This window comes from Streptomyces sp. NPDC059499, from assembly GCF_042749285.1.
GTDB lineage: Bacteria > Actinomycetota > Actinomycetes > Streptomycetales > Streptomycetaceae > Streptomyces.
Genome location: NZ_JBHYTT010000004.1, coordinates 366,793 through 421,209 on the forward strand (window position 1 = coordinate 366,793; position 54,417 = coordinate 421,209).

At 69.4% G+C, this 54,417-nt stretch carries 56 protein-coding genes (1 of these 56 only partly in view); 34 read left to right on the forward strand and 22 right to left on the reverse strand.

The annotated features are described in order from the left end of the window. Nucleotides 1–77 precede the first annotated feature (77 nt). A complete protein-coding gene (locus ACFW9O_RS13350) occupies nt 78–1,598 on the forward strand; it encodes an alpha/beta fold hydrolase (RefSeq protein ID WP_384608541.1) in 1,521 nt (506 codons plus the stop codon). Between the two features lie 45 nt (nt 1,599–1,643). Here the strand turns inward: ACFW9O_RS13350 and ACFW9O_RS13355 are convergent, their stop codons facing one another. Continuing rightward, entirely contained in the window at nt 1,644–3,278 is a 1,635-nt protein-coding gene (locus tag ACFW9O_RS13355) for an FAD-dependent oxidoreductase (RefSeq protein ID WP_384608544.1), read from the reverse strand. A 259-nt stretch (nt 3,279–3,537) separates the two neighbouring features. Here ACFW9O_RS13355 and ACFW9O_RS13360 point away from each other — a divergent pair, with 259 nt between their 5' ends. The 7 genes from ACFW9O_RS13360 (at nt 3,538) to ACFW9O_RS13390 (ending at nt 8,831) form a co-directional block, all read left to right on the forward strand. Beyond that, nucleotides 3,538–4,659, forward strand: coding sequence for a SchA/CurD-like domain-containing protein (locus tag ACFW9O_RS13360; protein ID WP_351172409.1), 1,122 nt, complete (start codon nt 3,538–3,540; stop codon nt 4,657–4,659). 75 nt (nt 4,660–4,734) lie between these two features. After that, the gene (locus ACFW9O_RS13365) at nt 4,735–5,169 is read left to right on the forward strand and encodes a cupin domain-containing protein (protein WP_329214404.1); all 435 of its coding nucleotides are present in this window, start codon (nt 4,735–4,737) and stop codon (nt 5,167–5,169) included. After that, complete coding sequence (locus ACFW9O_RS13370) at nt 5,166–6,434, forward strand: beta-ketoacyl-[acyl-carrier-protein] synthase family protein (protein WP_356424792.1); 1,269 nt, start codon at nt 5,166–5,168, stop codon at nt 6,432–6,434. Before ACFW9O_RS13365 ends, ACFW9O_RS13370 begins: the two co-directional genes overlap by 4 nt. Further along, on the forward strand, nt 6,431–7,681 hold the full coding sequence (locus ACFW9O_RS13375; protein ID WP_384608548.1) for a ketosynthase chain-length factor: 1,251 nt from the start codon (nt 6,431–6,433) through the stop codon (nt 7,679–7,681). Before ACFW9O_RS13370 ends, ACFW9O_RS13375 begins: the two co-directional genes overlap by 4 nt. A 13-nt stretch (nt 7,682–7,694) precedes the next feature. Beyond that, nucleotides 7,695–7,952, forward strand: a complete 258-nt coding sequence (locus ACFW9O_RS13380; protein ID WP_351172419.1) for an acyl carrier protein — start codon at nt 7,695–7,697, stop codon at nt 7,950–7,952. 1 nt (nt 7,953) lies between these two features. Then, nucleotides 7,954–8,433, forward strand: coding sequence for an SRPBCC family protein (locus ACFW9O_RS13385; RefSeq protein WP_384608552.1), 480 nt, complete (start codon nt 7,954–7,956; stop codon nt 8,431–8,433). 68 nt (nt 8,434–8,501) lie between these two features. Continuing rightward, a complete protein-coding gene (locus ACFW9O_RS13390; RefSeq protein ID WP_351172422.1) occupies nt 8,502–8,831 on the forward strand; it encodes a TcmI family type II polyketide cyclase in 330 nt (109 codons plus the stop codon). 81 nt (nt 8,832–8,912) lie between these two features. On the opposite strand, the gene ACFW9O_RS13395 is transcribed toward ACFW9O_RS13390, so the two are convergent. Further along, nucleotides 8,913–10,004, reverse strand: a complete 1,092-nt coding sequence (locus ACFW9O_RS13395) for a methyltransferase (RefSeq protein WP_384608555.1) — start codon at nt 10,002–10,004, stop codon at nt 8,913–8,915. Nucleotides 10,005–10,038: 34 nt separating this feature from the next. Beyond that, nucleotides 10,039–11,136: a nitrous oxide reductase family maturation protein NosD gene (locus ACFW9O_RS13400; RefSeq protein WP_384608558.1), complete on the reverse strand. Its 1,098-nt coding sequence runs from the start codon at nt 11,134–11,136 to the stop codon at nt 10,039–10,041. A gap of 190 nt (nt 11,137–11,326) precedes the next feature. Here ACFW9O_RS13400 and ACFW9O_RS13405 point away from each other — a divergent pair, with 190 nt between their 5' ends. The 3 genes from ACFW9O_RS13405 to ACFW9O_RS13415 all read left to right on the forward strand — a co-directional run bounded on the left by ACFW9O_RS13405 (nt 11,327) and on the right by ACFW9O_RS13415 (nt 12,592). Then, complete coding sequence (locus tag ACFW9O_RS13405) at nt 11,327–11,569, forward strand: DUF397 domain-containing protein (protein WP_351168109.1); 243 nt, start codon at nt 11,327–11,329, stop codon at nt 11,567–11,569. Between the two features lie 73 nt (nt 11,570–11,642). After that, nucleotides 11,643–12,044: an ACT domain-containing protein gene (locus tag ACFW9O_RS13410; protein WP_384608561.1), complete on the forward strand. Its 402-nt coding sequence runs from the start codon at nt 11,643–11,645 to the stop codon at nt 12,042–12,044. 47 nt (nt 12,045–12,091) lie between these two features. Beyond that, nucleotides 12,092–12,592 (forward strand): hypothetical protein, encoded by a 501-nt coding sequence (locus ACFW9O_RS13415; protein ID WP_329214424.1) that lies wholly within the window; start codon nt 12,092–12,094, stop codon nt 12,590–12,592. On the opposite strand, the gene ACFW9O_RS13420 is transcribed toward ACFW9O_RS13415, so the two are convergent. Further along, nucleotides 12,531–14,795, reverse strand: a complete 2,265-nt coding sequence (locus ACFW9O_RS13420; RefSeq protein ID WP_384608563.1) for a germacradienol/geosmin synthase — start codon at nt 14,793–14,795, stop codon at nt 12,531–12,533. The genes ACFW9O_RS13415 and ACFW9O_RS13420 overlap by 62 nt on opposite strands. A gap of 239 nt (nt 14,796–15,034) precedes the next feature. Here ACFW9O_RS13420 and ACFW9O_RS13425 point away from each other — a divergent pair, with 239 nt between their 5' ends. Next, the gene (locus ACFW9O_RS13425; RefSeq protein ID WP_384608566.1) at nt 15,035–16,366 is read left to right on the forward strand and encodes an N-acetylmuramoyl-L-alanine amidase; all 1,332 of its coding nucleotides are present in this window, start codon (nt 15,035–15,037) and stop codon (nt 16,364–16,366) included. Nucleotides 16,367–16,459: 93 nt separating this feature from the next. Here the strand turns inward: ACFW9O_RS13425 and ACFW9O_RS13430 are convergent, their stop codons facing one another. Further along, nucleotides 16,460–17,596 (reverse strand): aminoglycoside phosphotransferase family protein, encoded by a 1,137-nt coding sequence (locus ACFW9O_RS13430; protein ID WP_384608569.1) that lies wholly within the window; start codon nt 17,594–17,596, stop codon nt 16,460–16,462. A gap of 231 nt (nt 17,597–17,827) precedes the next feature. Here ACFW9O_RS13430 and ACFW9O_RS13435 point away from each other — a divergent pair, with 231 nt between their 5' ends. Further along, nucleotides 17,828–19,324, forward strand: coding sequence for a hypothetical protein (locus tag ACFW9O_RS13435; protein WP_384608572.1), 1,497 nt, complete (start codon nt 17,828–17,830; stop codon nt 19,322–19,324). Nucleotides 19,325–19,420: 96 nt separating this feature from the next. Here the strand turns inward: ACFW9O_RS13435 and ACFW9O_RS13440 are convergent, their stop codons facing one another. Continuing rightward, nucleotides 19,421–20,854 carry a PP2C family protein-serine/threonine phosphatase gene (locus ACFW9O_RS13440; RefSeq protein ID WP_384608918.1) on the reverse strand — a complete coding sequence of 478 codons (1,434 nt, stop codon included), beginning with the start codon at nt 20,852–20,854 and terminating at the stop codon, nt 19,421–19,423. 512 nt (nt 20,855–21,366) lie between these two features. Here ACFW9O_RS13440 and rpmG point away from each other — a divergent pair. Together rpmG and ACFW9O_RS13450 are read left to right on the forward strand one after the other, a co-directional pair. After that, nucleotides 21,367–21,531 carry a 50S ribosomal protein L33 gene (gene rpmG / locus ACFW9O_RS13445; RefSeq protein WP_329214432.1) on the forward strand — a complete coding sequence of 55 codons (165 nt, stop codon included), beginning with the start codon at nt 21,367–21,369 and terminating at the stop codon, nt 21,529–21,531. A 48-nt stretch (nt 21,532–21,579) separates the two neighbouring features. Next, complete coding sequence (locus ACFW9O_RS13450) at nt 21,580–21,840, forward strand: type B 50S ribosomal protein L31 (RefSeq protein ID WP_351168123.1); 261 nt, start codon at nt 21,580–21,582, stop codon at nt 21,838–21,840. 226 nt (nt 21,841–22,066) lie between these two features. Here the strand turns inward: ACFW9O_RS13450 and ACFW9O_RS13455 are convergent, their stop codons facing one another. After that, a complete protein-coding gene (locus ACFW9O_RS13455) occupies nt 22,067–22,567 on the reverse strand; it encodes a tetratricopeptide repeat protein (protein WP_351168125.1) in 501 nt (166 codons plus the stop codon). Between the two features lie 61 nt (nt 22,568–22,628). Between ACFW9O_RS13455 and ACFW9O_RS13460 the strand changes: the two genes are divergently transcribed. Then, nucleotides 22,629–23,456, forward strand: a complete 828-nt coding sequence (locus tag ACFW9O_RS13460; protein WP_384608576.1) for a VanZ family protein — start codon at nt 22,629–22,631, stop codon at nt 23,454–23,456. Here ACFW9O_RS13460 and ACFW9O_RS13465 read toward each other — a convergent pair. The 3 genes from ACFW9O_RS13465 to ACFW9O_RS13475 form a co-directional block, all read right to left on the reverse strand. Next, nucleotides 23,453–25,204, reverse strand: coding sequence for a glycoside hydrolase family 6 protein (locus ACFW9O_RS13465; protein WP_384608579.1), 1,752 nt, complete (start codon nt 25,202–25,204; stop codon nt 23,453–23,455). The genes ACFW9O_RS13460 and ACFW9O_RS13465 overlap by 4 nt on opposite strands. A 15-nt stretch (nt 25,205–25,219) precedes the next feature. Continuing rightward, a complete protein-coding gene (locus ACFW9O_RS13470; RefSeq protein WP_384608582.1) occupies nt 25,220–25,375 on the reverse strand; it encodes a hypothetical protein in 156 nt (51 codons plus the stop codon). Between the two features lie 170 nt (nt 25,376–25,545). Beyond that, nucleotides 25,546–26,112, reverse strand: coding sequence for a hypothetical protein (locus ACFW9O_RS13475; RefSeq protein WP_384608585.1), 567 nt, complete (start codon nt 26,110–26,112; stop codon nt 25,546–25,548). Between the two features lie 514 nt (nt 26,113–26,626). On the opposite strand from ACFW9O_RS13475, the gene ACFW9O_RS13480 reads away from it, so the two are divergent. Continuing rightward, on the forward strand, nt 26,627–29,467 hold the full coding sequence (locus ACFW9O_RS13480; RefSeq protein WP_384608587.1) for a glycoside hydrolase family 48 protein: 2,841 nt from the start codon (nt 26,627–26,629) through the stop codon (nt 29,465–29,467). Between the two features lie 103 nt (nt 29,468–29,570). Here the strand turns inward: ACFW9O_RS13480 and ACFW9O_RS13485 are convergent, their stop codons facing one another. Next, nucleotides 29,571–30,776, reverse strand: coding sequence for a 4-hydroxybenzoate 3-monooxygenase (locus tag ACFW9O_RS13485; protein WP_384608590.1), 1,206 nt, complete (start codon nt 30,774–30,776; stop codon nt 29,571–29,573). A gap of 240 nt (nt 30,777–31,016) precedes the next feature. Between ACFW9O_RS13485 and ACFW9O_RS13490 the strand changes: the two genes are divergently transcribed. The 4 genes from ACFW9O_RS13490 to ACFW9O_RS13505 all read left to right on the forward strand — a co-directional run bounded on the left by ACFW9O_RS13490 (nt 31,017) and on the right by ACFW9O_RS13505 (nt 34,391). Next, a complete protein-coding gene (locus ACFW9O_RS13490; RefSeq protein WP_384608593.1) occupies nt 31,017–31,835 on the forward strand; it encodes a DUF4389 domain-containing protein in 819 nt (272 codons plus the stop codon). A gap of 89 nt (nt 31,836–31,924) precedes the next feature. After that, the gene (locus ACFW9O_RS13495; protein ID WP_384608595.1) at nt 31,925–32,635 is read left to right on the forward strand and encodes a DUF4230 domain-containing protein; all 711 of its coding nucleotides are present in this window, start codon (nt 31,925–31,927) and stop codon (nt 32,633–32,635) included. 105 nt (nt 32,636–32,740) lie between these two features. Beyond that, nucleotides 32,741–33,181: a nuclear transport factor 2 family protein gene (locus tag ACFW9O_RS13500; RefSeq protein ID WP_351168139.1), complete on the forward strand. Its 441-nt coding sequence runs from the start codon at nt 32,741–32,743 to the stop codon at nt 33,179–33,181. 202 nt (nt 33,182–33,383) lie between these two features. Next, nucleotides 33,384–34,391 (forward strand): alpha/beta fold hydrolase, encoded by a 1,008-nt coding sequence (locus tag ACFW9O_RS13505; RefSeq protein ID WP_384608598.1) that lies wholly within the window; start codon nt 33,384–33,386, stop codon nt 34,389–34,391. Nucleotides 34,392–34,431: 40 nt separating this feature from the next. Here the strand turns inward: ACFW9O_RS13505 and ACFW9O_RS13510 are convergent, their stop codons facing one another. Next, a complete protein-coding gene (locus ACFW9O_RS13510; protein ID WP_384608601.1) occupies nt 34,432–34,797 on the reverse strand; it encodes an iron chaperone in 366 nt (121 codons plus the stop codon). A gap of 114 nt (nt 34,798–34,911) precedes the next feature. Between ACFW9O_RS13510 and ACFW9O_RS13515 the strand changes: the two genes are divergently transcribed. Beyond that, on the forward strand, nt 34,912–35,421 hold the full coding sequence (locus tag ACFW9O_RS13515; protein ID WP_384608604.1) for a DUF664 domain-containing protein: 510 nt from the start codon (nt 34,912–34,914) through the stop codon (nt 35,419–35,421). On the opposite strand, the gene ACFW9O_RS13520 is transcribed toward ACFW9O_RS13515, so the two are convergent. Further along, entirely contained in the window at nt 35,382–36,233 is an 852-nt protein-coding gene (locus ACFW9O_RS13520; protein ID WP_384608607.1) for an AraC family ligand binding domain-containing protein, read from the reverse strand. The two genes, ACFW9O_RS13515 and ACFW9O_RS13520, sit on opposite strands and share 40 nt — an antisense overlap. A gap of 87 nt (nt 36,234–36,320) precedes the next feature. Here ACFW9O_RS13520 and ACFW9O_RS13525 point away from each other — a divergent pair, with 87 nt between their 5' ends. Both ACFW9O_RS13525 and ACFW9O_RS13530 read left to right on the forward strand, forming a co-directional pair. Continuing rightward, nucleotides 36,321–36,752 (forward strand): DUF2000 family protein, encoded by a 432-nt coding sequence (locus tag ACFW9O_RS13525; RefSeq protein WP_384608609.1) that lies wholly within the window; start codon nt 36,321–36,323, stop codon nt 36,750–36,752. 137 nt (nt 36,753–36,889) lie between these two features. Then, complete coding sequence (locus ACFW9O_RS13530; RefSeq protein WP_351168151.1) at nt 36,890–37,177, forward strand: hypothetical protein; 288 nt, start codon at nt 36,890–36,892, stop codon at nt 37,175–37,177. Nucleotides 37,178–37,187: 10 nt separating this feature from the next. Here the strand turns inward: ACFW9O_RS13530 and ACFW9O_RS13535 are convergent, their stop codons facing one another. Next, nucleotides 37,188–37,613 (reverse strand): protein-tyrosine phosphatase family protein, encoded by a 426-nt coding sequence (locus ACFW9O_RS13535; protein WP_384608921.1) that lies wholly within the window; start codon nt 37,611–37,613, stop codon nt 37,188–37,190. Between the two features lie 258 nt (nt 37,614–37,871). Then, complete coding sequence (locus ACFW9O_RS13540) at nt 37,872–38,120, reverse strand: DUF6296 family protein (protein WP_384608612.1); 249 nt, start codon at nt 38,118–38,120, stop codon at nt 37,872–37,874. Between the two features lie 274 nt (nt 38,121–38,394). On the opposite strand from ACFW9O_RS13540, the gene ACFW9O_RS13545 reads away from it, so the two are divergent. Beyond that, nucleotides 38,395–38,649, forward strand: a complete 255-nt coding sequence (locus ACFW9O_RS13545; protein ID WP_384608615.1) for a DUF5133 domain-containing protein — start codon at nt 38,395–38,397, stop codon at nt 38,647–38,649. 99 nt (nt 38,650–38,748) lie between these two features. Here the strand turns inward: ACFW9O_RS13545 and ACFW9O_RS13550 are convergent, their stop codons facing one another. Next, nucleotides 38,749–40,362: an MFS transporter gene (locus tag ACFW9O_RS13550; RefSeq protein ID WP_384608617.1), complete on the reverse strand. Its 1,614-nt coding sequence runs from the start codon at nt 40,360–40,362 to the stop codon at nt 38,749–38,751. Between the two features lie 173 nt (nt 40,363–40,535). Between ACFW9O_RS13550 and ACFW9O_RS13555 the strand changes: the two genes are divergently transcribed. Then, the gene (locus ACFW9O_RS13555; protein ID WP_384608619.1) at nt 40,536–41,357 is read left to right on the forward strand and encodes a PepSY domain-containing protein; all 822 of its coding nucleotides are present in this window, start codon (nt 40,536–40,538) and stop codon (nt 41,355–41,357) included. A 62-nt stretch (nt 41,358–41,419) separates the two neighbouring features. Here the strand turns inward: ACFW9O_RS13555 and ACFW9O_RS13560 are convergent, their stop codons facing one another. The 3 genes from ACFW9O_RS13560 to ACFW9O_RS13570 all read right to left on the reverse strand — a co-directional run bounded on the left by ACFW9O_RS13560 (nt 41,420) and on the right by ACFW9O_RS13570 (nt 43,609). Next, entirely contained in the window at nt 41,420–41,914 is a 495-nt protein-coding gene (locus ACFW9O_RS13560) for a GNAT family N-acetyltransferase (RefSeq protein WP_384608621.1), read from the reverse strand. Nucleotides 41,915–41,943: 29 nt separating this feature from the next. After that, nucleotides 41,944–42,573, reverse strand: a complete 630-nt coding sequence (locus ACFW9O_RS13565; RefSeq protein WP_384608623.1) for a dihydrofolate reductase family protein — start codon at nt 42,571–42,573, stop codon at nt 41,944–41,946. Nucleotides 42,574–42,667: 94 nt separating this feature from the next. Then, nucleotides 42,668–43,609, reverse strand: coding sequence for a LysR substrate-binding domain-containing protein (locus ACFW9O_RS13570; RefSeq protein ID WP_384608626.1), 942 nt, complete (start codon nt 43,607–43,609; stop codon nt 42,668–42,670). Between the two features lie 145 nt (nt 43,610–43,754). Between ACFW9O_RS13570 and ACFW9O_RS13575 the strand changes: the two genes are divergently transcribed. Continuing rightward, entirely contained in the window at nt 43,755–44,765 is a 1,011-nt protein-coding gene (locus ACFW9O_RS13575) for an aldo/keto reductase (protein ID WP_384608629.1), read from the forward strand. A gap of 31 nt (nt 44,766–44,796) precedes the next feature. Then, on the forward strand, nt 44,797–45,222 hold the full coding sequence (locus tag ACFW9O_RS13580; protein WP_384608632.1) for an SRPBCC family protein: 426 nt from the start codon (nt 44,797–44,799) through the stop codon (nt 45,220–45,222). A gap of 17 nt (nt 45,223–45,239) precedes the next feature. Here the strand turns inward: ACFW9O_RS13580 and ACFW9O_RS13585 are convergent, their stop codons facing one another. Continuing rightward, complete coding sequence (locus tag ACFW9O_RS13585; protein ID WP_384608634.1) at nt 45,240–46,670, reverse strand: hypothetical protein; 1,431 nt, start codon at nt 46,668–46,670, stop codon at nt 45,240–45,242. A gap of 229 nt (nt 46,671–46,899) precedes the next feature. On the opposite strand from ACFW9O_RS13585, the gene ACFW9O_RS13590 reads away from it, so the two are divergent. The 5 genes from ACFW9O_RS13590 (at nt 46,900) to ACFW9O_RS13610 (ending at nt 52,418) form a co-directional block, all read left to right on the forward strand. Beyond that, nucleotides 46,900–48,045, forward strand: coding sequence for a hypothetical protein (locus ACFW9O_RS13590; protein WP_384608637.1), 1,146 nt, complete (start codon nt 46,900–46,902; stop codon nt 48,043–48,045). 159 nt (nt 48,046–48,204) lie between these two features. Then, nucleotides 48,205–49,425, forward strand: coding sequence for a saccharopine dehydrogenase family protein (locus ACFW9O_RS13595; RefSeq protein ID WP_384608639.1), 1,221 nt, complete (start codon nt 48,205–48,207; stop codon nt 49,423–49,425). A 128-nt stretch (nt 49,426–49,553) separates the two neighbouring features. Next, entirely contained in the window at nt 49,554–51,050 is a 1,497-nt protein-coding gene (locus tag ACFW9O_RS13600; RefSeq protein ID WP_384608642.1) for an APC family permease, read from the forward strand. Then, nucleotides 51,050–51,466: a universal stress protein gene (locus ACFW9O_RS13605; RefSeq protein ID WP_384608644.1), complete on the forward strand. Its 417-nt coding sequence runs from the start codon at nt 51,050–51,052 to the stop codon at nt 51,464–51,466. The genes ACFW9O_RS13600 and ACFW9O_RS13605 overlap by 1 nt, the downstream gene beginning before the upstream one ends. Before the next feature lie 65 nt (nt 51,467–51,531). Continuing rightward, a protein-coding gene (locus ACFW9O_RS13610; protein WP_384608924.1) for an IS5 family transposase occupies nt 51,532–52,418 on the forward strand; the annotation gives its coding sequence in 2 pieces (ribosomal slippage) (nt 51,532–51,877 and nt 51,877–52,418; 888 coding nt in all). Between the two features lie 3 nt (nt 52,419–52,421). On the opposite strand, the gene ACFW9O_RS13615 is transcribed toward ACFW9O_RS13610, so the two are convergent. After that, nucleotides 52,422–52,994 (reverse strand): hypothetical protein, encoded by a 573-nt coding sequence (locus ACFW9O_RS13615; RefSeq protein ID WP_384608647.1) that lies wholly within the window; start codon nt 52,992–52,994, stop codon nt 52,422–52,424. A gap of 125 nt (nt 52,995–53,119) precedes the next feature. Beyond that, nucleotides 53,120–53,737 carry a CGNR zinc finger domain-containing protein gene (locus tag ACFW9O_RS13620; protein WP_384608649.1) on the reverse strand — a complete coding sequence of 206 codons (618 nt, stop codon included), beginning with the start codon at nt 53,735–53,737 and terminating at the stop codon, nt 53,120–53,122. 177 nt (nt 53,738–53,914) lie between these two features. Here ACFW9O_RS13620 and ACFW9O_RS13625 point away from each other — a divergent pair, with 177 nt between their 5' ends. Then, nucleotides 53,915–54,417 carry the 5' portion of a metallophosphoesterase gene (locus ACFW9O_RS13625; protein ID WP_384608652.1) on the forward strand. Its footprint extends 238 nt past the window's final position, so 503 of the gene's 741 nt are visible here — the first part of the coding sequence; the start codon lies at nt 53,915–53,917; its stop codon lies off the right edge, out of view.

The window sequence follows — 54,417 nt, forward strand, 5'->3', positions numbered from 1 at the left end:
TCCCCGCAGGGTGTCCGCCTGATCGCTGTGGGCGTACGCGCCCGCAGCCGCCCCCCTGCCCTGTTTGGATGGCGGGCATGCCGACTTTCCGCACGTACGACGGGACCGAACTGGCCTACCACCTCGTGGGTGACGGCCCCCTGCTGATCTGCCTGCCCGGCGGCCCGATGCGGGCCGCCCGCTACCTCGGGGACCTCGGCGGACTCTCCCGCGTGCGCCGGCTGGTCCTCCTCGATCTGCGCGGCACCGGGGACTCCGCAGTCCCGGAGGACCCGTCGACGTACCGCTGCGACCGGATCGTCGACGACGTCGAGGCCCTTCGCACGCACCTCGGCCTCGAACGGATCGATCTGCTGGCCCACTCCGCGTCCGGGAGCCTCGCGGCCCTGTACGCCGCGAAGTACCCGCAGCGACTGCGCACCCTCACCCTCGTCACTCCCAGCACACGCGCCACCGGTATCCCCGTCACGGACGAGGACTGGCGCCAAGCCTCCGAACTGCGCAGCCAGGAGCCCTGGTACGCCGAGGCCAGGGCCGCGCTGGAGGTGGTCTGGGCCGGGCACGCCACGGCCGACGTCTGGGCCGCCACCCTGCCGTTCACCTACGGGCGATGGGACGCCGGTGCCCGGGCGCACGCCGCCGAGGCCGCCGCCCAGACCAACGCCGAGGCGCGGTCGCTCCACTATCCGCAGGACGGCCTGGAGACCGCCGCGGTCGTCGAGGCCCTGCGGGAGCTGGAGGCGCCGGTACTCGTCGTCGCCGGGGAGTACGACGGCGGCCCCAGCCCCGACCGCGCGGCCGAGCTCACCGCGCTCTTCCCGCACGGCGAGCTCGTCGTCCAGCGGGGCGCCGGACACTACCCGTGGATGGACGACCCCGGCTCCTTCGTCCGCACCGTCACCGCCTTCCTCGACCCCGGGGTCAGCAGCGTGCACGCAGGCGGGAACCGGCTCGCCCACCGCACCTGGGGCGATCCCGCGTCCCCGCCCGTCGTGCTCGCCCACGGACGGGGCGGCAACAGCCTGGACTGGACGGGAATCGCCGAACGGCTCGCCGTAAGGCACCGGGTGTACGCACTCGACTTCCGGGGCCACGGACTCAGCGACTGGCCCGGCCGCTACTCCTTCGAGTTCTTCCGCGACGACCTGCACGCGTTCCTGGAGGTCCGCAATCTGGCCGGCGCCGTCGTGGTCGGGCACTCGATGGGGGGCGCGGCCGCCCTGATGCTCGCCGAGCAGCACCCGGGGCTGATCGGCGGACTCGTCATCGAGGACGCCCCGCCCATGCTCCCGCTCGACCCGCCCCGCGCACCCGCGGAGCGGCCCGCCGGGGAACTCGGCTTCGACTGGCCGGTGGTGGGCGCCATCGACGCCCAGCTGAACGCCCCCGATCCGGCGGTACGGGAGCGCCTGGGCGAGATCACCGCCCCCACGCTCGTGGTCGGCGGATCCCGCAGCCACATCGACCAGGAACAACTGGCGTGGATGGCCCGCCGGATACCCGGCGGGCAGTACGTCCGGGTCGACGCCGGGCATCTCGTGCACCACGACAACCCGGACGCCTTCCTCACCGCCCTGAGGTCGTTCGGCGTCGGGTGAGACGCGGCGGACGAGGCGCGCGGGCGAGGCGCGCCCGCCAATCGCTCAGTCGCGGTGGAGCAGCGTCGTCAGCGCCTCGTACAGAGTCGCCTCGGCGTCGGCCACGCCGCCCTCGGACCGCCAGGCCACGAAGCCGTCGGGGCGCACGAGCACCGCACCCTCGGGGCTCGTGCCGTGGGCGGCGCTCCAGTCCGCATCGTTCGCGGGCCGCAGATCGGCACCCTGGCCCGAACCGATCGTGAAGGCGTCCAGGCGGACCTTCAGGCGCTCCGCCGCCCGGACCGCCGCCGCACGCCATTCCGGGTGGCCCGCGTCGGACAGGAGCACGAACGACCTCTCGTACAGATCCAGGGTCGACAGGCGCACACCGCCCCGGTCGACCCACAAGTGCGGTGCGCGGGTGCCGGGTTCGCCCGTCAGACCCATGCCCTCGGGTACCACCGGCAGGTCGGTGTCCGTGCCCAGCACCGCACCTTGGAGATAGCGGTATCCGAGCGCGACCGTGAGCATGCCGCCCTTGCGCCCACCGGTCGGACCGGGTGACCCGGCGTAACCCGGGTGACTGTGCTCCCCCGAACGGGCCGACGCGCGGGCGCTCGTGGCCTTCGCCACCGGCAGGCGCTCCGCCTCGTACGTCCCGAGGAGTCCGGGCCCCGCCTCGCCGGAGATCACCGCAGCCAGCTTCCACGCCAGGTTGTGCGCGTCCTGAATGCCGGTGTTCGAACCGAACGCGCCGGTGGGGGACATCTCGTGGGCCGAGTCACCGGCGAGGAAGACCCTGCCCACCCCGTAACGCTCCGCGACCCGCTCCGCGGCGTGCCACGGTGCCTTGCCCGTGATCTCGACGTCGAGACCGGGCGCTCCGACCGCCCTGCGGATGTGCTCCGCGCACCGCTCGTCGCTGAAGTCCTCCAGGGTCTCGCCCCGGTCCGGCTGCCACGGCGCGTGGAAGACCCACTGCTCCTCGTTGTCCACCGGCAGCAGTGCCCCGTCCGCCTCCGGATTGGTCAGGTAGCAGACGATGAAGCGCCGGTCGCCCACGACCGAGGCGAGCTGCCGGGACCGGAAGGTGATGCTCACGTTGTGGAACAGATCGCCGGGCCCCGACTGGCCGATGCGCAGCTGCTCCCGGATCGGGCTGCGGGGCCCGTCGGCGGCGACGAGGTAGTCCGCCCGCACCGTGGTGTGCTCCCCGGTCTCCCGGTCCTTCACCACAGCGGTCACGCCGTCCGCGTCCTGCTCGAAGGTGAGCAGCTCGCTGGAGAACCGCAGCTCGCTGCCCTGGTCACGGGCGTGGGTGACGAGCACGGGCTCCAGGTCGTTCTGACTGCACAGGCACCAGCCGCTCGGGCTGAACCGGGCGAGACCGCCACCCGGGTCGATCTCCTTGAACAGCCACTCCTGGTCGTCCCCGGTGAGCGACCCCGCCTGGAGGATGCCGTGGTTGTCCTCGAGCACCGAGGCGGCGTCCCGGATCAGCTGCTCGGCACCGGCGGCGCGGAACAGCTCCATGGTGCGGACGTTGTTGCCGCGCCCGCGGGGGTGGGTCGACGTGTGCGCGTGCTTCTCGACGAGCAGGTGGCGGACGCCGAGCCGGCTCAGGAAGAGGGAGGCGGACAGGCCCACCAGGGAGCCGCCCACGATGAGGACTGGTACGCGGAGGTCGGTCTTCTCGTTCATCAGTTGCTCCAGCTCGGACGCAGGACGGATGCAGTGTCCATGCCCTTGTGCGGAGGCTTCGGTCACCGCCTCACCTGAACGGTTCATAAATCTCGCGCCGCCCGTACCAGCGTTCCACGATCAGTCGCGGGAGCGAACTCGCGATGCGGGGGCGACAACACGCATCAGCGGGCAGGGACCTGCTCCGCTTCCACCGACACCGACGGATGACGAGGGCCACGGGACGTGGCCGCCGATCCGTCTCGAAGGAGAGCGAAAGATGACCATTCTCTCGGAACGCATATCGCAGTCCGCCTTCGACGGTTCGAGGCTCCGGGTCATACTGCTGCTGGACCTGCACGACGGCGCCCAGAACCAGTTCCTCGAGGCGTACGAGCACATGCGGAACCAGGTGGCCTCGATTCCCGGGCACATCAGCGACCAGCTGTGCCAGTCGATCGAGAACCCCTCGCAGTGGCTCATCACCAGCGAGTGGGAGAGCGCCCCGCCCTTCCTCGCCTGGGTGAACAGCGAGGAGCACGTCGCGACGGTGCAGCCGCTCCACAGCTGCGTGCGCGACACCCGCTCCCTCCGCTTCAGCGTGCTGCGCGAGACCGGCGTCGCGTTCGAGCAGCGGACCCCCGAGCCGGCCAAGGGCCGCCTCCAGGCCACCCCGCGTCTGGGCGACGGCGTGGTACGCCACGCGCTCACCTTCACGGTGAAGCCGGGCACGGAGGAGATGGTCGCGAAGATCCTCGCCGACTACGACTCCCCGCAGTCACGCGTCGACGAGAACACCCGGCTGTGCCGTACCTCGCTCTTCATGCACGGGAACCGTGTCGTGCGGGCGGTGGAGGTCGAGGGCGACCTGATGGCGGCCCTGCGCCACGTCTCGCGGCAGCCCGAGGTCAGGGCTCTCGAAGAGGCCATCAACCCGTACCTGGAGCAGGACCGCGACCTCAGCGACCCCGACTCCGCCCGGATGTTCTTCACCCGGGCCGCACTCCCGACCGTCCACCACGTGAAGGCCGGCCGTCACGCCGCCGAGGACGTCCAGCGGCACGCGCTGTTCTACCAGGCCAAGGAAGGCTGCGGCATGGCGTTGGCCCGGCTGCTCGCAGGCCAGGACGAGGAGGCCGCGGACGACGTCGCCAGCCCCATCGAGAGCAGCACCATCTTCCAGCGCGACGACATCGTGGTGCGGCTCCTCGAGGTGAGCGGCCCGTTCGACGCCCAGCCCGCCCAGGCGCTCGGCATCGGCGGCAACCGCAAGGCGGCCATGCTCGGCCGGCTGCTCGACGGCGGTGCCAACGGCATGCCGACGACCGACCAGGAGGCCGCGCGTTTCCTCGCCCAGGCAGAGATGAGCCTGATCACCGACCGTCGGGCCACCGAGTCCTGAACGGCTTCACCGGCACCCCCGGGGACCGCCCCGGGCTGCCGTCACACCGCACAACGCGCCTGGAGGAGAGCAGTCATGACCACGCACCGGCCTCGCATCGTGGACCTCAGCGAGACTCAGCCCAACCGCAGGCGCGGAGGCGACCTGCGCGCCCTGCTCACACCGACCGCCGTGGGCGCCACCAGCGGCTTCATGGGGCTGGCCATCGTCAACCCGGGTGAGCGCATCGGCGAGCACTACCACCCGTACTCCGAGGAATTCGTGTACGTCGTGCAGGGACTCCTCGAAGTGGACCTCGACGGCGAGCCGCACGCGATGCGGCCCGACCAGGGGCTGCTGATCCCCCCGCACGTCCGCCACCGCTTCCGCAACGTGGGCGACGTGGAAGCGCGCATGGTCTTCCACCTCGGTCCGCTCGCCCCGCGCCCGGAACTCGGGCACGTGGACACCGAACACACGGACGTCGCCGAGCGCGGAGCCCCGCCAGAACGAACGGAGGCTGCGTCATGACCCGTCGTGTGGCCGTCACCGGAGTCGGAGTCGTCGCACCCGGCGGCATCGGAGTCCCGGCGTTCTGGGACCTCCTCTCCAGCGGACGTACCGCGACCCGTGGCATCACCCTGTTCGACCCGGCGGCCTTCCGCTCGCGCATCGCCGCCGAATGCGACTTTGATCCCGCGGCCCACGGCCTCGACGAGGACCTGGTCGCACGGTCGGACCGGTACGTCCAGTTCGCCCTGGTGGCCGCCCGGGAGGCGCTGAGCGACGCCGGACTCGACCCGGAGAAGGAGGACCCCTGGCGCATCGGGGTGTCCCTCGGCACCGCGGTCGGGGGCACCACCCGCCTCGAGCACGACTACGTGGCCGTCAGCGGGAGCGGCAAGCGCTGGGACGTCGACCACCGGCCGGCGGGCGCCCACCTGGAGCGGGCGTTCTCGCCCAGCACCCTCGCCTCGGCCGTGGCCGAGGAGGTCGGCGCCCACGGGCCCGTCCAGACCGTCTCCACGGGCTGCACCTCGGGCCTCGACGCGATCGGGTACGCCTTCCACTCCATCGAGGAAGGCCGGGTCGACGTCTGCATCGCCGGTGCGTCGGACACCCCCATCACCCCCATCACGGTGGCGTGCTTCGACGCGATCAAGGCGACCTCGGCGAACAACGACGACCCGGAGCACGCCTCCCGGCCGTTCGACGCCCGCCGGGACGGCTTCGTCATGGGCGAGGGCGGCGCCGTCCTCGTACTCGAGGAGCTCGAACACGCCCGTGCCCGCGGGGCGACCGTCTACTGCGAGATATCGGGCTACGCCACCTTCGGCAACGCCTACCACATGACCGGGCTGACCGGCGAAGGCCTCGAGATGGCCGAGGCCATCAACACCGCCCTCGCGCACGGCCGGATCAACGCCTCGCAGGTCGACTACGTCAACGCGCACGGCTCGGGCACCAAGCAGAACGACCGGCACGAGACGGCAGCGGTGAAACGGGCCCTGGGCGCGCACGCGTACAAGGTGCCGATGAGCTCGATCAAGTCCATGGTCGGCCACTCGCTCGGCGCCATCGGCGCCATCGAGATCGCCGCGTGCGTGCTGGCCATCGAGCACCAGACGGTGCCGCCGACGGCCAACTACGAGACCGCGGACCCCGAGTGCGACCTCGACTACGTGCCGCGCACCGCACGGCCCCTGAAGCTGCGCAGCGTGCTTTCGGTCGGCAGCGGGTTCGGCGGATTCCAGTCCGCCGTCGCCCTGACCCGAACAGGCGGGAGGACCCCATGAGTACCCGGACACACCGGCGATCCGTCATTACGGGGATCGGTGTCGTCGCCCCCAACGGGACCGGCGCCGGTGCCTTCTGGAAACAGACGCAGGAAGGCGTCAGCGTCCTCGACACGGTCTCCCGCGAGGGCTGCGAGAACCTGCCGCTGCGCGTCGCGGGCGAAGTCAGGGACTTCGACCCGGTCGCGTTCATCGAGGAGCGCTACCTCGTCCAGACCGACCGCTTCACGCACTACGCGATGGCGGCCGCCGATCTGGCCCTGGACGACGCACGGCTCGGCCGCGCCGACTACGAGAGCGCCCCGTTCAGCGTGGGCGTGGTGACCGCCGCCGGGTCCGGCGGCGGCGAGTTCGGCCAGCGCGAACTGCAGCGGCTGTGGGGGCAGGGCTCCCGCTACGTCGGCCCGTACCAGTCCATCGCCTGGTTCTACGCCGCCAGCACCGGTCAGATATCGATCCGCGGCGGCTTCAAGGGGCCGTGCGCCGTCGTGGCCAGCGACGAGGCCGGTGGCCTGGACGCGCTCATGCACGCCGCACGCTCCATCCGGCGCGGCACCGACGCCGTCGTCGTCGGCGCGGCCGAAGCGCCCCTGGCGCCGTACTCGGTCGTCTGCCAGCTCGGCTACGAGGACCTCAGCACCTGCGACGAACCGACCCGCGCCTACCGTCCGTTCACCTCGGACGCCTGCGGATTCGTACCGGCCGAGGGCGGCGCGATGCTGGTGGTCGAGGAGGAGTCGGCGGCTCTCGGCCGCGGGGCCCGGATCCGTGCCGAACTGGCCGGCCATGCCGCCACCTTCACCGGGGCGTCCCGGTGGGAACAGTCCCGCGAGGGACTGGCGCACGCCATCGGGCGGGCGCTGGAGGAGGCCGGCTGCGCGCCGGAGGAGATCGACGTCGTCTTCGCGGACGCGCTCGGTGTGCCCTCGGCCGACCGCGCCGAGGCACTGGCCATCGCCGACGCGCTGGGCCGGCACGGCCGGCGCGTACCGGTGACGGCGCCCAAGACCGGCATCGGCCGCGCCTACTGCGGAGCACCCGTGCTGGACACGTCCGCCGCGGTACTCGCGATGGAACACGGTCTGATCCCGCCGACGCCCAACGTCTTCGAGGTGTGCCACGACCTCGACGTGGTCACCGGCCGCGCGCGCCCCGCGGAACTGCGGACGGCGCTGGTACTGAGCCGAGGGCTCATGGGCTCGAACGCGGCGCTCGTGCTGCGCCACCGCACCGACACCCCTCAGTGACAAGGAGTCCCGCATGACCACCCAACTGACCTACGAGGAACTGGCCGCGCTCATGAAGAACGGCGCGGGTCTCACGGTCGACCCGCTGGCGATGGAGAGCCGTCCCGGCTCGGCCTTCGACGAGTACGGCCTGGACTCGCTCGGCCTGCTCGGCATCGTGGCCGTGCTCGAGAACCGGTTCGGCCGCCCGCTGCCGGTCGACGCCGACCGCTGCAAGACCCCCGGCGAGTTCCTCGACCTCGTCAACAACACCCTCGTGACAGGAGCCTGAAGTGTCCGGACACACGGAGAACGAGATCACCATCGCTGCCCCTCTCGACCTCGTCTGGGACATGACGAACGACCTCGAGCACTGGCCGCAGCTGTTCAGCGAGTACGCGTCCGTCGAGGTGCTCGAGCGGAAGGGCCAGACGACGAAGTTCCGGCTCACCATGCACCCGGACGACAACGGCAAGGTCTGGAGCTGGGTCTCGGAGCGCACCACCGACCGGCCGGGGCGCACCGTGAACGCCCGCCGTGTCGAGCCCGGCCCGTTCCAGCACATGGACATCCGGTGGGAGTACTCGGAGGTCCCCGGTGGCACGCGGATGCGCTGGCGCCAGGACTTCGCGATGCGTCCGGACGCACCGGTCGACGACGCGTGGATGACGGACAACATCAACCGCAACTCCCGCGTCCAGCTGGAACTCATCCGCGACAAGATCGAACAGCGTGACCGGGAGCGCCGCTCCGCCTCGGTCCCGGCCAACTGACGCAGTGCCCGCCCACGGCCGGTCCGCGACACCGGTCCGGCCGTTCCGGGTACCAGAAAGGCAGCCCGATGCACCACGCCCTGATCGTTGCCCGGATGGCGCCTGAATCCGGTCCGGACATCGCCGAGTTGTTCGCCGAGTCCGACAACACCGAGCTTCCCCACCTCGTCGGCGTCAACAGGCGCACCCTGTTCCAGTTCGGCGACGTGTACCTGCACCTGATCGAGTCCGACCGGCCCCCGGGCCCGGAGATCGCCAAGGTGACGCAGCACCCCGAGTTCAAGGCCATCAGCGACCGGCTCACCGCCTTCGTGAGCCCCTACGACCCGCAGACCTGGCGCGGTCCGAAGGACGCGATGGCCCAGCAGTTCTACCGGTGGCAGCGCGACGGCGCCTGACGCGACCGAGGACCGCCCCGGCTCCGGCACCTGGGTGCCGGAACCGGGGCGGTCTCCGTGTGCCGCGGACCGTCGTGGACGTCAGTCCGGCACGACGCACTCGAACGCGTGGAGATACGCGTTGACCGGGCGGACCTCGCCGACCCGGAGGCCGGCCTCGGACATCCGGCCCAGCAGGCTCTCCCTCGTGTGCTTCGCGCCGCCGACGTTGAGGAGGAGCAGCAGGTCCATGGCCGTGGTGAACCGCATCGAAGGCGTGTCGTCGACCAGGTTCTCGATGATCACCACACGGGCGCCCGGGCGGGCCGTCGCGACCACGTTGCGCAGGGTCCTGCGGGTGCTCTCGTCGTCCCACTCGAGGATGTTCTTGATGATGTAGAGATCCGCCTCGACCGGGATGTCCTCACGGCAGTCCCCGGGCACGATCGATACGCGCGACGCCAGTGAGCCGCCGTCCCGGAGCCGGGGGTCCGCCTTCGCGACGACACCGGGCAGGTCCAGGAGCGTTCCGTGGACCGTGGGGTGCTTCTCCAGCAGGCTCGCGAGCACATGCCCCTGGCCGCCACCGATGTCGACCACCGAGGACACCCCGGTGAGGTCGAGGAGCTCGGCGACATCCCGCGCCGACTGCATGCTGGACGTGGTCATGGCGCGGTTGAACACATAGGCGGACTCGCCCGCGTCCTGGTGGAGATAGTCGAAGAAGCCCTTGCCGAACGTCTCGGGAAAGACGCTGGTCCCGGAGCGCACGGCGTCGTCGAGCCGCGGCCAGACCTCCCACGTCCAGGGCTCCGTGCACCACAGTGAGATGTACCGCAGGCTGTTCGGGTCGTCCTCGCGCAGCAGGCGGGACATCTCCGTGTGGACGAACCTGCCGTCCCCGTTCTCGCTGAAGATGCCGTAGCAGCACAGCGCGCGCAGCAGCCGCTGCAGCGGTACGGGCTCGGTGTGCACGACCTGGGCGAGCTCCGCCGCCGAGGCGGGCGTGTCTCCCAGCGCGTCGGCGACGCCCAGCCGGGCCGCCGCCCGTACGGCTGCGGCGCAGGCCGCCCCGAACGCCAGCTCCCGCAGGCGCATGGACGGCGGCGGGGCCGGAGCGGCGGTGGGGGCGAGGGGCGCGGCGATGGTGGACGCCACAGGGGTGGTGTCGGGGGTGGGACTCACTGTGGTCATACCGTCTCGTTCCTCCTTGTGCGGCGCTGGTCCATTACTCGGCACACATTCCGGCCGGCACGGACGTCCCGCACTGGTTGCTGGTGAAGGTGTTGCCCTTGCCTGTGGTGTCCCTGTTGGCCAGGTCTGCGGGCTTGTTGCCCCGCACGCGGTTGCCGGTGACGGTGTTGTCCGTGTTGAGGGCGCCCACGAAGCTCTTGAACAGGAGGATCCCGCCGGAGAGCGGGGTGGCCCCCACGTTGTTCCGGATGTCGTTGTCCCGTACGACCGTGGCCTCGCTGCCGGTGAGGACGATGCCGGACCCCTGGATGGCCGACAGCCGCGGGGTCGCCGCGCAGAACTTGTTGTTCTTGAGGATCCGGTTGCCGCTGACGGTCATCGCGCCGGCCGCGGGCTTGGACTCGTCGCCCACGACGAAGACCCCGCTGCAGTTGCCGCTGATGAGGTTGCCGTCGATCAGGAGGTTCCTGACCCGCCGGGCGGTGACGCCGATGCGGTTCCCGCGCAGGGTGTTGTTCTGGACCTCGGTCCCACGGGTGTCGGTGGCGCCGCCCTCCTCGCTGACCGAGTTCGCGATGAAGATCCCCGCGTCACCGTTGGCGGTGGCGGTGTTGCGCCGGAAGTCCCCACGCGTCGAACGCTCCTGGGCGATGCCCCAGGTGCCGTTGTTCTTGGCTGTCACCCGGTGGACGGCCAGTCCGTCGGTCCAGGAGGCCCAGACGCCGCTCTTCTTGAAGCCGGAAACGGTCAGGGACCGGATGTGGACGTCCTCGACGATCCGGGTCTTGGTGCCCACGACGCAGATACCGTTGCCGCCCGCCGCGCACGCGTTGGCGGCCTTGGTCTTCTTGGTCGTCTTCGTCGCCTTGGCCGGCATGATGACGGTCTTGCCACCGGTGCCGCGCAGCGTCAGCCCCGGCTTCGTGATCAGGACGCTCTCACGATAGGTACCGGGCAGGACGACGACGGTGCCGCCGGGTCCCGCGGCGTTCACCGCCTTCTGGATCGAACCGCCGGGCCGGACCACGTGCTCTCGCGGTGCGGCTGCCGAGGACGGAACCACTGCCGCGCCCATTGTCGTAGCCGTGATGACAGTGATGCCTACCAGGCATTTGATGTGTTTTTTCCTCATGAGCTGAAGCTATGGGCGATGACCCCCCGCTGCCACGCAAGGTGAGCGTATGGATACATGGCGTGCCTGAATGGCTTACTCGATCCGCCGCCGCCGATGCCCGGCGCATGACGCCGGGCCCTGCCGCGCCCTGTCCCGGGCCGTCGGCGGTGGCTAGGCTTTGGCCGGACGACGAGCGTGAGGAGAAGCCGTGACGGAGAGCGCCACCGGCCGCCAGCAGTTCGCCGGCTGGGACAAGCCGGAGCTCGACCTCAGTAACGCGGACTGGCGGTCGGGCAGCCAGGGCGCGGGTGATGTCCAGATCGCCTTCGTGGAGGGATTTATAGCGATGCGCAACGCCGGTAGACCCGGCAGCCCCTCGCTGATCTTCACCCCGGCCGAGTGGCGGGCCTTCGTGATCAACGCGCGGGACGGCGAATTCGACCTCGTGTGAGCCGTGCCGCGGCGTCCGTGCGGGTGCCGTCACCACGAGCGGCACCGCACACGGGAGCCGTAACGTTGCCCCCATGACCGGCGAGCGCGATCTGCGAAAACTGCTGCACGGCATGCGACCGGAGCTGAATCCCGGCCGCTACGTCTTCACGACGGTGCCGGACGGTGAGGTGCCCGGCGGTGTGACCCCGGTGGTCGCCGTCAGCGAGCGCGAGGGGCTGACCCTGGTGGTACCCGAGGCGCAGGCGCTGGAGTCCGGACTGGCCCACGACTTCGTCGCGGGCTGGATCACCCTCCGGGTGCACTCTTCACTGGAAGCCGTCGGCCTGACCGCCGCGGTCTCGCTGGCCCTCACCGACGCGGGGGTGAGCTGCAACGTTGTCGCGGGATTCCACCACGACCACCTGTTCGTTCCGTACGCGCGTGCGACCGAAGCCGTCGCGCTGCTGGAAGCGCTGGCCGCGGAGTCCGCTTAGGGAGTGCCCGGCTCCGCAACGTGAGCCGGGACACGTAACATGGCTGCATGTCCTTCCTCCGCCGCCGTAGCGCCGCCACACCCGCGGGCCCGGACTTCGACGTCCTGGCCATGGATCCGGGGGACTGGCCCGGCAACCTCGGCGCCGGTCTGCTCCCCGCTCCCGACGGGAGCTGTCAGGGCGTCTTTCTGCGCTACGACCTGTTCGGCGGCCGCGGCCCGGCGATGATCATCGGCAATCTGCCGGAGGGGTCGCCCGCCCGCGAGACCGAGGAGGGCCAGGTCCCGTTCGAGGTCGCCCAGCTCCTCCTCGCGCTCGAGAACGACGAGCCGGTCGAGGTGACCGGCACCGAGGACGTCCCCGTCATGCAGGGGGACGGCCTTCTGATCGTGCGCAGGGTCAAGCTCTCGGAGAGCCGTATCTCCTGCGTCCAGTTCGACCGGAGCGACGGCGTGCTGGTCACCATCGCCAGCTGGGACCGGCCGATCACGGACGATCTGTACGCGCTGCTGAAGCCATTGCCGGCGGAGCTGTTCCAGCAGGGCTGAAACGTCCCTGCGTCGTCAGCAGCTGCGTCACCCGGGCCGCCGAGGTACCGAACCCCGTGGGCCCGCCGAGATGCCACGGGGTACCGGTGCCCCGCCGCAGGTCCTCCTCGCGGTAGCGCCGGCAGTCCCGGTGCCAGATCAGGATCCCCGCCATCCAGTGCTGCAACTCCACGACATAGCCCGCGAGGACCTCCCGCGCCTCCGCGTCCAGGCCGAAGTCGTCGTACAGCACCGGGAGTTCCCGTTCGGCGATGTGCTGGAACTGGCGCATCCGCGAATTCATCAGATCGTCCACGATCGACACGGCCGTCGGATAGTCCACTCCGAAGAAGTTCTGCACGACCAGGACGCCGTTGTGCACCTCGCCCTCGTACTCGATCTCCTTCTGGTACGAGAACAGGTCGTTGACGAGAGCGCCGTAGTCCGACGCCGCGTTCTCCAGGGAGCGCAGGGGACCACTGCGGTAGACCGCGTCCGGCACCTTCCTGCCGTGACCCAGCCGGCACAGGCTCATCGTCAGATCCGAGCCGAACGTCGCCCTGCGCATCTCGATGTAGTCCACCGGGTCCGGGATCCGGTTCTGCGCCTGGTTCGCCAGCTCCCACAGCCAGCTCGCGGTCATCGACTCGACCGCCTCGCGGAACGCGCGGCGCCCGCTCGCGTCCATCGGCTCGACGGTCCGCCGCCAGACGTCGGCCAGCCCCCGCTCCAGGGCGTTGACCGGCTCGGGCACGGACGTCCCGTCCAAGGGCATGAAGAGGGACAGCCGCTCGTTGGCCGACCGGGCCCCGGCGAGGTCACGCGTCCGGCCGTGCACCACGGGGAACCAGTCGTCGCCGTACGTTCCCCAGGTCAGCCACTGCGATGACAGATCGAGCTCGTCCGGCGTGGCGTCGGGGTGCAGGCCCGCGGCGCAGAGCGGCAGATCGGCCGCGACAAGCCGTTCCTCGTCCCAGATGTGCGAACCCGGCACACCCGGCTGAGCCTCCAGAAGCCCCATCCGGCGCGACCAGTCCACGATCCGTACCCGGGCCCCGTCCAGGTGCGGACTCGGCGTCGTGGTGAACGGCATGTCGAAGTCGGGCAGGAGGGACGGGCCGACGTGCTGGTACGGCACATGGGTGTGGCCGCGCAGACGGGCCGACTCCGAACGGGGCGTGAAGCGGATGGAGGCGGCCGCCATTCCGAAACCCGGCACAGCGCCGACCGTGCCACCGCCGTTCATGTAGCGGCTGGACCGCATGTGCCACTCGTGGCCGCCCGACTGCCAGTCCTGAAGCCCCTTGACGTACGCGAGTACAGCGACCGTCTCCTCGGCTGTGAGCTCCTGCTCCGCGCAGAGGGGCACGAGTTCGGTGAGGGCCGTGTTCTCGAACTGCTGGAGCCGCGAGGTCAGCAGATCGTTGACGGCCTCGGCCGCCTCCTGGGTCGAGCAGCCCAGGAACCTCTCCAGGACGAGCACACCGTTGCTGTTCTCGCCCTCGTCCTCGACCTCACGCTGGTACGAGAACAGATCGTTGCGCAGGTGGACCCCGTCGGAGAAGGCGTCCCGCAGCACCCGCAGCGCCCGCGCGTCGGCCACCGACGCCGGAACCTCGGCTTTCGCCGCGTACTCGACCAGCCCGGCCGACCAGGGTGCGCCGCCCACCTTGCGCCGCATCTCGATGTACTCGACGGGGTTCGCGATCCGGCCCTCGTTGATGTTCGCGAGCTCCCACAGGGACTCGTTGAGCAGATTCTCCGTAGCCTCGGCGAACCTGGCCCGCCAGGCGTCGGACATGGCCGGCACGGTCCTGGCCCAGAGGTCGGCCAGGCCCGCCTCGACCGGGTTCGCGGGTTCGGGCGTCGGCGCCCCCCGCTCCATCGGCATGAAGGCGGGCAGCCGGTCCAGATACCGCTTCCCGCCCTCACGGTCCGGAGTGCGCTTGAACAGTTCCAGGAAGTGGTCGTCGAAGAAGAAGACCCACACGTACCAGTCGGTGACCAGGGACAGGGCCTCGGACGAGCAGTCGGGGTGGGTGTACGCGCACAGCAGCGCGTAGTCGTGGGACTCGAGATCCTTCTCCTCCCAGATGCCGGACCCCTCGAGCATCCCCATCCCGCGCGCCCACTCCCGGGTATGACTCCTGGCCGCCTCCACATGAGGGTTGAGACGCGCCGGATACGGCACGTAGAAGTCCGGAAGGGAGAAGGGCTGTGCCATGTGTGCGTCGGCCTTTCGGGAACTCCGCCCGGTCCGCCCGGACCGGTTCTGTCGGCGGCAGCACTACCCCTGGGCCATCCGGGGCACGCACAGCCCGAAATAGTCACACAAGCCCAAGAGCCCTGCCCCGCTGCACTCTTGACTCACCAACACCTCACGTCACAGAGTGTCCGCCGACGACGGAATGCTGAGATCACCTCGGGAACGCCTCCGGTGGGCCCGGCCCAGGAAGGGTTGTCATGACGTCCAAACAGAGGACCAGGCTCGCACTCGCACTGACCACCGCAGGAGCGCTGAGCGTCGCGCTCCTCGCCCCCGCGACGCAGGCCGGCGCGGACGCGGTACGGCCGGAATGTCCGCGCAGCCTCACATGCGACTGGGTACCGGCGGCCTACCAGCAGACCGGCGATCCGGCCGACAAAGACACGTACGGCAACTACGACACCGCTGACCGCCCGCACAGCAACGCGGTCAAGTTCATCGTCCTGCACGACACCGAGGTGGACTACGACACCACCCTGAAGATCTTCCAGAACCCGCTCAACCAGACCTCCGCCCATTACGTGGTGCGCTCGGCCGACGGCCATGTCACCCAGATGGTGAAGAACAAGGACGTCGCCTGGCAGGCGGGCAACTGGTACCTCAACACCCATTCCATCGGGATCGAGCAGGAGGGTGTCGCCGCCGAGGGCGCCAAGTGGTACACCCCGGAGATGTACCGGTCCACGGCCCGGCTCGTGCGTCACCTGGCAGCGAAGTACGACATCCCGCTCGACCGGCAGCACATCCTCGGCCACGACGGTGTGCCGCCGACCAGCGCGGCCGGCACGAGGAACATGCACTGGGACCCGGGCCCGTACTGGGACTGGAACCGCTTCATGGCCCTGCTCGGCAGACCGGCCGTGCCCAGTGCACCCAAGGACAGCGAACTGGTCACGGTCAGCCCCGACTTCGCCAGGAACGAGCAGGCGTTCCGCGACTGCGAGAAGGGCGTCGACCTGCCGTCGCAGGGGAGCAGCGCGGTCCCGCTGCACACCGGGCCCTCCGACGATGCGCCGCTCTTCTCCGACCCCGGGCTGCACCCGGACGGGTCGGCGGGCACCAACTGCGCAGCCGACTGGGGCAGCAAGATCAGCGCGACCCAGCAGGCCGTCGTCGCGGAACGGGCCCCGGGCTGGACGGCGATCTGGTGGTACGGCCAGAAGGCGTGGTTCCGCACTCCGGGCGGTACCCGGGTCACCGTTCCCACGTCCGGCCTCGTCGTCAGGCCGAAGGCGGGCAGGACCGAGGTGCCGGTGTACGGAGTGGCGTACCCGGAAAAGGGGGAGTACCCCTCGGACTTCGTGAAGCCGACGGTGGGCACACCCCTCGTGTACACGATCAAGGCGGGGCAGGCATTCCCCGGCGGAGGCGAGGCACCCACCGGCTACTACTACGCGCCGACGATCGACGCGTCGAAGCCCTACGACCACACCTACTTCCCCGGCGCGCAGAAGTACCTGACGGTGCAGATCGGGCACCGGATCGCGTTCGTGAAGGCGTCCGACGTGGATGTGGAACGGGTGCGCTGAGCACAACCCGCTCAGCATGCTGCGGGACCGGCGTGTCGGCACCGGTCCCGCAGCAGTCGTCCCCCGTCGGTCAGGTTCTCCGGCCCGGCACGCTCAGCGAGTGCCCACCGCGGCACGCACGGCGCGCCGCGCCATGGCGCAGTCGTCGTGCAACCTGCGCAGCAGCAGCCGCTGTTCCTCGCCCGAGGAGAGCGCGCCCTGCCGGGCCTGGCCGCCACCCGACGGCGCCCCTTCGCGCATCGCACGCTGGACGGCGGTCTCGTACGTCCGGATCTCCCGGGTCAGTACGAGCATGAGGTTCACCAGGAACGCATCACGTGCCGCGGCGCCCGGGGCCTGCGCCAGCTGGCTGATCTGGCGGCGCGCCGCCGGGGCGTCACCGAGTACGGTCCAGAGCGTCGCCAGGTCGTAGCCGGGCAGGTACCAGCCGGCGTGCTCCCAGTCGACCAGAACCGGGCCGGTGGGCGGCAGCAGGATGTTGGAGAGCAGCGCGTCACCGTGACAGAACTGGCCCATGCCCCCCCGGCCGCTCGCGTGGGCCAGACCGTGCAACAACTTCTGCAGGTCGCCCAGATCACGGTCGGTGAAGAGTCCCAACTCGTGATACCTGGCGATGCGTGAGGCGTAGTCCAGCGGTGCGTCGAACAGACCCGCCGGAGGCCGCCAGGCATTGATCCTGCTGACCGCTCCGAGGGCCGCCCGCACATCCGCCCGGGGCGGTGCCTCCGCGGGGTGCCTCGTCAGCGCCGCGACCCGGCCGGGCATCCGCTCGATCACCAGCGTGCAGTTCTCGGGGTCGGCTGCGATGAGCCGGGGGACCCGAACCGGTGGGCGATGCCTGACGAAGGCGCGGTACGCAGCTATTTCGTGCCGGAACCGCTCGGTCCACACGGGGGAGTGGTCCAGTAAGCACTTGGCCACCGCGGTCGCACGGCCGGTGGTGCCGACGATGAGCACCGAGCGCCCACTGCGACGCAGCACCTGGACCGGATTGAACTCCGGACAGATGCGGTGCACCGAGGCGATGGCCATCCTCAGCTGCGCACCCTGAGGGCCGGACAAGTCGAGTCTGCCGCTGAGCGGTTGGGTGCCGGTTCCCGCCGCCCGCCGGGTCCGACCCATGCCGGACGCCGGCGACGCGGCGTTGGGGTCGAGATACGGCCCGCCGCCCGCACCCATGGGGCGGAACGCGCGGGGTGGGGCGGACACGGAGGACGATGCTGTGTACATGGGCGAGACAGATCCCTTCGTGCGCCGACAAGTTACGTGCGCCGCCCCGGCCGGCGGCCGTTCGGCACCCTGGGGAGTACCTAGGGCTGCCGGGCGGGGTGGCGCACTCCTACCTGACACCGGGTAACGGGTAGTGGACCATCTGGCGCACCCTGGCGAAGCCTGGCGAATAGTCACTCAGCATCTGACAGCGGGTTAGTGTCAAGTCAGCCGAGAACCTGGGGGCTTGACGTGACCGGAGAACCCAACACCCGCCTTTCTGATCTGTTCGGCCTGGCCGGATGGTCCAAGGGGGAGCTAGCGAGAATGGTGAACCGGCAGGCGGCGGCCATGGGCCACCTCCAGCTGGCCACCGACACCTCGCGGGTCAGGCGCTGGATCGACATGGGGGAGTCCCCCCGGGATCCCGTGCCCGAAGTGCTGGCAGCTCTGTTCACCGAGCGGCTCGGCCGTGTCGTGACCATCGAGGACCTCGGGTTCGGCCGACGCGGGCGTGTGGGGAAACGGCAGAACACCGGGACGGAGAAGAATCCCGACGGAATGCCGTGGGCGCCCGAACGGACGGCAGCGGTCCTCACCGAATTCACGGGAATGGACCTCATGCTCAACCGACGCGGCTTGGTGAGCGCGGGCGCCGCGCTCGCCGCTGGCTCAGCCATCACAGGCGCCATGCACGACTGGCTGCATTCCGACCCCGCCCCGGCGGCCAAGGCAGCCGGCCTCAACGACCCCATGTACGCCGACACGGCCGGCTTCGACCGGTACGAGGCCGCCCCCATCGGATCCGAGGAGATCGAGGCCCTCGAGCGCTCGGTCGAGGTGTTCCGTGCCTGGGACGCCTCACGCGGCGGAGGGCTTCAGCGCAAGGCCGTCGTGGGCCAGCTCAACGAGGTGGGAGGCATGCTCGCCTACCACCACCCCGACCATCTGCAGCGCCGCCTGTGGGGCGTCGCCGCCAACCTCGCCGTCCTCGCGGGCTGGATGTCCCACGACGTCGGCCTCGAACCCACCGCCCAGAAGTACTTCGTCATCGCCGCGCATGCGGCGCGCGAGGGGGGAGACCGGCCGAGGGCCGGCGAAGCTCTCTCCCGCGCGGCACGCCAGATGGTTCATCTGGGCCGTCCGGACGACGCCCTGGACCTGATGAAGCTCGCCAAGTCCGGTTCGGGGGAGGAGACTCTGCCCCGCACACAGGCGATGCTGCACACCATCGAGGCATGGGCCCAGGCGTCCATGGGGCGTGGGCAGGCCATGCGGCGCACGCTCGGCGAGGCCGAGGAGCTCTTCGTCTCGGACAAGGGTGATGTGCCGCCCCCGAGCTGGATGCAGATGTTCGACGAGGCGGACATGCACGGCATGCAGGCCCTGGCGTTCCGTACGCTCGCGGAGCACGATCCGGCTGCGGCCGGCACGGCCCAGCGCCACGCGAAGCAGGCGCTCGAGCTCCGTATAAACGGTCGTCAGCGGTCCAAGATCTTCGACTACATCTCGCTGGCGTCGGCCTGCTTCATCGCCGACGACCCCGAGCAGGCCGACCGGTACGCACGGCTCGCCCTGGTGTCGATGGGGGAGACTTCCTCGCACCGCACGTGGGACCGCCTGCGCGAGATGTACCGGCTCACGGGTCAGTTCGCGGGGTACGCCAAGATCGAGGACCTTCGCGAGGAGATCCAACTCGCCCTGCCGCAGAGCACGTTCACCAAGAAGCCGAGGGGCTCACAAATCTGATCCAGGGCGCCGTCGACCGGCGCAGTGCCGTCGTCCGGCCCTTGTCGGAGCAGCGAATCAGCACATCCACGGGCGGTCGTGCCGCCCCGCGATTCCTCATGCCCCGACGCGGGCCACCAGCACACATGCGTCGTCGAGCCGTTCGGTTCCGCCGAACTCCTCGACGACAGTCCTTACGCAGTCCTGCGCCGTGCGGGCCTGCGCGAACCGAGGGGCCAGGCCCAGCAGCGCGTCCGGGCCGGCACTTCGGTCCCTCTGCCGTGTCAGCCCGTCGGTGTGCAGCATCAGCACATCGCCGGGAAGCAGGGTCACATGGTCCTGCTCGTAGGTGACCGCGGACGCCGCGCCGAGCAGCACGCCGTCCGGCGCCGGAAGAGGACGCCCCACTCCGTTGCGGAAGAGCAGCGGCGCGGGGTGACCTGCCTGTGCCCAGGCGAGCGTGCCTGTCGCCGGGTCGAATCGGCAGCACACGGCGCTGCCCAGAACGGGCTGGACCGAGGATTCGATCAGCTGGTTGAGATGACCCATGACGGCGCCCGGCTCGATGCCGGCCAGCGCCATGCCGCGCAGCGCGCCCAGCAGCATCGCCATGGCCGAGGTGGCGGGGATTCCGTGGCCCGTCAGGTCACCGACGGTGAGCATCGTCCTGCCGTCAGGGAGCTGCAGCGCGTCGTACCAGTCGCCGCCGATGAGGTTGCTCGACTCCGACGGAAGATAGTGGGCGGCGGTGTCCAGAGCGCCGGAGCCCCTGCCAGGCGTGGAGAGTGATCCGCGCCAGGGGGGCAGCACGGCCTCCTGCAGTTCCACGGCCATCCGGTGCTCGGTCCGCGCGATCTGCTGTCCGCGCCGCAACGAGTCCCGGGTCCGGCTCATGAGGTGCTGACTGCTCCGGAGCCTGCTGACATCGCGCAGGACCGCCCACATCGAGGCGGTGCAGCCGTCGGCGTCGAGAACGGGTTCGCCCATCATGTGAACCGTGCGTACCCGGCCGTCGGGCAGCAGGATCCGGAATTCGCCGTCTATCGGCCTGCCGTCGACCAGGCAGTCGGTGACCATCGACATCAGCAGGGGCTGGTCCTCGGCGAGGAGCAGGGACGGCAGCTCGTCCAGGGACAGCGGCTCCTTCTCCGGTGACCTGCCGAAGATCTGGTACAGCTCGTCCGACCAGCTGACCTCGTCGGTGAGCAGGTTCCATTCGGCGCTGCCCACCCTGTTGAGGAGCGAGCCGGGCCGCGGTAGGTCCGTCATGTCCCCGTCGGCGGCCCCGACGGGTTCGTCGTCCGCCTCCGCCGGAATGCCGTCCTTGAGCTGTCCCAGGTGCTCACCGAGGTCGTCGAGCTGGTGGACGGCCAGATCGCAGAGCGCGCGCTGCCAGCGCAGCTGGGGGTCGTCCTCCTCGATGACCGAGGTGTCCCGCCGCACGGCGTCCACGTCTCCGCGCAGTCGTCGGGTCCGGCTGATCAACGCCTCGACGGCATCTCGCTCGGGCGGCTGGGGGGCGGGGCGGTCCGCGAACGTATGGGACGGCATCTCGTACTCCGATACAGGCATGGCACGGCCGGTTCATGGGGGTGGACCGAACACGACTGTTGCACAGGCTGAGGGAGCCCGTAAGGGATTTGGCAACACTCGATACGTTGTTGCTTCCGGCATATGCCGTCGGCCGAGTGGGGGTGAGGTCCTGCCGAACACCCTTGCCTTTACGCGGGTGTTGACGCAAGTCGTCGGGCGTGAGCGACTGTGTGTACGCCCGCGCGCAGGGCCGTCGCGCGGCGCACCCCTGCGGGGATCAGGGCATATGCGTGCTCCGGGAGCCGTTGGATCAGTGATGCCGTTCCGGCCCGGGGTCCTGTCCGGCGCCCGGTCCGAGGGGGGTGCCGACGGGGTGTCCGTGACGGTGGACGGATGTGTGTCGGACAGGTGTTCCGGCGGGCGGATCGGCTCCCGGGAATGCGGGTGGCCCTGCCCGCGTTACCCCACCAGAACGAAACGATACCCATTCCCATTAAGGGAGGGGTCGGTGCTCTCGTCTGGAGGTGCCCATGGCACGCAGTGAGGTCAGGCCCGTCGTCACCCTCCGGTCCACGGCCGGAACCGGCCACAGTTACGTGACGCGCAAGAACCGCCGCAACAGCCCCGACCGGCTCGAGCTGCGCAAGTACGACCCGGCCGCGGGAGCGCACGTCCTCTTCCGTGAGGTCCGCTGACCGCTCACACCGCCCGGCAGGACCCTTGTCCCTCAGGAAGGAACGCCCATGAAGTCCAGCATCCATCCCGTATCCCGTCCCGTGGTCTTCCGTGACATCGCTGCCGGAACGGCCTTCCTGACACGCTCGACCGCCGATGCCGAGCGGCGCGTCGAGTGGGAGGACGGCAACACCTATCCGGTCATCGACGTGGAGACCTCGTCGGCCAGTCATCCCTTCTACACCGGTACCCGCCAGGTGCTGGACACGGCCGGTCGCGTCGAACAGTTCCGGCGCCGCTACGGCACGTCCGGAGACGTCAAGGGCTGACATCATCCCTGATGAGCATGGTGTGGATCACACGTGCGGCTGCCGATTCCCGGGAACGGCCCTCGGTGGTTTATCGTTCATATATACGTGGGACCGAGCGGGCCGCGCCCGCACGCGGCGACCGAGATTCGCACCCCGCACACAAGCCGCCCCGGCTGGATTCCCCCGATCCGGCCGGGGCTCTTTTTTGCTCCCGTACGGTCGGCCGGCGGCCTGCGGGACGGGTTCACATCGTCTGGTTGAGGTCCGTCGCGTAGTGCTCGATGGCGGGCCGGTACCTCTGCACTCCGGGGCTGTCACTCGTCTCCGCGACGAGGCGCAGCAGAATCTGCATGGCTTCGTGATGCTCGCCGGTGTTGAACAGCGCCATGGAGAGGAACGTCCGCAGCGCGCCGTCGTCCGGGAACTCCGACACACCGCGGCGCAGCGTCTCGACGGCCTGCCCGAACCTGCCCAGCACCCGGTAGGTGCTCCCCAGCCCGAGCAGCGCTCCCCGGCGGTCCTCCTCGCGGAGGGCATCGCCCTGGAGACAGCGCTCGTAGTACGGGACGGCCTCGGCCTCCAGGCCGAGCACATCGTGGACCCAGGCGGTGTGATAGGCCACGTCCACGGCATCGGGATAGTCGGCGGTGAGGGAGAGCAGGCGTTCCCTGGCCTGTTCGGGGTGGCCCTGTTCACGCAGCCGCACGGCCTGCGCCAGCAGCTCGTTCTTGTCCGGTGCGCTCATGTCTCCATCGTCGCACCCGACTCCGGGTGTGGCCGCCAGGGTTGGGGGCATCCGTTCCGCCATGACTGTAGAGGCGGATCGTAGTGCACAACACCGAAGCTGGGGCCGTCTTGCGCTGCGCGTGCTGGTGCTCGTCGCAGCATTTGTGAGCCTTGTAGCGTTCTCGGTCGTCCTGGCGAAGGTGACACTGACCCCCTCGCCGGCGTCCGAGGACATCGTCACCTCGAACCTGCAGCCGGGGCGGTCGCTGCGGCAGTACGCGCAGGACTACACCTTCCTGGCCGCGTGCAAACAGGCGGGAGGCAACCTTCTGCTCGGCGCGCCCTTCGGTGTCCTGCTGCCGATCCTGGTGCCACGCCGGCTGCGGATGATCCGGATGGTCCTGCTGACCGGGCTGGTGATGGCGGTCGTCGAGCTCACGCAGGGGGCGCTCGTTGCCGGGCGGGCCTTCGATGTCGACGACGTGATCCTCAATACGAGCGGCGCTCTGCTCGGCTACGCGCTGGTGGGCCGGCGGATCAGCCACCGCTACCACGCCCTTTCCGATGTGCCGCCCGCGGAGGACGCGGCAAGGACGAAACCCGCGAGGAAGGCCGTGGACCGGACCGGGGCCAAGGGCAAGCCGGGCACCAAGAGCAAGGCCGGTGCCAGGACCGGTGCCGGCAGCAAGGCCGGTATCAGGACGAAGGCCGGTGTCGGAGCCGCTGCGAAGACGGGTACCAGGAACAGGTCCGGGGCCAGGACCGCCAAGACGGTTCCCGCCAAGGTGTCTTCCGGCCGGAGCGCGTCCGCGTCGGCTGCCCGCGGACGCGCCCTTATCGGTCGGATGTGGAGCCGTCGGCCGGGCCCGGGCGGGGGAGCGTCCGGAACCGGCCGACGTGGAAACTAGAGCGCCGGGTGGGCGTTCTTCATGAGCTCCTGGAACTGGGCGGAGAACCAGTGTCCGGAAACCGGGGCGTCGCCCAGTGCTCCGGACGGGTTGTTGCCGTTGCGTGCGTTACCGGCATAGGTCGGGTCGCACATCCCGTCGAATCCCTTGCCCTCGTCGTTCGGGATCGCCTTGCTGGAGCCGTCGGACTCACCCGGCGGCTTCATCCAGACGTACGCGTCGATCCCGGCCGCGGGGGCGGCCTTCGGCCGTTCGCCGAGACCGGCTCCGGCCTGGTTGCACCAGTTGCCCAGGTGGATGCGCCGGTCGTACCGGCCGCCGTCCACGTAGGTGTCGACGCTGGTGGACGCACCCGGTCCGGTCGGCCGCTGCGTGCCGCCCCAGCCGTTGCGCGAGGTGTCGATCAGCATGCCGATGTCGGAGTTGAAGCCGACCGAGACGAGCTTCTGGCGGAAGGCCTGAGCGTAGGACTGCTCGTCCGTGTAGCGGTTCCAGTCGACCCACTTCGACTGACGCACGGACGTGCCGTTGATGGAGTCGTCGATGGAGAAGTTGTCCTCCTTCGTCGCGCCGTAGTTGGCCGTGTTGGTGATGAAGCCGTGTACGTCGTTGACGGTCGCGCCCTCGGTCGTCGCCGCCACCTTGAAGATGTCGGCGGTCGCGCCGAAGTTGTCGTCCCAGCCGATCCAGCCGTGGTGCCCCGCGTCGATGTAGTTGTAGACGTTGGGCACGTCACCGAGCTTGTTCAGCGCGTAGCCGACGCCCTTCTGGTAGTTGCCGTTGGCCTTCATCACGTCGCAGGCAGCAGTCGCGGTGGGGCGGCTGCCGGTGTTGGTCACGAGGTTCGGCAGCGAGTCGATCTCGACCGTGGTGACGATGCGCAGCCCCGCGTACTTCGCGTCGCCGAGGATCGCCGCGATCGGGTCGATGTACTCCGTCTTGTAGCGGCCGATCTCCGTGGGGCCGAGCTCACCGTTGGAGGCGAGCGCCGAGCAGTCACGCCCGGGCAGGTTGTAGATGACGAGCTGGACGACGAGTTCGCCCGAGCCCTTCTGCGTCAGGGCCGCGTCCAGATGGTCGCGCAGGCCCATTCCGTTGTTGGCGCCCTCGATCGCGGCGATCCGGTCGAGCCAGACACCCGTCGGCTGGTTGGACACCCGGGAGCCACCCGCCTCCGCGGCGGCCTTCGCCGACCACTCCGGGTTCACGTAGACCTTGGCGCCCTGGTACGGGTTGTTGACACGGCTGCCCGCCGGAGGATCGGTGGGCGGATCCGTCGGGTCCGGCGGGTCGGTCGGACCCGTGGCCCCGTTGCAGGTGACGCCGTTCAGCTTGAAGGTCGCGGGCACGGTGCTGTTTCCGTTGCCCGTGGCGTTGAACCCGAAGGAGGTGGAGGCTCCGGAGGCGAGGGCGCCGTTGTAGGAGAGGTTCTTGGCGGTGACGGCAGCGCCGCTCTGCGTCACGGTGGCGTTCCAGCCCTGGCTGACCTTCTCGCCGCCGGCGAAGGACCATTCGAGCTGCCAGGCGGAGAGGGCGTCACCCGTGTTCGTCACGCTCACGGCGGCCGTGAGTCCGCCGTTCCACTGGTTCTGGATCTTGTAGTCGACGGTGCATCCCGCCGCCGCGGCAGCCGAGGCCCCGAAGGGTGCTGCCGCCGCTGCGGAGCCGGCGGCTGCGGCGACAAGTGCTCCCGCCGCTATGAGTGCTGTTCGTGATCGGCGCAGGGTGGTGCGGCTCGTGCGGCTCATACGAATTCCGTTTCCTCAACTGTCGAGGGCGCGCAGATGATCGCGCAGCCCGATTCCGTACGGGGTGGGGGTACCGTCGTAGTCGCTGATCAAGGACGGGCCTGTGGAGCGGTCCCAGGTGTTCCGGGTCCATCCGAGCGGGGAGAGCCCGCGGTCGTCGAACCACTGCATGACCCGAACAGCTCGGTCGGATCGTCCTTGAGGGCCGAGACGACCGAGGACCAGAAGTGCGGTGTACAGCGGGAGTTGTGCATCGGCTTCCGGCAACTGGCCTGAAGGTCTTGGCAGTCCGCCGAGTTCCGGTGTACTGCCCCAGGTCCGGTGCGGTTCGACCACGGGTGTCATGCCGTGCTCCCTGACCCGTGGGACAGGTCCTTCACGGCGCTGATGGAGTTCTCGCCCGCATACCGCGGGTCTCTCGTGTCCAGGCCCAGCCGGCACTCCTCGTTCAAAGGGATTCGGACGGTGTTGGCTTTCCGGTCGACGATCGTCCGTACGCAGGCGTCGTCGACCGGGCCGTCGTGATTGCCACGGCCGTGCACGCACATGAGTTCGCCGCCGGAGCGGTTGACGCCGAGGATGCGGCGGGTCGCGCCGTTCTCGTCGACGAGCTGATTGCCGGAGACCTTCGGTCGGGGCGGTCCTCCGGCAGCGGCGCGCGGTTCGGCCGGATCAGTGGGATCGGTCGGATCCGGGTCCGGATCCGCTGTGCAGAGCGTGCCGTTGAGCCCGAACGCACCGGGTGTGGACCCGGACCCCGTACCGGACGCCAGGAAGCCGGCGGTGACGCTCGCGCCGTTCGCGAGTGCTCCGTTCCCGCTCTCGCTCGCCGCGGTGACCGTACTGCTCGCCGCACCCAGGTCGGTGAGCATGACGGATCCCTGGAAACCGCCGTCCCGCTGACTCACAGTGCTGTGTTCCACCGTGTGCGCGGGGGCGGATCCGGAGGCCGTCACCATGGGTGCGGCAACGAGGCCGGCCGTGGCGAGCACTGCTCCGAGGAGCAGCCTGAACAGGTGCGCTAAGTGCGGGGGGTGTCGCATGAGCGACTCCTTGCAGATCGGGCGCGCCCCCTACGGCACGTCGACTGATGGAACCGCTCCCACTGGTGTGGCTTGACGTTAGAGCGTCAAGTGGTGTCGGTCAACACGCCTGTTCTCATCTCTTGCTATCGAAATAATTCGACTCTTCAAGTCTCTTGACTCTCTTTTTCCTCGTCTCCATGCTGGGAGCGCTCCCACTGGTTCAAGGCTTGTGTTCAACCCCGCTTGCCCCCCATGTCGCCGAGCCGCGAGGAGGAACCCGCGCATGCCATCGGGAAGCGCACGAAGAAGATGGTTACCAAGAAGATCCGCCAGAACCGGAGTCGGATCCAGACGGCTGTGGACGGCATTCGTCGTCACACTCGCTCTCCCACTGGGCATGACCGCCGCTGCGAACACCCCGGCCCAAGCCGCGGCCGTCGAGTGCAGCGTCGACTACAAGGCCAATGACTGGGGATCCGGTTTCAGCGCCGAGGTCACCGTCACCAACCGGGGCTCCGCCGCGATCAACGGCTGGACCCTGAGTTACGCCTACACGGGCAACCAGCAGCTCACCAACGGCTGGAACGGCACCTGGTCCCAGTCAGGGAAGACCGTCACGGTCAAGAACGCCGCCTGGAACGGTGGCATCGCCGCCGGGGCCGCGGTCTCCACGGGCGCACAGTTCAGCTACAGCGGCACCAACGCCGCCCCGACCGCCTTCTCCGTCAACGGCACGGTCTGCGCGGGCGCCCACCAGGCACCGATCACGGTTCTCACCTCTCCGGCGGCGGGCGCCGTCTTCACCGCCGGCAATTCCGTACCATTGGCCGCCACCGCGGCGGCTGCGGACGGGGCGGGGATCAGCAAGGTCGAGTTCTACGACAACACAACGCTGTTGGGCACCGACACCACGTCCCCCTACACCTACAGCGCCGCAGGTCTGTCCGTGGGTAGCCATTCCGTCTACGCGAGGGCGTACGACAGTCTCGGAGCCTCGGCCGAGTCGACGCCGGCGGGCATCACCGTCGTCTCGGGGCCGGCAGTCGTTGCCACACCCGCCCAACTGGGCGTCCAGCAGGGCAAGTCGGGGACGTTCAATGTGGCGCTCTCCACCGCGCCGACGTCTGCGGTCACTGTCACGGTGGCCAGGACAGCAGGCAACTCCGGTCTTTCCGTCACCGCCGGAGCGAGCCTCAGCTTCACTCCGTCGAACTGGTCCACGGCCCAGAAGGTGACCGTTTCGGCCGACGCCTCCGGTACGGGAGCCGCGACGTTCACCGTGACGGCCCCCGGCCACAGCAAGGCCGAGGTCACCGTCACCCAGCTGGCCGCGGCGAAGGAGTACGACGCGCGCTTCCTCGAGCTGTACGGGAAGATCACCGACCCGGCGAACGGCTACTTCTCGTCGGAAGGCATTCCGTACCACTCCGTCGAGACTCTGATCGTCGAGGCTCCCGACCAGGGGCACGAGACGACGTCGGAGGCCTACAGCTATCTGATCTGGCTGCAGGCGATGTACGGGAAGCTCACCGGGGACTGGACGAAGTTCAACGGTGCGTGGGCCACCATGGAGAAGTACATGATCCCCACCCACGCCGACCAGCCCACGAACTCCTTCTACAACGCCTCGAAGCCCGCAACCTACGCGCCCGAGCACGACACCCCGAACGAGTACCCGGCGGTACTCAACGGATCGGCAGCCTCCGGATCGGACCCGATCGCGGCCGAGCTGAAGAGCGCGTACGGCACCGACGACATCTACGGCATGCACTGGATCCAGGACGTCGACAACGTCTACGGATTCGGCAACACGCCCGGAGGGAAGTGCTCGGCCGGCCCCACCGAGACCGGACCGTCGTACATCAACACCTTCCAGCGCGGACCGCAGGAGTCGGTCTGGGAGACCGTCACCCACCCGACCTGCGACAACTTCAACTACGGCGGCGACAACGGCTACCTGGACCTGTTCACCGGGGACGCCTCGTACGCCAAGCAGTGGAAGTTCACCAACGCTCCGGACGCGGACGCCCGTGCCGTGCAGGCCGCCTACTGGGCCGATGTCTGGGCAAAGGAGCAGGGCAAGGCGAGCGAGGTCGCGGCGACCGTCGGCAAGGCGGCGAAGATGGGTGACTATCTGCGCTACTCGATGTTCGACAAGTACTTCAAGAAGATCGGCAACTGCGTCGGTCCGACCGCCTGCCCGGCCGGAAGCGGCAAGGACAGCGCGCACTACCTGATGTCCTGGTATTACGCCTGGGGCGGTGCCACCGACACCTCGGCGGGCTGGTCCTGGCGCATCGGTTCCAGCCACGCCCACGGCGGATACCAGAACCCGATGGCCGCCTACGCCCTGAGTGCGTCGGCCGACCTCAAGCCCAAGTCGGCTACGGGGCAGCAGGACTGGGCCAAGAGCCTGGACCGGCAGCTGGACTTCTACCAGTGGCTGCAGTCGGACGAGGGTGCCATCGCGGGCGGCGCGACCAACAGCTGGAAGGGCAGTTACGCCCAGCCGCCGGCCGGTACGCCGACCTTCTACGGCATGTACTACGACGAGAAGCCCGTCTACCACGACCCGCCGTCCAACCAGTGGTTCGGCTTCCAGGCGTGGTCGATGGAACGCGTCGCCGAGTACTACCACGAGTCGGGCGACGCCCAGGCCAAGGCCGTGCTCGACAAGTGGGTCGACTGGGCCCTGTCCGAGACGACCATCAACCCGGACGGCACCTACCTCATGCCGTCCACCCTCAAGTGGTCGGGCGCGCCCGACACCTGGAACGCGTCAAGTCCCGGTGCCAACGACAGTCTTCACGTCACCGTCGCCGACTACACCAACGACGTAGGGGTGGCAGGGGCCTACGCCAGGACCCTGACCTACTACGCCGCCAAGTCCGGTGACACCGAGGCGAAGGCAACGGCCGAGGCGCTGCTCGACGGCATGTGGGGTCACTACCAGGACGACGCAGGTGTGGCGGTGCCGGAGACCCGGGCCGACTACAACCGGTTCGACGACCCGGTATACGTCCCCAGCGGCTGGACGGGCGCCATGCCCAACGGCGACACCGTCAACAACGACTCGACCTTCCTCTCCATCCGCTCCTTCTACGAGGACGACCCGAACTGGCCCAAGGTGCAGGCGTATCTGGACGGCGGAGCAGCGCCGGTCTTCACCTACCACCGGTTCTGGGCGCAGGCCGACATCGCACTGGCTCTGGGGGCGTATGCCGACCTTCTGGAGTGAGTGACCCAGTGCGCCACGAGATCCGGGCGCCATGAGATCCAGGCGCCACGAGATCCAGGCACCATGAGGTCCCGGCCGTCGGCCGTCCAGCCGACGGCCGGGATCACGCCCACCCGGGAAAGCAGCCCGTGTAGTTCTCGGCGAACTCCGCCGCCGCATGCGGCGAGTCCGCGATCCTGTGCAGCTGCGCGAGCTGGAGACGGCTCTCGAACGCGGTCTGCGCCGGATCGGTGTGGAGCGTCGTCGTCATGAAGTACGAGAAGTGCTCGGCCCGCCACACGCGTCGCAGGCACGTCTCGGAGTAGGCGTCGAGCAGTTCGGTGGAGCCGGTCCGTTCCAGATGGGCGAACGCACGGGCGAGGACCACGACATCGGCGGCGGCGAGGTTCAGCCCCTTCGCACCGGTGGGCGGCACGATGTGCGCCGCGTCCCCGGCGAGGAACACCCGGCCGTGGCTCATGGGCTCGGTGACCTGACTCCGCATCGGCAGCACGGACTTGGCCGTGATCGGCCCCCGTTCCAGCTTCCGGCTGCCCGCCGAGGCCAGCCGGACGTCGAGCTCGTCCCAGATCCTGGCGTCGGACCAGGCGGCGGGATCCTCCCCGTTCGGCACCTGGAGGTACAGCCGGCTCACTGCGGGCGAACGCATGCTGGCCAGCGCGAAGCCACGCGGTGAGTGCGCGTAGATCAACTCGTCGTACACCGGGGGCGCATCGGCCAGGATGCCCAGCCAGGAGTAGGGATACGTCCGGGAGTACGACCGCAGTACGCCCTCGGGGACGGACCGACGGGTCACGCCGTGGAAGCCGTCGCAGCCGACCACGTAGTCGCAATCCAGCGTTCGCTCGGCGCCCCCGTGGCGGTAGGCGATCACCGGCCGGTCGGTGTCCGTACCCGACACCGACACCGCCTCCGCCTCGAACAGCAGCGGTGGGCCCTCGGCGAGCTGCAGGGCGATGAGATCCTTGACGACCTCCGTCTGCGCGTACACCCACACGCGGCTGCCACCCGTCAGCGACGGGAAGTCCACGCGGTGGGAACGTCCGTCGAAACGCAGCTCGATGCCGTCGTGCGGGATGCCCTCCCGGTCCAGACGCGCACCGGCCCCGCCGGCACGCAGGGCGTCGACGGCACTCTGCTCCAGGATCCCGGCCCGCTGACGCTGCTCGGCGTACGCGCGGTCACGGCTTTCCAGGACCACACAGTCGACACCGTGCCCATGCAGCAGCCTGGCCAGGAGCAGCCCCGCCGGGCCCGCCCCCACGATGCCGACACGGGTACTACGGGGGAGGGACGAAGCGGTGTCCACAGATGTCTTCCCTTCACGAACGGGTTCGGTGCCGCTCACGTACGAAGACTCGCCGCTGAGGAGGAGGACGACAAGAGTGGCGGTCGGCGCGGACCGCGCGCACCGCCGGCCGGTGGGGCGGCGGGTCCGGCGGCACCCGTTCGGGCCCCGGCCGATTGCCGGGCAGGCGCCACGCGCCCAGCGTGGGAACGAGGCCGTGCGTGCCGACGCCGTACGGATCACCGGCCGAGGAGAAGCGACATGGCTGACGGACAGTGGAGCCCGGGGCGGACCGCGGGGCACCCGGAGGAATTCCTGCCCGTCCTGGACGTCACGGAGCCGACGCGCCAGCGCCGGCTCACCGTTCTGCTGCGACTGCTCCTGCTGATTCCGCACTTCATCGTGCTGTTCTTCCTGCACATCGCCGCCGTGCTCACCGTGATCGTCGGCTGGTTCGCCGCCCTGGTCCTGGGGAGGCTGCCGGAGCCGGTCTTCCGCTTCCTCGCCGGATATCTCGGCTACCGCATGCGGGTGGCCGCATCCGAGATGCTCCTGGTCGACCGGTACCCGCCGTTCGCCCTGACCCCGCCCCCCGACTATCCGGTGCAGATCGAGGTACGGCCCACCGACCTGAACCGCCTCGCTGTGTTCTTCCGGCTGCTCCTGATGATCCCGGCAGCCGTCGTCCAGAGCCTCGCCATGTCCGGCTGGTGGATGCTGTCCTTCCTCTGGTGGCTGATCACGCTGATCCTGGGCCGGATGCCCAGGCCCCTCATGGAGGCGACAGCGGCGACCCTGCGCTTTCAGATGCGTTTCATCGCCTACGCGCTGATGCTCACCCCGGCCTACCCGAAGGGCCTCTTTGGCGACGAGGACCTCTCCGTCGGCCAGCGGTACGCTCGCACGCTCACCAGACCGCTGATCATGAGCGGGGCGGGCAAGGCCCTGGTGGTGCTCTTTCTCGTCCTCGGGATCATCGGCGGCATCACGGCATCGTTGACCACGCCGGAGGACGGCGACAGCAGCGACTACGGCATGCACCCGCAGCAGGCCGCGCGAGACCTCCCCCTCCAGGTGTGATCACGGCATGACTCGACCACCCGTACGGGAATTGGCGTAGTCCTGGAGCCGGGTGGACTGAAAGCGCCGGACCGGGTCACACGGAAGGGATGACGTCCACAGACGTAAGGACAGACAGCGCCGGAGAACCCGACGGCAGGAGCACCCGCCGCCCCGCCCGCAGGCGTGGGTGCCTGACAGCAGTCGGCCTGTGTGCCGCAGCGGTCGTCCTGCTGCTCCTGGGCACCCGGCTCAGCCTGCTGCCGGGGCTCGGCGACATCTTCGGCGAGGAGACCACGGACCGTTCGGGCCCCGCGGTCCTCAAGTCGATCCAGGACATGAGCGCGTACGAGGCGGCCTCCGGCAACTTCCAGGTCGTCGTCGACCTGGAGAAGGACGCCAAGTTCCTGCCCGACGCCATACGTGGAACCCGGACCCTCTACGTGGGCGCGGGCACGGTGGGCGCCTTCGTGGACCTCGGCAAGGTCACGGAGAACGGGGTCGTCGTGAACGAGGACCGCACCACGGCCGAACTCCGGCTGCCGCACGCCGTGCTGGGCAAGCCCGCACTGGACCCGGACCGCTCCTACGCCGTGTCCAAACAGCGCGGACTCCTCGACCGGCTAGGTGACTTCTTCTCCGACAACCCCGGAAGCGAGCAGGCGGTCAACAAGCTGGCCGCCAAGCACATCGGCGCGGCGGCCAAGGAGAGCGGGCTCACCCAGCGAGCGGAGAAGAACACCACCTCCATGCTCCAGGGGCTGCTCGGCTCACTCGGATTCGACACGGTCACCGTGCGCTACATCGACCCGCCGGCCTGAGTCGCCCCTGATTCGTCCCCCCGCCCGCAGCCGCGAGAGCGGCTGCGGCATACTCAACAAAGTGATCAGTCATATTGTTGAGCAAGGAGAGTCGGGGAGATGGCCATGACTGCTGCCGAAACCACGGAGCGCTTCCGAACCGCCGTCGAGAAGAGTGATCTCGCGGCACTGGACGACCTGTTCACCGAGAACGTCCGCTTCTTCAGCCCGGTGAAGTTCACCCCCTTCGAGGGCAGGGCGATGGTCCTCGGACTCTTCGGCGTGCTCCTGCGCACGTTCGAGAACTTCCGCTACATCGGACAGTTCGAGGGCGAGGCGCTGACCAGCGCGGACGACGTCCAGGTCCCCTCGGAGATCCTGCTCTTCAAGGCGTCCGTGAGCGGCAAGGAGATTCACGGTATCGACCTGCTCCAGTTCGACGATGAGGGCAGGATCCAGGAGTTCACCGTGATGGTCCGTCCGCTGTCCGCAGTGCAGTCCCTGAGCGCGGCGGTTCTCGCGGGACTCGTGGCGGACGGGCTCGTACCGGATCCGGCCGGCAACTGAGGGACCGGGGCCCCGGCACCGAACCCGGTGCCCGGGGCCCCGGCGGCATGGCATGGCCCGGACACCGCCGAGGCCCGCAGCGCGTCCGTTCCCGTGAGCCGAGCGCCGCAGGTTTGCCGTAACAGCAAGATCTCTTGCCCGACGTGCGGGCTGCGCCGAATGATCGTGACGCAGGACGACACCGGGATCCACAGGAGGAAACATGCCGCAGCCCGCCGGATCACCCGAGCACTCCGGGTCCGTTCCCGGGGCGGTCCACCGGCTGGTGGACGTCCCCGACGGACGGATCCATCTGATCGAACAGGGCGCCGGACCCCTCGTCCTCCTGGTCCACGGCTTCCCGGAGACCTCGTACTCCTGGCGCCACCAACTGCCGGCCATCGCCGCGGCGGGCTATCGCGCGGTCGCCATCGACGTACGCGGCTACGGGCGCTCGTCGGCCCCCGCGCCCGTGGACGCCTACCGGATGACGGCCCACGTCGGCGACAACGTCGGAGTCGTACACGCGCTGGGTGAGAGGACGGCCACGGTCATCGGCCACGACTGGGGCTCGCCCATCGCAGCGAACAGCGCCCTGCTGCGCCCCGACGTGTTCACCGCGGCGGGACTGCTCAGCGTCCCCTACGCACCGCGGGGCGGAGTGCGGCCCACCGAGGGTTTCGCCCACATCGGTGGCGACGACGAGTTCTACGTCAGCTACTTCCAGGAGCCCGGCCGCGCCGAGGCGGAGATCGAGCCCGACGTACGGGGGTGGCTCGCCGGGTTCTACGCCGCACTCTCGGCGGACACGATGCCACCGCCCGGCAGGGACAGCGTCTTCTTCGTGCCCCCGGGCGCACACCTGCGCGACCGCTTCCCGGCCGACCGGCTGCCGTCGTGGCTCACGGAGGCCGACCTCGACGTGTACAGCGGCGAATTCGAGAGGACCGGCCTGACCGGGGCACTCAACCGCTACCGGAACGTCGACCGCGACTGGGAGGACCTGGCGGCCTGGGACGGAGCACGGCTCACCCAGCCCTCGCTCTTCATCGGCGGAGCCCTCGACGCCTCCACCACGTGGATGGCCGAGGCCATCGGGGAATACCCCACCACGCTTCCGGGCCTGGTCTCCTCGCACATCCTGGAAGGGTGCGGACACTGGATCCAGCAGGAACGCGCCACCGAGGTCAGCACCCTGCTGACGCAGTGGCTGGACACCGTCCACACCTGACGGACGACGGAGCGGCCCGCCCGGCGGCTGCGGGGGAGCTTCAGCAGACCGGGCCGGGCGCCGCCGCGGTGGCCGTGAGCAGATCCCGTACAAGGTCGAAGTCGACGCGCTCCGGCTTGCGGAAGCGAAGACATCCCTTGCCCATGTCCTGGTCCGCGAGCCGGGCCTCGAACGCCTCGCGGACATCGCCGCGCAGCAGGTAGAAGGAGATGTACTGCTTCTGGCTCGCGAAGGAGATCTCGAGGGTTCCGTTCCGTTCGTAGCCCGGCATGCCGTACGCCATCACTTCGGTGAACCCCGTGAGTTCGTCCCGGCACAGCTCGCGCAGCCGGGTCAGGGCCGCCCGGCGCTCCGGCTGGAGCTCGGCCAGGTACTGATCCACATCCACCGCGTCGCTCTGTGCCATACGGACATGCTAGATCCGTCCCGGCTCATCCCGCGGAGCTGGTGAGGCCGTCCCACGGGCTCGGGCCGCGTGTCGAAGTCCGGGCCCCGCAGACACACCGGCCATGGTGGTCATATGAACAGTGCAGGCATTCTCGCCGATGCGTTCGAGCGCATCCATGAAACGGTGCACGCCGCGGTCGAAGGTCTCTCTCCCGACGATCTCAACGCCCGGCTGGACGAGGACGCGAATTCGATCGCCTGGCTCGTGTGGCACCTCACGCGCATCCAGGACGACCACGTCGCCGACGCCGCAGGGACCGAGCAGGTCTGGTTCTCCGAGGACTGGGCCTCCCGCTTCGAGCTGCCCTTCGCCAAGGGGGCGACCGGGTACGGCCACACCAGCGCGCAGGTGGCCTCCGTACAGGTGGCTTCGGCGGATCTGCTCCTGGGCTACTACGACGCCGTGCACGAGCAGACTCTGGCCTTCGTCCGCGGTCTCGGCGACCAGGCCCTGGACCGCGTGGTGGACGAGTCCTGGTCGCCGCCGGTGACCCTCGGCGTGCGGCTGGTCAGCGTCGTCTCGGACGATCTGCAGCACGCAGGTCAGGCGGCGTTCGTACGCGGCTCGCTGGAGCGCGGGTAGGGCATTGCGCCGACCGCGGCCGCAGTGCGCGCGTAGCGCCCCGGACTCGTGCCGACGACGCGCTTGAAGTGCCGGGAGAAATGGGACTGATCGTAGAAGCCCACCGACGTGGCCACGTCGGGCGCACGCATCCCTCCGAGCAGCAGGCGCCGGGCCAGGTCCACGCGGCGCCCCGTCAGATACTGGTGCGGAGCCATGGCGAACTCCTTGCTGAACGCCCTCACCAGATGGGTGTGGTGGGCGTGCAGCAGCTCCGCCGCCTCCCGCAGCGTCACGCCCTCCACGAAGCGCGCGTCGAGCAGATCGCGAAGCTCGTGCGCCACCCGGCGGTCGTGCGGTGACGGGGGAGCGCCGAGCTGTCCGCGCAGGTGCTGGGCCAGGCGTTCGGAGACGAGAGCGAGACGGCTCTGCGCCTCCAGCTCGTCGCCTGGCCGTTCGAGCGTGAGGTGCAGCTGGTGGATGCGGCGCCGCAGCGACGGATCGTGCAGCACGGGGCGGTCGACGGCCCGGCCGACGAGGCCGGCTTCGATCTGCGCGGTGTTGAGGTAGAGGACGCGCTTGCGGAATCCTGCGGGGGTCGCGGCGCCACCGTTGTGCGGGACGTGCGGAGGCAGCAGCGTCACCACCGAGCTGCGCGCCCCGTGTTCGTGGCGCTCCAGGTCGTAGCGGACCATGCCTTCGTCGACGATGAGCAGCGTCCACGCGTCGTGCGTGTGCATGGGGTAGGCGTGATCGGCGAAGCGGGCATGGAAGACCTCGTCGATTCCCTCGACGCGCGGCCGCCAAGCGGTGATGTCCGGAGGGGCAGCCATGGGGAGAGCGTACAAGCCCGGTCCGGCCCGCGGGCCGTGCAAAGTTCGTACAAGACGGCAGCGGCCGGGCTCGGCAGGCTTCTCGGCATGACCGATGACAGCGCCCCCGTACGCTTCGACACCAAGATCGCCGTCCTGCTCCGTGACGACCTGCAGACCTGGCAGCGCCTCAACGTCACGGCGTTCCTCGTCAGTGGCCTGGGTACGCGGGTGCCGGAGGTGATCGGCGAACCGTACGCCGACGCCGACGGCACTGAGTACCTGCCCATGTTCCGGCAGCCCGTCCTCGTCTTCGCCGGTTCGAAGGAGTTGATGACGACGGCGCACACCCGGGCGGTCGGACGGGGCGTGACGATGGCCGTGTTCACGTCCGACCTCTTCGCGACCGGCCACGACGAGGCCAATCGGGCCGCCGTCCGGGCCGTGGAGCGGGCTGCGATGGGCCTCGTGGGACTGGCTGTCCACGGGCCGCGCAACGCGGTGGACAAGATCCTCAAGGGTGCCTCGATGCACTCCTGAACGACCCCGCGTCCGGGGCACCCCACGGTCACCGAACGGATACGCACTGGTACACCTGTGCGATTGGCGGGCGGCGGTGTCATACTCGAAATCAGTCCGCTAGACAGGCTTGTCACTGTCCCGAAAGGCGACGCGTCATGAACTGGGCATCGTGGACTACCTGCGGTGTCTTCGCGGGATCCGGCGGAGTTCGCACCGAAGAGGTAGGCGTCGTGAGCGGTGATCTGACCGTACACACGACATGGTCCGACGGGCAGGCAGAGGTGGCCGTGCAGTACAGCGGTGCCTCGGACTGGTTCACGCTGGTTGGCAGTCCTGTGCCGTGCCCCTCCGAAGAAGCCAGCCGTTACTTCCATCAGCAGATCGTCGAGGCGGTACGCGCCGGGGACGGAGCGACGGTTCCGGTCTCGCACGCCGTGGAGTGATCCGCGCCGCTCACCGCTCCCCGAAGCGTCGTACGAACCGCCGCTGCCAGGGAGTCTCCACAGCCCCCGGGTGATAGTGCCGGCGGACGAAGGCGACAGCCTCGTCCGCCGGCACTCCGTCGAGGACCGCCAGACAGGCAAGCGCGGTACCGGTCCGTCCACGGCCACCTCCGCAGGCGACCTCGACCCGTTCCGCAGCCGCGCGCTGCCACGCTTCGGCGAGCACGCTCCGCGCTTCCTCCCGGTCCGCGGGAAGCCGGAAATCGGGCCAGTGCAGCCACCGCGACTCCCAGGCCTCCGGAGACGGTCGCTTTCCGAGCAGATGCACCGCGAAGGTGGGTTCGAGGCCCTCGGGAAGCGGGCGCCGCAGCCCGCGGCCGCGGACCAGCCGCCCCGAGGGGAGGGCGATCACGCCCGCTCCTTCCGGATCCCACATCTCCGTCACGATCAGGCCTTCGCGTCGAGGTCGTTCGCCGGCAGGGCAGCCAGTTCCCCTTGACGGCGTCCTGTGCCACCGCACCGGCGGCGGTCGGCGGCAAGCGTATCGCCGTGCCGGGCCGCCGGTGGAGGATCGCATGGCCGGTTCGGACGTAGCGAGACCCACGGGGATGTCCGCGGTCGTGACGACCGCGGACAGATCGACATCGGCCGGGGCGGGCATGACGCTTCCCGGCCGCAAGCGGGGGAGGGGTGCTCAGCCGGTGCGACCGGCCCCGTGCGTCAGGGGTCGCGCGAGCAGAGGTACTCCGAGAACCTGATGCCCGCCGCTCGCCACCATGCGGACCTCGCCCCGCTCGCTGATCTCTGCACGCACGATTCCCGAGTCGTCCTCGTAGACCGGGTAACCGCCCGCTCCCGACCGGGCCGTGAGGCGGACGACGACCACATCGTCCGTGGCACCGGCCGCCTGGAATATCAGCTCGTAACTCTCCGGGTAATCCATGAGTGCCTCCCGACCGGGCGCCGGCAGAGGCCGGCCACCTGTCACCTCCATTGTTTCCCACCCGCGCGCCCGGCGCTTCAGGAGTCGGCCGCGGATGACCCTCCGTTATTCCGGATGCGGATTCGGTGAGCGGGGGTGACCATCATCTGCAAGGGATCGGATGCGTGCTGACACTTCGCACGGCCGCCCGTATCGCCAGGCGTTCCGCCGGCGCGATCGGATTTCGTCGGCGCGGGGCCATGCGCTCCCGGCCGCCCTGTGGAGAGGAACTGCCGTGCTGATGGCCAATCCCGCAACGCTGCGGAATCTCGTCAAGCGCTACGAGACACTGCGACGCGCCCACGCACGGCTGGGGACTTCCGAGAGCAGCCGCCATCTCGAGGACATCTCCTACACCCTCTGCGTCACCACCGGAACCCGGACCGTTACGGACGCCCTGACCGCGGCGGAGGCCCAGTTGCGTGCCGTCCCGTCCGCGGCATCGGTGCTCTCGGCAACGGAACCGTCCGAGGTACAGCTGACCGCCTGACGCCTGTACAGAGTCCGCACGGATGACGCCGGTTCCCGTGAACCGGCGTCATCCGCTGCGTTCTGCCGTGCTCCGCGCCGTTCGGCCGTGCGGAGTCCTTCACGCGCCCTGGTCGGCGGGCTTCTCGGACCCGGTCACGACCCGTGTGCCCGGGTGGCAGAGCGCACACACGAACGCGACGGCCAAGGCGCCGGCCATGCAGTAGAACACCCACTGATTGGCCTGTGCGAAGTCCATGCGGATGGCGTCCATGGAGTCCCGCATCACCTCGGCGACCTTTCCCTCGCCGGAGGGCTGCCGCGCGTCGCCGTTGCCCGTGACGGCCTCGGCGACGCTGCTGGCGGCGTCCTGTGCCGCCGCGTCCGACAGCCCTGCGGAGCGCAGCGTCGTATGCACGCGGTTGGTGGTGACATGGGTGAGGACCGTGCCGAACACGGCCAGGCCGACGCTCGCCGCGAAGTTCCGGACCGTCTGCGTGATCCCGGTGACCTCGCCGTACGAGGCACCGATCGCGCGGTTGACCGCGTCGGTCGAGGCGGGTGACAGCAGAAGGCCGATGCCCGCGCCGGCCATGGCCGCGTACGGCCACTGGTCGTGCATCGACAGCGTGGTCAGCTTCCCGGCCCAGAGGGCGAAACCGACGGCACCCAGCGCTGTGCCGAGTTTCAGCGCCGGCCGGGCACCGCGGCGGTCGAGGATGCGCCCGCCCCACTGAGACGCGATGCCGAAGCCGATGAAGAAATACAGAAGGTAGAGAGCCGCCTGATTGGGTGACGCGCTGAGCGAGACCTGTGCGTAGACGGACGCGAAGAAGAACACCGGGACGAAGGCCAGCATGGAGAAGAACAGCACCGCGGCATCCACGGCGAACGCACGGTCGCGGAAGACCTGGAGCCTGACGAGCGGGTACCGCGTACGCAGTTCCAGTCGGCAGAACAGCGCGAGCATCAGCAGGCCGCCGACGATGCACGCCCACGTCGCGGCGCTGCTCCAGCCCCAGCCGGCCGCCTGCTGGAAGCCGAGCACCGTCAGGCCCATACCGGCTGCCATCAGGACGGCCCCCGGCACGTCGACGGGTTCGCGACGCGACCGGTTCGGAATGCGGGCCAGGAGCGTCAGCACGATGGCGATCACAGCGACCGGCACGTTGATCCAGAAGATCGAACGCCAGGTCCAGGAGGTCAGCCAGCCGCCCAGGATCGGGCCGACGGCCGTGAGTGCCCCGGAGAGGCCGAAGAACAGGGCCAGAGCCCGGCCGCGCCGTTCCACCGGGAACACCGTGATGACGACGGCGAGAGCGGCGGGGAACATCAGCGCCGCCCCGAAGCCCTGCGTGGCGCGGAAGACGATGAGCCATGTCTGGGCGAGGTCTCCGGTGGGCACCGCTCCGCACAGTGCGGAGGAGATCACGAAGACGAGCGTGCCCGCCAGCATGACCCGGCGGTGCCCGAGGACATCCGCGAGCCTTCCGCCGAGGGCGAAGAACGCGGCCAGGGACAGCAGGTACGCGTTGACGACCCACTGCATCCCGGAGGCCGACAGCCCGAGTTCATGGACGATGTCGGGGGCCGCGATGGAGACGATGGTCTGGTCGATGAACGTCATCGAGACGGCGAAGAGCATCGCAGTCAGGGTCAGCGCCTGGTTGGGCGGCGCGCTCCCCGGTACTGCGGGATCCGGATCGGTCGCGTCCCCCGGGCGAGGTGTGGTCATACGCGGAATTCTGCTTGCGAAGGATCATCGGCGCATTCCGCGTGGCCCGCGGGACGGGTCCCGGGACGGGGTGCCACCACGACCACGGCGAATGGGCGGAGGCGCACAGGCGATCGGGTGACAGCCGACTGTCGGACAACATGACCGATCGCCGGGGCGGCTAGTCATGCGGTATGAGATTTGAGCCCCGACGTAACAAGACCGTTTCCACGCGTACCCGCCGGCTCCGTGTCGTCGGCGCGCTGTGCGCCGTCCTTGCATCCGCCGCCATGGTGACGGGATGCGGCCAGGACAACGGTGACGAAACAGCCGCGGCGACCTCAGAGGCTGCCAAGGTCATTCCTCAGCAGACGACCACCCCGTACGAGAGCCCCTCCGGTACGGCCGCGCAGCTGACCGAGGACCAGACCGAGCGCAAGGAACTTCTCTCGACCGTCAAGGTCACCTACGACAAGGCCGCCACGACGGCCGTGGGTGAGGTTTCCGGCGGCAAGCTCACCGACCTCGACCTCGAGGGTCTGGACGACGACGACGAAGAGAGCGCCAGCCCCACCGCGAGCGCGAGCCCCGACGGCAGCCCGAGCCCCAGCCCGACAGGCAGCCCCAGCCCCACGGGCAGCCCGAGCCCGAGCGGCAGTTCCACGGGTCCGAAGTGGATCGCGGAAGTCGTCGAGGAGGACGGGACCGCGCACACGGTGAGCATCGACGCGGTGTCCGGAGACGTGATCGACTCCGTCACCGAGGCCGAGCAGAGCGACGCCGAGAAGAAGGAGCTGGCCGACTGGGTCGCCAACGCTCAGCAGACCTGGCAGCAGGCGGCCAAGGTGGCCACGGACAAGCAGAAGGGCACGGTCACCTCGCTCAACCTGGAGGAGAACGACAGCCAGACGCTCGTCTGGAAGGTCGATGTGGTCACCGAGGACTGGAAGAGGACCGTCTTCGACGTGGACGCCGCGACCGGCAAGATCACCGACGAGGAAGTCGACAACGACTGATCACGACACAGCCCGACCCGCATCGGTGGCGGACCGCACAGCGGTCCGCCACCGATGTGTTCTCAGAAAGGACGGTCGGCCAGAATCCGGGTGAAACTCAGCCCGGGGCGTCCGCTCAGCGTGACCTCACCGGCGCGGACGAATCCGTTGCGGGCCAGCACGGCCTGCGACCCGGCGTTGTCCAGTGTCGTCTCAGCCCGCAGAACACTCAGGCCGTACTCGGCGAGAGCCAGCGCGCACACCTGCCGGACGGCGGAGGTGGCCAGGCCCTGTCCGGCTGCCCGCTCGGCGATCCGGTACCCGAGTTCGGCCGAACCGTCCGCGACACCGACGAGATTGACACGGCCGAGGACGGCGCCCTCGCCGTCGGCAATGATGTGGAAGTGGTGCAGTCCCGCTGCCTGTTCGACCAGCAGTTCGCGGTGGCGTGTGCCGAACCCGGCGAAGTAGTCGTCGCCGCGGTCCGGGATCGAGGCAGCGAAGTACGTGCGGTTCTCCCGTTCGAAGGCGAGCAGCGCCGGCGCGTGATCGGGACGAAGACGCTCAAGAACAGTCATGCGAGGACGTTATCGGGGCGTCGTCCCGCTCACTGTTCCGGGGTTCGGGGCAGCACGCGATAGGTCACGTGCGTGACGGAGTTCGCCGCTCGCGACTCCACCTGCTCAAGATTCAGCGACGGCACCCCGTCGAACAGCCGGGTGCCGGCGCCGAGCGTGAACGGCACGATGTGAAGCCGCAGTTCATCGATCAAGCCTGCGGTGAGGTACTGGTTGACGGTGGTCGCGCCCCCGTGGATCGACACGTCGCGGTCCCCGGCCGCCTCGCGGGCCTGTCGCAGTGCGGATTCGATGCCGTCGGTGACGAAGTGGAAGGTGGTGCCGCCCTCCATCGGCTGCGGGTCGCGAGGGTGGTGGGTCAGCACGAAGACCGGCGTGTGGTACGGCGGATTGTCGCCCCACCAGCCATTCCACTGTCGATCCCAGGTGCCGCGTACGGGGCCGAACATGTTGCGCCCCATGATGAAGGCGCCGTACGCCTTCAGCTGTTCCAGCTCGGCCTGCCGCTGCTCCGGGGTTTCGAACATCCAGGAGTGCAGCCTGCCGCCCCAGCCGTCGCCGGCGTCGTCGCCGAACGGGCGTTCCTCGCGCTGGTCGAGCCCGGCCGAGTACCCGTCGACGGAGATCGAGAGTTCGCAGGTCACCTTGCCTGTGGTCACTGTTCTGTCCTCCTGGTGGCGGCCTTCTGCCGCCTTCGTGGTGAGCTGCGCCCCTGGGTAGACCGCTCCGGGCCCGCGAACTCATCGCACGGGCTCACCGCACGGGCTCACCGCCGTCATCCGCGCCGCCCGGCCCCTGCGCCGCGTGCTGTCCGGCCAGAACCGTCTCGCGGAACGAAGCGACGACGGGCCGGAGGTCGACCCGGTGCCACGCGGCCCACAGGCCGACGGAGCGTTCGTACCAGAGGAGTTCTCGCACCACGACTCCGTCGGTACTGCCGCGGACCATGCTCTTCTGTACGAGCGCGAGGCCCAGGCTCGACGCGACCAGACCCAGTGCGGTGAGCGGATCGGCAGCGTCGAGGCGGATGTCCGGAGTGAAGCCGGAGGCGACGCACGAGGCGAGGAACGAGTCACGCCAGGCCGCGTCCTGGGCGTCGCCCACCGCGATCCACGGCTGCCCGGTCAGGTCCTCGGGCGTCAACTCGTCCTTCTCCGCCAGCAGATGATCCGCAGGAAGCGCGAGAAGCAGGGGATCCTGCAACAGCGCGGTGGCGCTCAGGTCCGGGTCGTCCGCCGGTGGGGGAGTGCGTACCAGCGCGATGTCGAGGCTGCGCTGCCGCAGTCCCTCGAACTGCTCGGCGGACTCCTGGTCGTACAGGGCGACGTGAATACCGGGGCGTTCCTCGCGCAGAGCCCGGAGAGCGGCGGGCAGGATGCCCGTGTGCATGGCGTCGGCGACGTAGCCGATGCACAGCCCGCCCTCCTCGCCCCGGCCGAGCCGTCGGCCGAGGTTCTCCAGCCGGTCCGCGTGACGCAGCAGGGCGCGGGCCTCGGTCAGGAAGACACGGCCGTCGGAGGTCAGGCGGATCCGCTGCTGACTGCGCTCGAAGAGGATCAGGCCCAGATTCTTCTCCAGCTGCGCGATCTGGCGGCTGAGCGGCGACTGGGAGATGTGCAACCGCTCGGCGGCGCGACCGACGTGTTCCTCCTCGGCGACGGCCACGAAGTAGTGAAGAAGTCGCAGGTCAAGCATGTGGGACCTCGGGGGACTCAAGTGAGTCGAGGTAAGTCTTGGACAGTCTCATGCCTGGATCCTAACCTCGAGAGCACAAGACGGATGCATACCGCATTCGCTTGCAAAACCCTATGTATCACCCTAGGCATCGCAAGGAACCCCCATGACGATCAAGACCCTCCTGCCCGGCGTGCTCGGTTTCGGTACCGCACCGCTCGGCAACATGTTCCGGGCCATCCCCGAGGAAGAGGCGGCAGCCACCGTCGAGGCCGCCTGGGACCAGGGCATCCGCTACTTCGACACCGCGCCCTTCTACGGCGCGGGTCTGTCCGAGATCCGCCTCGGCGGCGTACTGGCCCGGCACCCGCGCGACGAGTACGTCCTCAGCACGAAGGTCGGCCGTGTCGTCCTCGACGAGACGGAGGACCCCGCCGCACGCGACCTCGGCGAGAAGGGCGGCCTGTTCGAGCACGGCCGGCCGAACAGGATGGTCAACGACTACACCGCCGACGCCACCCTGCGCTCCATCGAGGACAGCCTCGAGCGCCTCGGGACCGACCGACTGGACATCGTGTGGGTGCACGACGTGGCCCAGGACTTCTACGGGGACGAGTGGCTCGCCGCGTACGAAACCGCCCGCACCGGCGCCTTCCGTGTCTTGCAGCGACTGCGTGACGAAGGTGTCATCAAGGCCTGGGGCCTGGGGGTGAACCGGGTCGAGCCCCTGGAGCTCACCCTCGACCTGGACGAGCCGAAGCCCGACGCCTTCCTCCTCGCCGGCCGCTACACCCTCCTCGACCACGAGCGTGCACTGCAGCGTCTGCTGCCCGCCGCGGCCGCCCAGAGCGTCGACATCGTGGTCGGCGGCCCGTACAGCTCGGGAATCCTCGCCGGAGGAGCGCACTTCGAGTACCAGAAGGCGCCCGCGGAGATCGTCGAGAAGGTCGGGCGCATCAAGGCGGTCGCCGAACGCCACGGGGTCGGCGTCAAGGCAGCCGCCCTGCAGTTCTCCCTCGCACACCCCGCGACCGCAGCCGCGATCCCCGGCGCGACGAAGCCCAGCCGCACGGCTGAGGACGTCGCCGCTCTCGGCGAGACCGTTCCGGCCGCGTTCTGGGCGGACCTGCGCGAGCAGGAGCTCATAGCGCAGGACGCCCCCGTACCCACCGTCTGAGACCCGACGTCCCGACTTTCAGGAGTTCCCCATGGCCACCACCACCGCATCCATCGAGATTCCCGTGTCGCCCGAACGTGTCTGGCGGCTCATCGGCGGCTTCGGCTCGCTGCCGGACTGGCTGCCCTACATCCCCTCCAGTGAACTCGGCGAGGGCGGACGCGTGCGCACGCTCGGAAACGAGGACGGCGGCGTCATCGTCGAGCGGCTCGAAGCCTTCGACGAAGCGGCCCGCACCTACAGCTACTCCATCCTGCAGGCGCCCTTCCCCGTGACCGGCTACCGCTCGACCCTCACCGTCCACGGCGTTCCGGGACAGGACACCGCCCGGGTGGAATGGTCCGGCGTCTTCACCCCGGACGCCGTCGGTGAGGACGAGGCCGTCGCCCTGTTCCAGGGGATCTACACGGACGGCCTCGCCGCACTGAACCGGACGCTCACCGCACCGGCCGCCTGACAGCCCGGACCGGGCTGTCAGGGTGCGATGCCGATGCCTTCCACCCGGCTCCACTCCCTCTCCCTTGCGGCGGACAGCGCAGGCCAGTGCTGTCCGCCGGGCCGCGGAAGGACACGCGACGAGTAGTCGGCGGGAACGAAGCCGGGCCGCAGGAAGCACCCGGTGCCGTAGACCGCGTCGAAGGAGGGGCAGGACGCCGCGACCGAGGCGGGCGTGGGCCTACTCCCCGTACGGACCCACCGGGACAGCGCCGAGACGGCGTTGGCGTACTCAGAGGTGCTGAGCCCGCTGTGGTCGCTCTCCTGAGTGAACGTCTGGACGAGATGGCGGTCGCGGTGCGCGCCTTCGAGAGCGGCGCGGTACGCCGCTTCGTGCTCGACGAAGGCGGTGGGGTCGTCGATCGCGTGCATCGTCAGCACGGGGACGGAGACCGCGCCGGTCACATCGCTGTCGTAGGACAGGTCGCGCCGGGCGGCCGGGTCCGCCGAGAAGCGCTCGACACCCGCGTTGAGCGCCCTGTCGTCGTGGGAGCCGCGATAGCGCACGCTCCGGTTCCCGAACGGGTTACGACCGCCGAGGCGTTGCACGATGTCCCTGAAGGTGAAGGTCGCGAACCCCAGGTGCGACTCGAGAGTCCGCTCGGGAATCTTCGTGACGCTCAGGATGTCGTCCAGATTGCGCTGCTGGACAGGAGTCCGGTCCGCCGGCAGCGAGGCGTAGCCGGTGCACTCCTGAAGCCGTGCGCGCAGACCCGAGGACGTCATGGCCGAACCGTCCCGCAGCCCCATCCACAGGGGATACCGCGGTTCGGTCGGGCGCGGGTGGTTCCGGCAGTAGTACTGGTAGACGACACGGAGATCCACCCTGTAGTCGTAGCCCCGTGAGCCACCGCCGAGCACCCCGTTGGTGAGGAGGGCGCCGTCGTACGGGGAGTCCTTGCCCGCCCCGTAGATCTCGACGACCTTCGCGGCCACGTTCCCGCCCCAGGACTGGCCGTGCACGACCGTGGTCAGCGGTCGCCGGAACTTCGCCACGAACAGGCGGCGGAGATTCTCCGTGTCGGCGGCCGCCATCCTCGTTCCGTACCCGCCGCGGCGGTACGACGACCCCGCCCAGGCGTAGCCCTCGTCGACCATGACAGACCAGCGTTGGAGGTCGTCGAGACTGCGCTGCGGGTCCGACTGCCGGCCCAGGTCGGGCCCGCCGTGGGCGTGCATGACCAGCGAACCGTTCCAGTGGCGGGGGATGGCGACGGCGTAGTGGGCGCCGTTGGAATCCTGTCCCGAGTAACACGTCGCCCGCGCCGTGAGGTTGGCGGGACAGGAGATCTCTCCCGGGGTTCCGGCTGCTGCCGAGGGCTGAAGCGGGCCGATGAGGCCGGCCGCGAGTATCGCCGCAAGGCCGCCCGCAACCACCGCGATCCGATGTCCGCGCGTACCCGGCCTCATGCGAAAGGGCAAAAGCGTGGCCACGTGTTTCCTCCTGGCTGCTCGGCGCACCGCTGCGTGGCGGCTGATGCTAGTCGCGCCAGGTCAGGGGGCCAGGGGTCGCGGAATTGCGTTCATATCGTTCTCGGGACGGCGCTCCGGCCACTGCTTCGATCCAGCGCCTCGGTCCGCCGACTCGTACAGTCGTACGAGATGGTGACCTCGGTGCTGCCCGCGCGTTGTACATGTCGTGCCCAAGTCCTCTTCCAGCTCGCCCCACGTCTCGGCCGCGCCGGTGGTGGCGAGCACTCCGAAGCCCTTCCTGCTGACAGCTGTGCAGGGAGAGGCCGCCCGTCGGCTCCTCACCTACGTGGGTTCGCTGCCGCTCGCCGGCAGTGACGCGCAGCTCCTCGCGGTGGTCGTCGCGATCCGCGCCGCCCGGGGCGGAGTCGGGAACATCACCGGGCAGGACCTGAAGTCCCTGCGTCTGGGCGATGCGGAGAGTGCCGTCACCGCCGTGGCCGGTCTGGGATGGCAGGTGCGGGGCGATCTGATCGGAGGCAGCCCGGACACACCCGTGGCCGTCGCCGTGCCCGACCTTGCCGACACCTCGGACCGGCGGCTGGTGTTCGGCAAGGACAAGAGGTCCCGGGTGTCCGGGTGGACCACCCGCACCCTGGCCGCCAAGCCGGCCAGGAAGGCGTCGTCCGCCGCGCGCCTGGCCGCACTGTTCCTGGCAGCCCACGGCCGGGCCGATCGCCGTGCGACCCTGCCGGCCGACCTCCCCGGTCCGAGCCGGGCGGCCCTGCCCGAACTGCTCGCCAAGGGTTTCCTGCTGGAGCTGGAAGGAGACCGGTACCTGCTGGCCGACGCCGTACGGCACCTCTCCGGCATGCACGCACTGCCCGAGCCGCCGCGCCTTCATGACACGACCGCCGAGGAACCACCGAGCTGGGACGCGTGGAAGGCGCAGGCGAGCGTGGCACTGCGTCGGCACGCCGAGGCCGTCGAGCACTGTCCGCTCTGCCACATGGCCACCGTGAGAGTGGCGGAAGCCTTCATGCGCAAGGCCGTTCCCGCCCAGATCCCGGCGAGTGCGCACACGGCCTACGGCGTGTGGAAGGACTCCCAGCCCGACTGCGGCCCCCGCGCCGCGGAGTTCGCCGCCGCCTTCCGCGCGGAACACGGGCACGGTCCGTCCGTGAAACAGCTGTGCGTGGGACTGGGATGGAAGAAGCAGTCACGTGATCTGCGGATCCTCATCGTCCGGCGGCTGATCGCCGAGGAGTGGCTGACGAACACCGAGCCCGTGCCGTGGACCCTGCGCCCCGGCAAGGCCGTGCGGACCTCCCCGGCCTCCACGGCGCCGGTTCCCACCGGGGCGCGCCCGGCATAGCGCGGCGCCGCCCCGTGCGGCCCGACACGGATACCGCCGGACGCGGGACATGATCCCGACGGTCCCCGCCGCCGGGCCGCCCGGCTGTTAGCGTCCTCGCCCACGGGACCGGCACGGGCGCCCCCGCTGTCGGCAGCACGGCGAAGGAGTGGTCCACCCATGCGTGTCCTCTTGGTCGGAGCAGGAGGCGTGGGCACCGCGATCACCAGGATCGCGGCCCGTCGGCCCTTCTTCGAGCACATGACAGTCGCCGACTACGACCTGGCGCGTGCGGAAAAGGCCGTCGCGGCCCTGGGGGAGAGCGGGCACCGGTTCAACGCCGTCCGGCTGGACGCCTCGGACCCCGCAGCGGTGCGCGCCGCACTCGGTGAGAACCGCTGCGATGTGCTGCTCAACGCCACCGACCCCCGATTCGTGCTGCCCCTGTTCGAAGCGGCGCTGGCACACGGCGCGAACTACCTCGACATGGCGATGTCCCTTTCCCGGCCGCACCCTGACCGCCCGTACGAGAAGTGCGGAGTCAAGCTCGGTGACGCCCAGTTCGAACGGGCCGCGGAGTGGGAGGGGGCGGGCCGCCTCGCGCTGGTGGGCATGGGCGTGGAGCCCGGTCTCTCGGATGTGTTCGCCCGGTACGCCTCCGACGAACTCTTCGACGAGATCGAGGAGGTCGGCATCCGCGACGGCGCCGATCTGGTCGTGGAGGGCTACGACTTCGCCCCCTCCTTCAGTATCTGGACGACGATCGAGGAGTGCCTGAACCCTCCGGTCGTGTACGAGGAGGGGCGCGGCTGGTTCACCACCGCGCCCTTCAGCGAACCGGAGCTCTTCGACTTCCCCGAAGGCATCGGGGAGGTCGAGTGCGTCAATGTCGAGCACGAGGAGGTGCTCCTCATCCCCCGCCACGTGAAGGCAGGGCGGGTCACGTTCAAGTACGGCCTTGGCGACGAGTTCATCGGGGTGCTGCGCGCGCTCCACAAACTGGGCCTCGACAGTACGGAGCCCGTCCGTGTGAACAGCGACAAGGGCGAGGTCCAGGTGTCGCCCCGCGATGTCGTCGCCGCCTGCCTTCCCGACCCGGCCGGGCTCGGCGAGCGGATGCACGGGAAGACGTGCGCGGGCACCTGGGTGAAGGGCACCAAGGACGGACGGCCCAGAGAGGTCTTCCTCTACCACGTGGTCGACAACCAGTGGTCCATGCGGGAGTACGGCTCCCAGGCCGTGGTCTGGCAGACCGCCATCAACCCCGTCGCCGCCCTCGAGCTCATCGCGCGCGGCACCTGGCACGGAAGCGGAGTGCTCGGCCCGGAGGCCCTGCCTCCCCGGCCGTTCCTCGACCTGCTGGCGGAGTACGGCGCACCGTGGCGCATGCGCGAACAGTGACAGCTGCGCCCGCCGTGCCCCGTACGGCGGTGTCCTGCCCCTGCCTGGGAGGCGCGCCCGAAGACCGCCAAATAGCATGAAGGGGGCTTATTAGCCCTTCTCTTCAGGCCGTTACGGAGCGAGGGAGCATGGCAGAGGAACCGGCCGGACCACCAGCACCGCAGACGACCTTGAAGCCGAACGCGATCGGCTTCGTCGACGCGCTGGTCATCGGATTGAACGCCACCTCCCCGGCCTACTCCGTGGCGGCCGTCATCGGACCGATCGTGGCACTCGTAGGGATCTACGCCCCCGGAGTGCTCTTCGCCTCGTTCGTGCCCATGCTGCTGATCGCTTCGGCGTTCTACTACCTCAACAAGGTGGACCAGGACTGCGGCACCACGTTCTCGTGGGTGACCCGTGCGATGGGGCCGTGGACCGGGTGGCTCGGCGGCTGGGCCATCGCGATGACGGGCGTCCTGGTGGTCGGGTCGCTGGCGGACGTCGCCGTCAGCTTCGCCCTGATGGCCTTCGGCCTCGACAGCTGGGTCGAGAACGATTTCGTGCGCCAGCTCCTCACCGTGCTCCTGATCCTGGTCATGACGGGTCTGTGTGTCATCGGCACGGAGCTCTCGGCCAAGGTCCAGAACGTTCTGATCCTGGCGCAGGTGGCCTTCCTGCTGGTCTTCGTGGTCGTTGCGCTCTACCGCGTCTACGCGGGTACGACCGATTTCGACTCCATCAAACCCTCGGCCGAGTGGCTCAACCCCTTCGGGGCCGGCGGCGCCGCGCTCACGGGTGGGCTGCTTCTGGGCGTGTTCATCTACTGGGGCTGGGAGTCGGCCGTCAATCTCACCGAGGAGGTGGAGGACTCCGCCACCGCTCCGGGAAAGGCCGGCGTCTGGTCGACCGTCATTCTGCTGGTGACCTACCTGTCCGTCGGCTTCGCGGTCGTCGGATTCGCCGGAACGGCGTACCTCGCCGACAACGCGGACGAGGAGGAGTTCATCTTCGCCCTCCTCGCCGGCGAAGTGATGGGCGGCTGGGACTGGATCGTCCTGCTCGCGGTCGCCACGTCCGCACTGGCATCGACCCAGACCACCATCATCCCCGCGTCGCGCACAGCGCTCTCGATGGCCCGCCGCCACGCGCTGCCGGCGCACTTCGCGCGTATCCACCCCCGGTTCCGCACCCCCGACGTGAGCACCTGGTGGGTGGCCGGCATCGCCATCGCCTGGTACCTCATCGTCAACCGGATCAGCGAGAACGCCCTCTTCGACTCCCTGACGGCCCTGTCGCTGCTGATCGCCTTCTACTACGCCCTCACGGGTGTGGCCTGTGTGATCTACTACCGCCGCCACCTGACCGAGAGCCTCCGCAACTTCCTCCTCATCGGCCTCGGCCCGCTGATCGGCGCAGGGCTGCTGACCTGGCTGCTCGTACGGTCGGTGATGGACATGGCGGACCCGGAGAACTCCTACACCGGAACCTCGTGGTTGGGACTCGGCCCACCGCTCGTCATCGGCATCGGCATCAGCGTGATCGGTGTGGTGATCATGGTGGTGTGGCGTCTCAGGTCGGCCACCTTCTGGACCGAGCGGCGCAGTGTGGTCGACCCGGACCTCGTGCACGGTAAGGAGTCCTGATGTCGGTGGTCCTCGGGTACGACGAGTCACCCGGTGCCGCGCGCGCTCTGCGCATCGCGATCGAGGTGGCCGCGGCGTTCGACGAGCGACTCGTCCTGGTCTACGGAGCCGCGCCTCCCGGCCCGCCCGGCGAGGAGTACAGGGCCCACTACGAAGCCATCCGCCAGGCGGGACGAACCGGCCTGGAGCATGCCATGGAGGCCGCCGACGAGGCCGGCGTGCCGGCGGCCGTCGAGGTCATCGACAAGAACCCCGCCCAGGCGCTGATCGATGCCGCCTCACGCCACGGGGCGCGGGTCATCGTCGTGGGCAGCTGGGGCGAGAGCCCCATGCGAGGCGCTCTGCTCGGCTCGACCCCGCACAAGCTCCTGCACCTGTCGACCGTGCCGGTGCTCTGCGTGCCGACCGAGGTATGAGCTGCTGCCGGCGGGGAGTGCGCTCGGGCAGCGGCGCCAGGGCCTGTCTGATAATTGATCTTGTGATGGGTCGAGGAGAGCTGACGGATGCGGCGTGGGAGCGGATAGCGCCGCTGCTGCCAGGAGTTGACGGGCGGGGTCGTCCGTGGCGGGATCACCGACAGGTGATCAACGGGGTGCTGTGGCGATTGCGCACGGGTGCTCCATGGCGTGACCTGCCAGAACGCTTCGGGCCGTGGCAGACGATCTATGAGCGGTTCGCCCGCTGGGAGGCGGACGGGACCTGGGCCCGTCTACTCGAGGAGGTCCAGGTCCACGACGACTCGATCGGAGCGGTGGAGTGGACCGTGTCGGTCGACTCCACGGTCAATCGCACTCACCAGCACGCCGCCGGCGCCCGCAAAAAAGGGCACCGGCGCGGGACGAACTGGAAGATCCGGCACGCGCGGCGGCTGACCAGGCGCTCGGCCCGTCCCGCGGAGGGCTGACGACCAAAGTTCACCTGGCGTGCGACGGCAGGGGCCTGCCTCTGGCCATCCTCGTCACGCCGGGCAACGTCAACGAGTCCACCGCCTTCGATGCGGTCCTGAACACGCTGCGAGTACCCAGGACCGGCGTCGGGCGGCCTCGCCGCAGGCCGGACGCTGTCATCGCCGACAAGGCGTACTCGTCACGGGCGATCCGCCAGAGCCTGCGGCGCCGGGGCATCCGGGCGGTAATTCCGGAGAGGGCAGATCAGAGGGCCAACCGCGTACGGCGCGGCCGGGCCGGCGGCAGGCCACCAACCTTCGACCGCGAGCTCTACAAAGCACGCAACGTTGTCGAACGCTGCTTCAGTCGGCTCAAGCAGTTCCGCGCCATCGCGACACGATTCGACAAACTCGCCGCCCGATACCGGGCCGGACTGCACCTCGCAGCGCTCATCCTCTGGCTCCGCGAACCAGCCAGATAATCACTACCAGCGGATTGCACTCAGCCCGTTGCCGAGATCCGTTACCTCTGCTCCAGCAAGAACAGCCGGGACGGCGCTGAGCCGGTCCGTCCGGAACTGCACGTGGTCCGGGCGCGGGCCCATCGGCAGCCGGCCATACAGGACCAACGCGTCGTCGTCCTCGTCCGCTGCTTCGCCGCCCAGATCGACGAGCAGCGCGACAGTCCTGTCCAACTCCCGCTGGATCAGCTGCTGAACCGCATCGGTGACCTGCTCGAGCTCCTTCTCGGTCAACCCGCCGAGTACGAAGGTGAGGACCTGAGTGTCCGGCGCCACGTACCTGACATTGCACAGCACGTCCGTGTCGGCCGACAGCCAGAACTGCACCCAGAGCGGCCCGACCGACAGGCCAACAAGCTCCAGGATGCGCCCGACCGGCAGCTTCACCTGTTCCCCCACGACGTCCAACAGCATCCCGCAGCCCTGTCTCGGGTGCTTGACACTCAGCCCGAACTTGGCCAAATGGTCGGTAACCGCGCGGAACTCGGACTCGCCCATCCGGCCCTCGCGGTACCAGGACAGATAGGTCTCCAACACCGCTGACACTCCTCGCTGTCATTGCCCGGCATGGGCGAGATGCAACGCTCACGGACGGTGTCCACGCCTCCGTCAACAAGCATCCGGCATTCTGAGCCCACGGGTGATCATTTATCAGACAAGACCTAGGAAAGCGCGGGACCGGCGGCGCCGTCGGGGCGCTGACGCCTGTAATGGCGTGCCGCGCGGGCGCGGTTCCCGCAGGACGGCTTGCACCATTCCTGCCGCCCGTGGCTCTTGACGAAGTAGCGCACGCAACGCGGCGCCGTGCAGGCCCGGAGCTCCACGCGCCGGGGACCGCTCAGGAAGTCGATGGCGGCACGGGCGAGTTGTGCCACCAGCCGGATGGACAGGTCGTCCTGCGCCGACAGCAGCCGGATGGCGGGGTCTCCTTCGAGGGGCCAGTCGAGCTGCGGGGTGACCGGTTCCCGGGCGGCGACCGCATTGAGGTGGGCGACGGCCCGGTCGGCGGGCATCAGCCGATGGGCGTCCGCGGGGCTGGGTGGAGCGGGACTGACCACGCGGGCGAACAGGGCCCGGACCGCCTGCCGCAGCTCGATGACCGCGAGTCTGAGGTTCTCGTCCACCACGAGTTCGCCGGACGGGGCGGGGTCGCCGAGCAGTTCGCCCTGACGGCGGATCCACAGGGCTGTCTCCCGGACCGTGGCGAGGTCGTCGGTGACACCGCCGTCCCCGTCATGGCGAATCGTGCTCGCCAGTTCCAACGCCAGCCAGCGCTCCATGGGGGTTTCCTCTTCTCTTCGGTGACCGGCCGTCAGCCACTTGAGTACATCTCACCGCACCCCCTAGAGTACCTAACGGTAAAACTTGATTTTCCGTTAGGTGTTGACGTGGTGGCACCACTCCCGGCGCAGGCCGGCGGCCCCGTGAACGCCACCGCCGAAGAAGAAGGAGGAGCGATGACGCTGCTTGCCCACATCAGCGACCTGCACCTGGACGGCAGCGAGAGGGCGACCCGACGTGCCACTCGCGTCATGGACCACCTGCGTGCCCTGCCGCACCCGGTCGACGCTCTCCTGGTCACCGGGGACATCGCCGACCACGGTGAGGCTGCCGAGTACGAGGAGGCGAAAGGCATCCTGGCCGCCTCCTTCCCGGTACTGACCTGCCCCGGCAACCACGACGCGCGCCCCGCCTACCGCAAGGCCCTGTTGGGCGAGGCGCCCGAGCGCGGCCCCGTCAACGAGGTCCACCACATCACCGGCACCGCGATCCTGATGTGCGACTCCACCATCCCCGGCCGTGACGAGGGACGCCTCGACGCCCGGACTCTGGCCTGGATCGACACCACGCTCGACGCCCTGCCGCAGGGGACCCCGGCGCTGATCGCCTTCCATCAGCCGCCGGTCGACCTCCATCACCCGCTCCCCGACTCCTGCAAGCTCGAACAGCCCGGGGACCT

What these genes read in the sequence shown, in the direction of transcription:
- ACFW9O_RS13350 (WP_384608541.1), top strand. Translation starts at nt 78, where the DNA reads ATGCCGACTTTCCGCACGTACGACGGGACCGAACTGGCCTACCACCTC.
- ACFW9O_RS13355 (WP_384608544.1), bottom strand. Translation starts at nt 3,278, where the DNA reads ATGAACGAGAAGACCGACCTCCGCGTACCAGTCCTCATCGTGGGCGGC.
- ACFW9O_RS13360 (WP_351172409.1), top strand. Translation starts at nt 3,538, where the DNA reads ATGACCATTCTCTCGGAACGCATATCGCAGTCCGCCTTCGACGGTTCG.
- ACFW9O_RS13365 (WP_329214404.1), top strand. Translation starts at nt 4,735, where the DNA reads ATGACCACGCACCGGCCTCGCATCGTGGACCTCAGCGAGACTCAGCCC.
- ACFW9O_RS13370 (WP_356424792.1), top strand. Translation starts at nt 5,166, where the DNA reads ATGACCCGTCGTGTGGCCGTCACCGGAGTCGGAGTCGTCGCACCCGGC.
- ACFW9O_RS13375 (WP_384608548.1), top strand. Translation starts at nt 6,431, where the DNA reads ATGAGTACCCGGACACACCGGCGATCCGTCATTACGGGGATCGGTGTC.
- ACFW9O_RS13380 (WP_351172419.1), top strand. Translation starts at nt 7,695, where the DNA reads ATGACCACCCAACTGACCTACGAGGAACTGGCCGCGCTCATGAAGAAC.
- ACFW9O_RS13390 (WP_351172422.1), top strand. Translation starts at nt 8,502, where the DNA reads ATGCACCACGCCCTGATCGTTGCCCGGATGGCGCCTGAATCCGGTCCG.
- ACFW9O_RS13395 (WP_384608555.1), bottom strand. Translation starts at nt 10,004, where the DNA reads ATGACCACAGTGAGTCCCACCCCCGACACCACCCCTGTGGCGTCCACC.
- ACFW9O_RS13400 (WP_384608558.1), bottom strand. Translation starts at nt 11,136, where the DNA reads ATGAGGAAAAAACACATCAAATGCCTGGTAGGCATCACTGTCATCACG.
- ACFW9O_RS13410 (WP_384608561.1), top strand. Translation starts at nt 11,643, where the DNA reads ATGACCGGCGAGCGCGATCTGCGAAAACTGCTGCACGGCATGCGACCG.
- ACFW9O_RS13415 (WP_329214424.1), top strand. Translation starts at nt 12,092, where the DNA reads ATGTCCTTCCTCCGCCGCCGTAGCGCCGCCACACCCGCGGGCCCGGAC.
- ACFW9O_RS13420 (WP_384608563.1), bottom strand. Translation starts at nt 14,795, where the DNA reads ATGGCACAGCCCTTCTCCCTTCCGGACTTCTACGTGCCGTATCCGGCG.
- ACFW9O_RS13425 (WP_384608566.1), top strand. Translation starts at nt 15,035, where the DNA reads ATGACGTCCAAACAGAGGACCAGGCTCGCACTCGCACTGACCACCGCA.
- ACFW9O_RS13430 (WP_384608569.1), bottom strand. Translation starts at nt 17,596, where the DNA reads ATGTACACAGCATCGTCCTCCGTGTCCGCCCCACCCCGCGCGTTCCGC.
- ACFW9O_RS13440 (WP_384608918.1), bottom strand. Translation starts at nt 20,854, where the DNA reads ATGCCGTCCCATACGTTCGCGGACCGCCCCGCCCCCCAGCCGCCCGAG.
- rpmG (WP_329214432.1), top strand. Translation starts at nt 21,367, where the DNA reads ATGGCACGCAGTGAGGTCAGGCCCGTCGTCACCCTCCGGTCCACGGCC.
- ACFW9O_RS13450 (WP_351168123.1), top strand. Translation starts at nt 21,580, where the DNA reads ATGAAGTCCAGCATCCATCCCGTATCCCGTCCCGTGGTCTTCCGTGAC.
- ACFW9O_RS13455 (WP_351168125.1), bottom strand. Translation starts at nt 22,567, where the DNA reads ATGAGCGCACCGGACAAGAACGAGCTGCTGGCGCAGGCCGTGCGGCTG.
- ACFW9O_RS13460 (WP_384608576.1), top strand. Translation starts at nt 22,629, where the DNA reads ATGACTGTAGAGGCGGATCGTAGTGCACAACACCGAAGCTGGGGCCGT.
- ACFW9O_RS13465 (WP_384608579.1), bottom strand. Translation starts at nt 25,204, where the DNA reads ATGAGCCGCACGAGCCGCACCACCCTGCGCCGATCACGAACAGCACTC.
- ACFW9O_RS13470 (WP_384608582.1), bottom strand. Translation starts at nt 25,375, where the DNA reads ATGCAGTGGTTCGACGACCGCGGGCTCTCCCCGCTCGGATGGACCCGG.
- ACFW9O_RS13480 (WP_384608587.1), top strand. Translation starts at nt 26,627, where the DNA reads ATGACCGCCGCTGCGAACACCCCGGCCCAAGCCGCGGCCGTCGAGTGC.
- ACFW9O_RS13490 (WP_384608593.1), top strand. Translation starts at nt 31,017, where the DNA reads ATGGCTGACGGACAGTGGAGCCCGGGGCGGACCGCGGGGCACCCGGAG.
- ACFW9O_RS13495 (WP_384608595.1), top strand. Translation starts at nt 31,925, where the DNA reads ATGACGTCCACAGACGTAAGGACAGACAGCGCCGGAGAACCCGACGGC.
- ACFW9O_RS13500 (WP_351168139.1), top strand. Translation starts at nt 32,741, where the DNA reads ATGACTGCTGCCGAAACCACGGAGCGCTTCCGAACCGCCGTCGAGAAG.
- ACFW9O_RS13505 (WP_384608598.1), top strand. Translation starts at nt 33,384, where the DNA reads ATGCCGCAGCCCGCCGGATCACCCGAGCACTCCGGGTCCGTTCCCGGG.
- ACFW9O_RS13510 (WP_384608601.1), bottom strand. Translation starts at nt 34,797, where the DNA reads ATGGCACAGAGCGACGCGGTGGATGTGGATCAGTACCTGGCCGAGCTC.
- ACFW9O_RS13515 (WP_384608604.1), top strand. Translation starts at nt 34,912, where the DNA reads ATGAACAGTGCAGGCATTCTCGCCGATGCGTTCGAGCGCATCCATGAA.
- ACFW9O_RS13520 (WP_384608607.1), bottom strand. Translation starts at nt 36,233, where the DNA reads ATGGCTGCCCCTCCGGACATCACCGCTTGGCGGCCGCGCGTCGAGGGA.
- ACFW9O_RS13525 (WP_384608609.1), top strand. Translation starts at nt 36,321, where the DNA reads ATGACCGATGACAGCGCCCCCGTACGCTTCGACACCAAGATCGCCGTC.
- ACFW9O_RS13530 (WP_351168151.1), top strand. Translation starts at nt 36,890, where the DNA reads ATGAACTGGGCATCGTGGACTACCTGCGGTGTCTTCGCGGGATCCGGC.
- ACFW9O_RS13535 (WP_384608921.1), bottom strand. Translation starts at nt 37,613, where the DNA reads ATGTGGGATCCGGAAGGAGCGGGCGTGATCGCCCTCCCCTCGGGGCGG.
- ACFW9O_RS13540 (WP_384608612.1), bottom strand. Translation starts at nt 38,120, where the DNA reads ATGGATTACCCGGAGAGTTACGAGCTGATATTCCAGGCGGCCGGTGCC.
- ACFW9O_RS13550 (WP_384608617.1), bottom strand. Translation starts at nt 40,362, where the DNA reads ATGACCACACCTCGCCCGGGGGACGCGACCGATCCGGATCCCGCAGTA.
- ACFW9O_RS13555 (WP_384608619.1), top strand. Translation starts at nt 40,536, where the DNA reads ATGAGATTTGAGCCCCGACGTAACAAGACCGTTTCCACGCGTACCCGC.
- ACFW9O_RS13560 (WP_384608621.1), bottom strand. Translation starts at nt 41,914, where the DNA reads ATGACTGTTCTTGAGCGTCTTCGTCCCGATCACGCGCCGGCGCTGCTC.
- ACFW9O_RS13570 (WP_384608626.1), bottom strand. Translation starts at nt 43,609, where the DNA reads ATGCTTGACCTGCGACTTCTTCACTACTTCGTGGCCGTCGCCGAGGAG.
- ACFW9O_RS13575 (WP_384608629.1), top strand. Translation starts at nt 43,755, where the DNA reads ATGACGATCAAGACCCTCCTGCCCGGCGTGCTCGGTTTCGGTACCGCA.
- ACFW9O_RS13580 (WP_384608632.1), top strand. Translation starts at nt 44,797, where the DNA reads ATGGCCACCACCACCGCATCCATCGAGATTCCCGTGTCGCCCGAACGT.
- ACFW9O_RS13585 (WP_384608634.1), bottom strand. Translation starts at nt 46,670, where the DNA reads ATGAGGCCGGGTACGCGCGGACATCGGATCGCGGTGGTTGCGGGCGGC.
- ACFW9O_RS13595 (WP_384608639.1), top strand. Translation starts at nt 48,205, where the DNA reads ATGCGTGTCCTCTTGGTCGGAGCAGGAGGCGTGGGCACCGCGATCACC.
- ACFW9O_RS13600 (WP_384608642.1), top strand. Translation starts at nt 49,554, where the DNA reads ATGGCAGAGGAACCGGCCGGACCACCAGCACCGCAGACGACCTTGAAG.
- ACFW9O_RS13605 (WP_384608644.1), top strand. Translation starts at nt 51,050, where the DNA reads ATGTCGGTGGTCCTCGGGTACGACGAGTCACCCGGTGCCGCGCGCGCT.
- ACFW9O_RS13620 (WP_384608649.1), bottom strand. Translation starts at nt 53,737, where the DNA reads ATGGAGCGCTGGCTGGCGTTGGAACTGGCGAGCACGATTCGCCATGAC.